General features: G+C 59.0%; 54 protein-coding genes and 1 pseudogene (2 of these 55 running past the window's edge). 32 read left to right on the forward strand and 23 right to left on the reverse strand.

What is annotated here, in order from left to right; translation table 11 throughout:
- From EF096_RS06550 to EF096_RS06565, 4 genes are all read left to right on the forward strand, one after another.
- Positions 1–876, forward strand: the 3' portion of a protein-coding gene (locus EF096_RS06550) for a D-amino acid dehydrogenase (RefSeq protein WP_123888823.1). The gene continues 426 nt to the left of window position 1, outside the view; the window shows 876 of its 1,302 coding nt (coding positions 427–1,302); the start codon falls outside the window, past its left edge; its stop codon occupies positions 874–876.
- Positions 851–1,207 carry a RidA family protein gene (locus EF096_RS06555; RefSeq protein ID WP_123888824.1) on the forward strand — a complete coding sequence of 119 codons (357 nt, stop codon included), beginning with the start codon at positions 851–853 and terminating at the stop codon, positions 1,205–1,207. The genes EF096_RS06550 and EF096_RS06555 overlap by 26 nt, the downstream gene beginning before the upstream one ends.
- 103 nt (positions 1,208–1,310) lie before the next feature.
- Positions 1,311–2,381: an alanine racemase gene (alr, locus tag EF096_RS06560; RefSeq protein WP_123888825.1), complete on the forward strand. Its 1,071-nt coding sequence runs from the start codon at positions 1,311–1,313 to the stop codon at positions 2,379–2,381.
- A 110-nt stretch (positions 2,382–2,491) separates the two neighbouring features.
- Complete coding sequence (locus tag EF096_RS06565; protein ID WP_123888826.1) at positions 2,492–3,043, forward strand: cupin domain-containing protein; 552 nt, start codon at positions 2,492–2,494, stop codon at positions 3,041–3,043.
- 19 nt (positions 3,044–3,062) lie between these two features.
- Here EF096_RS06565 and EF096_RS06570 read toward each other — a convergent pair whose 3' ends face one another.
- The 3 genes from EF096_RS06570 to EF096_RS06580 all read right to left on the reverse strand — a co-directional run bounded on the left by EF096_RS06570 (position 3,063) and on the right by EF096_RS06580 (position 8,902).
- A complete protein-coding gene (locus EF096_RS06570) occupies positions 3,063–4,487 on the reverse strand; it encodes an efflux transporter outer membrane subunit (RefSeq protein ID WP_123888827.1) in 1,425 nt (474 codons plus the stop codon).
- Positions 4,480–7,656 carry an efflux RND transporter permease subunit gene (locus EF096_RS06575; protein WP_123888828.1) on the reverse strand — a complete coding sequence of 1,059 codons (3,177 nt, stop codon included), beginning with the start codon at positions 7,654–7,656 and terminating at the stop codon, positions 4,480–4,482. Before EF096_RS06575 ends, EF096_RS06570 begins: the two co-directional genes overlap by 8 nt.
- Positions 7,657–7,735: 79 nt before the next feature.
- Complete coding sequence (locus EF096_RS06580; RefSeq protein WP_123888829.1) at positions 7,736–8,902, reverse strand: efflux RND transporter periplasmic adaptor subunit; 1,167 nt, start codon at positions 8,900–8,902, stop codon at positions 7,736–7,738.
- A 426-nt stretch (positions 8,903–9,328) separates the two neighbouring features.
- Here EF096_RS06580 and EF096_RS06585 point away from each other — a divergent pair, with 426 nt between their 5' ends.
- Positions 9,329–10,285 (forward strand): AraC family transcriptional regulator, encoded by a 957-nt coding sequence (locus EF096_RS06585; protein ID WP_123888830.1) that lies wholly within the window; start codon positions 9,329–9,331, stop codon positions 10,283–10,285.
- Positions 10,286–10,305: 20 nt separating this feature from the next.
- On the opposite strand, the gene EF096_RS06590 is transcribed toward EF096_RS06585, so the two are convergent.
- Positions 10,306–10,866: a DUF4136 domain-containing protein gene (locus EF096_RS06590; protein ID WP_123888831.1), complete on the reverse strand. Its 561-nt coding sequence runs from the start codon at positions 10,864–10,866 to the stop codon at positions 10,306–10,308.
- A gap of 364 nt (positions 10,867–11,230) precedes the next feature.
- Between EF096_RS06590 and EF096_RS06595 the strand changes: the two genes are divergently transcribed.
- The 3 genes from EF096_RS06595 to EF096_RS06605 all read left to right on the forward strand — a co-directional run bounded on the left by EF096_RS06595 (position 11,231) and on the right by EF096_RS06605 (position 12,870).
- Complete coding sequence (locus EF096_RS06595; RefSeq protein ID WP_123888832.1) at positions 11,231–12,061, forward strand: BON domain-containing protein; 831 nt, start codon at positions 11,231–11,233, stop codon at positions 12,059–12,061.
- A gap of 73 nt (positions 12,062–12,134) precedes the next feature.
- The gene (locus EF096_RS06600) at positions 12,135–12,566 is read left to right on the forward strand and encodes a ferritin-like domain-containing protein (protein WP_123888833.1); all 432 of its coding nucleotides are present in this window, start codon (positions 12,135–12,137) and stop codon (positions 12,564–12,566) included.
- 139 nt (positions 12,567–12,705) lie between these two features.
- Positions 12,706–12,870, forward strand: a complete 165-nt coding sequence (locus EF096_RS06605; RefSeq protein ID WP_083728890.1) for a DUF1328 domain-containing protein — start codon at positions 12,706–12,708, stop codon at positions 12,868–12,870.
- Positions 12,871–12,928: 58 nt separating this feature from the next.
- On the opposite strand, the gene EF096_RS06610 is transcribed toward EF096_RS06605, so the two are convergent.
- A complete protein-coding gene (locus EF096_RS06610; RefSeq protein ID WP_123888834.1) occupies positions 12,929–13,840 on the reverse strand; it encodes a LysR family transcriptional regulator in 912 nt (303 codons plus the stop codon).
- Positions 13,841–13,972: 132 nt separating this feature from the next.
- On the opposite strand from EF096_RS06610, the gene EF096_RS06615 reads away from it, so the two are divergent.
- The 3 genes from EF096_RS06615 to EF096_RS06625 all read left to right on the forward strand — a co-directional run bounded on the left by EF096_RS06615 (position 13,973) and on the right by EF096_RS06625 (position 15,981).
- Positions 13,973–14,716: an SDR family oxidoreductase gene (locus EF096_RS06615; RefSeq protein WP_123888835.1), complete on the forward strand. Its 744-nt coding sequence runs from the start codon at positions 13,973–13,975 to the stop codon at positions 14,714–14,716.
- Positions 14,717–14,883: 167 nt separating this feature from the next.
- Complete coding sequence (locus tag EF096_RS06620) at positions 14,884–15,564, forward strand: spermidine synthase (protein WP_123888836.1); 681 nt, start codon at positions 14,884–14,886, stop codon at positions 15,562–15,564.
- Positions 15,565–15,603: 39 nt separating this feature from the next.
- The gene (locus EF096_RS06625; RefSeq protein ID WP_123888837.1) at positions 15,604–15,981 is read left to right on the forward strand and encodes a carboxymuconolactone decarboxylase family protein; all 378 of its coding nucleotides are present in this window, start codon (positions 15,604–15,606) and stop codon (positions 15,979–15,981) included.
- 3 nt (positions 15,982–15,984) lie between these two features.
- Here EF096_RS06625 and EF096_RS06630 read toward each other — a convergent pair whose 3' ends face one another.
- The gene (locus EF096_RS06630; protein WP_123888913.1) at positions 15,985–16,353 is read right to left on the reverse strand and encodes a glutaredoxin family protein; all 369 of its coding nucleotides are present in this window, start codon (positions 16,351–16,353) and stop codon (positions 15,985–15,987) included.
- A gap of 180 nt (positions 16,354–16,533) precedes the next feature.
- Between EF096_RS06630 and EF096_RS06635 the strand changes: the two genes are divergently transcribed.
- Entirely contained in the window at positions 16,534–16,752 is a 219-nt protein-coding gene (locus EF096_RS06635) for a DUF3820 family protein (protein ID WP_123888838.1), read from the forward strand.
- Positions 16,753–16,770: 18 nt separating this feature from the next.
- Here the strand turns inward: EF096_RS06635 and EF096_RS06640 are convergent, their stop codons facing one another.
- Complete coding sequence (locus EF096_RS06640; RefSeq protein ID WP_123888839.1) at positions 16,771–17,511, reverse strand: SDR family oxidoreductase; 741 nt, start codon at positions 17,509–17,511, stop codon at positions 16,771–16,773.
- A gap of 267 nt (positions 17,512–17,778) precedes the next feature.
- Between EF096_RS06640 and wrbA the strand changes: the two genes are divergently transcribed.
- Positions 17,779–18,378 carry an NAD(P)H:quinone oxidoreductase gene (wrbA, locus tag EF096_RS06645; protein ID WP_123888840.1) on the forward strand — a complete coding sequence of 200 codons (600 nt, stop codon included), beginning with the start codon at positions 17,779–17,781 and terminating at the stop codon, positions 18,376–18,378.
- 181 nt (positions 18,379–18,559) lie between these two features.
- Entirely contained in the window at positions 18,560–19,354 is a 795-nt protein-coding gene (locus EF096_RS06650; RefSeq protein ID WP_123888841.1) for an SDR family NAD(P)-dependent oxidoreductase, read from the forward strand.
- A gap of 67 nt (positions 19,355–19,421) precedes the next feature.
- On the opposite strand, the gene EF096_RS06655 is transcribed toward EF096_RS06650, so the two are convergent.
- Genes EF096_RS06655 through EF096_RS06670 form a run of 4 tightly spaced genes read right to left on the reverse strand, consistent with a single transcriptional unit; the run spans position 19,422 to position 25,439 of the window.
- Entirely contained in the window at positions 19,422–19,991 is a 570-nt protein-coding gene (locus EF096_RS06655) for a TetR/AcrR family transcriptional regulator (protein WP_123888842.1), read from the reverse strand.
- 60 nt (positions 19,992–20,051) lie between these two features.
- The gene (locus EF096_RS06660) at positions 20,052–23,141 is read right to left on the reverse strand and encodes an efflux RND transporter permease subunit (protein ID WP_123888843.1); all 3,090 of its coding nucleotides are present in this window, start codon (positions 23,139–23,141) and stop codon (positions 20,052–20,054) included.
- 2 nt (positions 23,142–23,143) lie between these two features.
- Positions 23,144–24,256 carry an efflux RND transporter periplasmic adaptor subunit gene (locus EF096_RS06665; protein WP_123888844.1) on the reverse strand — a complete coding sequence of 371 codons (1,113 nt, stop codon included), beginning with the start codon at positions 24,254–24,256 and terminating at the stop codon, positions 23,144–23,146.
- 46 nt (positions 24,257–24,302) lie between these two features.
- Positions 24,303–25,439 (reverse strand): thiolase family protein, encoded by a 1,137-nt coding sequence (locus EF096_RS06670; protein WP_123888845.1) that lies wholly within the window; start codon positions 25,437–25,439, stop codon positions 24,303–24,305.
- Between the two features lie 179 nt (positions 25,440–25,618).
- Here EF096_RS06670 and EF096_RS06675 point away from each other — a divergent pair.
- From EF096_RS06675 to EF096_RS06690, 4 genes and pseudogenes are all read left to right on the forward strand, one after another.
- Positions 25,619–26,164: pseudogene (locus EF096_RS06675) on the forward strand (AbrB family transcriptional regulator); the annotation flags it as partial.
- A 187-nt stretch (positions 26,165–26,351) separates the two neighbouring features.
- On the forward strand, positions 26,352–26,906 hold the full coding sequence (locus tag EF096_RS06680) for a TetR/AcrR family transcriptional regulator (RefSeq protein WP_235869650.1): 555 nt from the start codon (positions 26,352–26,354) through the stop codon (positions 26,904–26,906).
- On the forward strand, positions 26,896–27,777 hold the full coding sequence (locus tag EF096_RS06685) for an alpha/beta hydrolase family protein (RefSeq protein ID WP_123888848.1): 882 nt from the start codon (positions 26,896–26,898) through the stop codon (positions 27,775–27,777). The genes EF096_RS06680 and EF096_RS06685 overlap by 11 nt, the downstream gene beginning before the upstream one ends.
- Positions 27,778–27,799: 22 nt before the next feature.
- A complete protein-coding gene (locus EF096_RS06690) occupies positions 27,800–28,231 on the forward strand; it encodes a PaaI family thioesterase (RefSeq protein WP_123888849.1) in 432 nt (143 codons plus the stop codon).
- A 156-nt stretch (positions 28,232–28,387) separates the two neighbouring features.
- On the opposite strand, the gene EF096_RS06695 is transcribed toward EF096_RS06690, so the two are convergent.
- Positions 28,388–29,080, reverse strand: a complete 693-nt coding sequence (locus EF096_RS06695; protein WP_123888850.1) for a type 1 glutamine amidotransferase domain-containing protein — start codon at positions 29,078–29,080, stop codon at positions 28,388–28,390.
- 144 nt (positions 29,081–29,224) lie between these two features.
- On the opposite strand from EF096_RS06695, the gene EF096_RS06700 reads away from it, so the two are divergent.
- From EF096_RS06700 to EF096_RS06710, 3 genes are read left to right on the forward strand one after another with little or no spacing between them, the layout of a single operon-like run.
- Positions 29,225–29,968 carry a 5-oxoprolinase subunit PxpA gene (locus tag EF096_RS06700; protein WP_123888851.1) on the forward strand — a complete coding sequence of 248 codons (744 nt, stop codon included), beginning with the start codon at positions 29,225–29,227 and terminating at the stop codon, positions 29,966–29,968.
- Positions 29,965–30,672 carry a 5-oxoprolinase subunit PxpB gene (gene pxpB, locus EF096_RS06705; protein ID WP_123888852.1) on the forward strand — a complete coding sequence of 236 codons (708 nt, stop codon included), beginning with the start codon at positions 29,965–29,967 and terminating at the stop codon, positions 30,670–30,672. The genes EF096_RS06700 and pxpB overlap by 4 nt, the downstream gene beginning before the upstream one ends.
- Entirely contained in the window at positions 30,669–31,613 is a 945-nt protein-coding gene (locus EF096_RS06710) for a 5-oxoprolinase subunit C family protein (RefSeq protein ID WP_123888853.1), read from the forward strand. Before pxpB ends, EF096_RS06710 begins: the two co-directional genes overlap by 4 nt.
- Before the next feature lie 76 nt (positions 31,614–31,689).
- On the opposite strand, the gene EF096_RS06715 is transcribed toward EF096_RS06710, so the two are convergent.
- The 7 genes from EF096_RS06715 to xdhA are packed head-to-tail and all read right to left on the reverse strand — an operon-like array spanning position 31,690 to position 39,814.
- Positions 31,690–32,904 (reverse strand): urate hydroxylase PuuD, encoded by a 1,215-nt coding sequence (locus EF096_RS06715; protein WP_123888854.1) that lies wholly within the window; start codon positions 32,902–32,904, stop codon positions 31,690–31,692.
- On the reverse strand, positions 32,885–34,258 hold the full coding sequence (guaD, locus tag EF096_RS06720; RefSeq protein ID WP_123888855.1) for a guanine deaminase: 1,374 nt from the start codon (positions 34,256–34,258) through the stop codon (positions 32,885–32,887). The genes EF096_RS06715 and guaD overlap by 20 nt, the downstream gene beginning before the upstream one ends.
- Before the next feature lie 5 nt (positions 34,259–34,263).
- Positions 34,264–34,608, reverse strand: coding sequence for a hydroxyisourate hydrolase (gene uraH / locus EF096_RS06725; RefSeq protein ID WP_123888856.1), 345 nt, complete (start codon positions 34,606–34,608; stop codon positions 34,264–34,266).
- Positions 34,605–35,105 (reverse strand): 2-oxo-4-hydroxy-4-carboxy-5-ureidoimidazoline decarboxylase, encoded by a 501-nt coding sequence (gene uraD / locus EF096_RS06730; RefSeq protein ID WP_123888857.1) that lies wholly within the window; start codon positions 35,103–35,105, stop codon positions 34,605–34,607. Before uraD ends, uraH begins: the two co-directional genes overlap by 4 nt.
- On the reverse strand, positions 35,102–36,001 hold the full coding sequence (gene xdhC / locus EF096_RS06735) for a xanthine dehydrogenase accessory protein XdhC (RefSeq protein ID WP_123888858.1): 900 nt from the start codon (positions 35,999–36,001) through the stop codon (positions 35,102–35,104). Before xdhC ends, uraD begins: the two co-directional genes overlap by 4 nt.
- Entirely contained in the window at positions 36,001–38,355 is a 2,355-nt protein-coding gene (gene xdhB, locus EF096_RS06740) for a xanthine dehydrogenase molybdopterin binding subunit (protein ID WP_123888859.1), read from the reverse strand. Before xdhB ends, xdhC begins: the two co-directional genes overlap by 1 nt.
- Positions 38,348–39,814, reverse strand: a complete 1,467-nt coding sequence (xdhA, locus tag EF096_RS06745) for a xanthine dehydrogenase small subunit (protein ID WP_123888860.1) — start codon at positions 39,812–39,814, stop codon at positions 38,348–38,350. The genes xdhB and xdhA overlap by 8 nt, the downstream gene beginning before the upstream one ends.
- Before the next feature lie 215 nt (positions 39,815–40,029).
- On the opposite strand from xdhA, the gene EF096_RS06750 reads away from it, so the two are divergent.
- The 7 genes from EF096_RS06750 to EF096_RS06780 all read left to right on the forward strand — a co-directional run bounded on the left by EF096_RS06750 (position 40,030) and on the right by EF096_RS06780 (position 47,634).
- Positions 40,030–41,583, forward strand: coding sequence for an ABC transporter ATP-binding protein (locus EF096_RS06750; protein ID WP_123888861.1), 1,554 nt, complete (start codon positions 40,030–40,032; stop codon positions 41,581–41,583).
- Positions 41,570–42,652 carry an ABC transporter permease gene (locus tag EF096_RS06755; RefSeq protein WP_123888862.1) on the forward strand — a complete coding sequence of 361 codons (1,083 nt, stop codon included), beginning with the start codon at positions 41,570–41,572 and terminating at the stop codon, positions 42,650–42,652. The genes EF096_RS06750 and EF096_RS06755 overlap by 14 nt, the downstream gene beginning before the upstream one ends.
- 1 nt (position 42,653) lies before the next feature.
- Positions 42,654–43,580, forward strand: a complete 927-nt coding sequence (locus EF096_RS06760; RefSeq protein ID WP_123888863.1) for an ABC transporter permease — start codon at positions 42,654–42,656, stop codon at positions 43,578–43,580.
- 54 nt (positions 43,581–43,634) lie between these two features.
- Entirely contained in the window at positions 43,635–44,393 is a 759-nt protein-coding gene (locus tag EF096_RS06765; RefSeq protein ID WP_123888864.1) for an outer membrane protein OmpK, read from the forward strand.
- A gap of 120 nt (positions 44,394–44,513) precedes the next feature.
- On the forward strand, positions 44,514–45,167 hold the full coding sequence (locus EF096_RS06770) for a TetR/AcrR family transcriptional regulator (RefSeq protein ID WP_123888865.1): 654 nt from the start codon (positions 44,514–44,516) through the stop codon (positions 45,165–45,167).
- Between the two features lie 139 nt (positions 45,168–45,306).
- A complete protein-coding gene (locus EF096_RS06775; protein ID WP_123888866.1) occupies positions 45,307–46,653 on the forward strand; it encodes an amidohydrolase family protein in 1,347 nt (448 codons plus the stop codon).
- 24 nt (positions 46,654–46,677) lie between these two features.
- Entirely contained in the window at positions 46,678–47,634 is a 957-nt protein-coding gene (locus EF096_RS06780) for an isopenicillin N synthase family dioxygenase (RefSeq protein ID WP_123888867.1), read from the forward strand.
- Between the two features lie 83 nt (positions 47,635–47,717).
- Here EF096_RS06780 and msrB read toward each other — a convergent pair whose 3' ends face one another.
- A complete protein-coding gene (gene msrB, locus EF096_RS06785; RefSeq protein ID WP_218565727.1) occupies positions 47,718–48,140 on the reverse strand; it encodes a peptide-methionine (R)-S-oxide reductase MsrB in 423 nt (140 codons plus the stop codon).
- 260 nt (positions 48,141–48,400) lie between these two features.
- On the opposite strand from msrB, the gene EF096_RS06790 reads away from it, so the two are divergent.
- A complete protein-coding gene (locus EF096_RS06790) occupies positions 48,401–49,105 on the forward strand; it encodes a glutathione binding-like protein (RefSeq protein WP_123888869.1) in 705 nt (234 codons plus the stop codon).
- Positions 49,106–49,792: 687 nt separating this feature from the next.
- On the opposite strand, the gene EF096_RS06795 is transcribed toward EF096_RS06790, so the two are convergent.
- Positions 49,793–51,160 carry an 8-oxoguanine deaminase gene (locus EF096_RS06795; protein ID WP_123888870.1) on the reverse strand — a complete coding sequence of 456 codons (1,368 nt, stop codon included), beginning with the start codon at positions 51,158–51,160 and terminating at the stop codon, positions 49,793–49,795.
- A gap of 437 nt (positions 51,161–51,597) precedes the next feature.
- On the opposite strand from EF096_RS06795, the gene EF096_RS06800 reads away from it, so the two are divergent.
- The 3 genes from EF096_RS06800 (at position 51,598) to EF096_RS06810 (ending at position 55,159) form a co-directional block, all read left to right on the forward strand.
- A complete protein-coding gene (locus EF096_RS06800; protein WP_123888871.1) occupies positions 51,598–52,560 on the forward strand; it encodes an isopenicillin N synthase family dioxygenase in 963 nt (320 codons plus the stop codon).
- Between the two features lie 658 nt (positions 52,561–53,218).
- The gene (locus EF096_RS06805; RefSeq protein ID WP_123888872.1) at positions 53,219–54,148 is read left to right on the forward strand and encodes an isopenicillin N synthase family dioxygenase; all 930 of its coding nucleotides are present in this window, start codon (positions 53,219–53,221) and stop codon (positions 54,146–54,148) included.
- A 24-nt stretch (positions 54,149–54,172) separates the two neighbouring features.
- Positions 54,173–55,159: an ABC transporter substrate-binding protein gene (locus EF096_RS06810; RefSeq protein ID WP_123888873.1), complete on the forward strand. Its 987-nt coding sequence runs from the start codon at positions 54,173–54,175 to the stop codon at positions 55,157–55,159.
- 45 nt (positions 55,160–55,204) lie between these two features.
- Here EF096_RS06810 and EF096_RS06815 read toward each other — a convergent pair whose 3' ends face one another.
- Entirely contained in the window at positions 55,205–55,951 is a 747-nt protein-coding gene (locus tag EF096_RS06815; protein ID WP_123888874.1) for an alpha/beta fold hydrolase, read from the reverse strand.
- A protein-coding gene (locus tag EF096_RS06820; protein ID WP_123888875.1) for an isopenicillin N synthase family dioxygenase crosses the window boundary here: on the reverse strand, positions 55,944–56,655 show its 3' portion. Its footprint extends 260 nt past the window's final position; the window shows 712 of its 972 coding nt (coding positions 261–972); the start codon falls outside the window, past its right edge; it ends in the stop codon at positions 55,944–55,946. The genes EF096_RS06815 and EF096_RS06820 overlap by 8 nt, the downstream gene beginning before the upstream one ends.

Raw genomic sequence — 56,655 nt, forward strand, 5'->3', positions numbered from 1 at the left:
ACGCAGAAACAAATGGATGCCGCCGCCAAAGACATCGCCGTGCTGGAACGCTGCGGCGTACCCTATGAGCTGCTCGACCGCGAAGGCTGCGTACGCGCCGAACCCGGCCTGGCACCCAGCGCGCACAAAATCGTTGGCGGCCTGCGCCTGCCCAACGATGAAACCGGCGACTGCCACCTGTTCACCACCCGCCTGGCAGCAAAAGCTGCTGAATTAGGCGTGCAGTTCCGTTTTAACTGCAACATCGACGAGTTGATCAGCGACGGCAGCCAAATCACTGGCGTGCGTCTGGCTGACGGCGAAACGCTCAAAGCGGATCGTTACGTGCTGGCACTGGGCAGTTTCTCACCCAAGCTGGCGCGCCCACTCGGTATGGACCTGCCGATCTATCCGGTCAAGGGCTACTCACTGACGCTGCCGGTGACCAACGATGCGATGGCGCCGGTCTCTACCATCATGGACGAAACCTACAAGGTTGCCATGACGCGTTTTGCCGATCGTATCCGCGTTGGCGGCATGGCTGAACTCACTGGCTTCGACGACAGTCTCAGCGACAAGCGCCGCGCCACGCTGGAAATGGTCATTTCTGATCTGTTGCCCGAAGGTGGTGCAGTGAGCGAAGCGACCTTCTGGACCGGCTTCCGTCCCAATACTCCGGATGGTACGCCGATCATTGGCGCCAGCCAGCTGCGTAACCTGTATTTCAATACCGGCCATGGCACCCTGGGCTGGACCATGTCCTGCGGCTCCAGCCAGTTACTGGCTGATCTGATCGACGGCAAGCAAACCGACATAGACGCTAGTGACTACAACCTCAATCGATACACCCAGCACAAGGAGTCCCAGCACCATGGCAATCCAGCGACAGCTCACTAACGAGCGCATGAGTCAGATCGTCATCCACCAGAACACGGTCTATCTCTCTGGTCAGGTGGCCGCTGATGATGACCTGGACAAGGATGCTGCGGCGCAAACACAGAGCACGCTGAAAGAGATCGAGGCGCTGCTGGCCCAGGCCGGAACCGACAAGACCCGCATCCTTTCGGTCACCATCTACCTGAAAGACATCGATGCCGACTTCGCCGCCATGAACAGCGCCTGGGATCAATGGCTGCCAGCCGGGACTGCACCCGCGCGCGCGACCGTTGAAGCCAAACTCTATGAGCCAGAGATTCTGGTCGAGATGTCAGTGGTCGCAGCACTATAGTCTTACCCCCTCGTCAGTCGCGCCTCCCGCACCGGAGCCGCGTCTGATAATCTAGGCCTTAGCGGGGCACTCCAGCCCCGCACTTTTTTTCAAGACAGTATTCATGCGCCCAGCCCACGCCCTGATCGACCTCAACGCCCTGCGTCACAACTACTTGCTGGCCAAGTCCCTGTCCGGCCAACGTGCGCTGGCGGTCATCAAAGCCAATGCCTACGGACATGGCGCAGTGCAATGCGCCGCGGCGCTGGCCGAAATTGCCGATGGTTTTGCCGTGGCCTGCATCGAAGAAGCACTGGAGCTGCGCGCAGCGGGCGTGAGCAAGCCGATTCTGCTGCTCGAGGGCTGGTTTGAGGCAGATGAGCTACCCCTGCTGGTAGAGCATGATCTGCGCGCCGTCGTGCATCATGAAGAGCAATTACAGCAGCTGGAGCAGGCACAACTGGCAGCGCCCCTGCATATCTGGCTGAAGCTGGACACCGGCATGCACCGCGTGGGCTTCAGCCCGGTCGAGTACGCTGACATCTGGCGCAGACTGGAGCGCAGCAGCAAGGTTGCCAGCCTGACCAAGATGACGCACTTCTCGCGCGCCGACGAGCCGGACACGGGCCGCACTGAAGAGCAGCTCAAGGTATTTGCCGAAGCGACCGAGGGTCTCGACGGTCCCGCCAGCCTCTGCAACTCACCGGGGGTGCTCGCCTGGCCAGCAGCTCATAACGATTGGCTGCGTCCCGGCATCATGCTGTATGGCGCAACGCCCTTCAACTTTGCCCAGGCGCAGGCCGAGCAGCTACAGCCGGTCATGCAACTGGAGTCACGCATCATTGCGGTGCGCGACCTGCCGGCCGGCGAACCCATCGGCTACGGGTCGCGCTTTGTTACCCAACGCCCAACCCGCGTTGGCGTCGTCGCCATGGGCTACGCCGATGGTTATCCCAGACATGCGAAAGACGGCACGCCAGTGCTGGTCGACGGACAACGCAGCCGCCTGATAGGGCGTGTCTCCATGGATATGCTCACGGTCGATCTGACCGACCTGCCCAACAGCGGTCTGGGCAGCCCGGTAAGACTCTGGGGTAATGGGCTCAATGCCAGCGAAGTCGCAGCCTGGGCTGACAGCATCCCGTATCAGCTGTTCTGCAACCTGAATCGTGTGCCCAGAGGCTATCTGGGCTGACTGTTCATTCCGTGATCTGTTGAAAATTCTGAACAGCCGTGCAATGATTCGGCTCACTAAGCACACCTGCCTGTGTAACCTGTCTGACTATTCCCTGGAGGAATCTGCCTTTGGACGTTGGTGCCCGCCTGAAAAACATCCGTAAACTCAAAGGATTATCACAACGAGAACTGGCCAAAAGAGCCGGTGTTACCAACAGCACCATTTCAATGATCGAGAAAAACAGCGTCAGCCCTTCGGTCAGCTCGCTGAAAAAAGTGCTGTCCGGCATCCCCATGTCGCTGGTTGATTTCTTTTCGCTGGAGCTGGAAGAAGACAGCCAACGCAAGGTGATCTACCGTGCCGACGAGCTACTCAATATCGGTACCAATGACGTCACCATGAAATTGGTAGGCAAGGGGCATCCTAACCGTGCCTTCTCATTCCTCAACGAGACCTATCCACCAGGCACCGACACCGGTCCGGACATGCTCACCCATGAAGGTGAAGAAGCCGGAACTGTGGTCAAGGGTCAGCTGGAAGTAACGGTAGGCAGTGAGGTCTATGTTCTGGATACTGGTGACAGCTACTACTTTGAGAGCAGCCAGCCGCACCGCTTTCGCAACCCCTCCGATAAAGAAGATTGCGTGCTGATCAGCGCCACCACCCCAGCCAACTTCTGAGCCAGCAGCGCCATCTTAGTTAGCGCTGCACCAGCGCCGGGCTTTCCTCTGCCGGCGCTCCGGCTATCGCCTGATACACCGACACCATGGCGACCGCCGAACCAATCCGGCTCTGCACCAGCTCACTGCGCACCGCGGTTAAGGCTTGTTCGGTATCCAGCACCTCAAAATACTCAATATAGCCTTGTTCGTAACGTAGTCGCGCCTGTTCAACAGCCTGCTCAGCGGACTCACTGGCGGTCTGCAAAAAGGCGCTGCGGTGCTGTGATTGCCGCACATTGACCAGCGCATTTTCGGTTTCTTCCAGTGCGTTAAGTACCGCCTGCTGATATTGCGCCAGACGCTCCTCGCCACGCGCGTCCGCCGCTGAAATGCGCGCGCGCACACCTTCTACATCCAAAAAAGTCCAATCAATACCAAGGGTTACGCTGCGTGATTCAGCACCAGAGGTGAACAGATCGCTGCCATTACCCGCCACTGAGCCCAATAGCCCACCCAGGGTAAAACGCGGAAACAGGTCGGCTGTCGCCACCCCAATCTGCGCGGTAGCTGCTGCCAGACGACGCTCTGCTGCCTGTATATCTGGGCGCCGGCGTAATACGTGCGCTGGCGTACCCACCGGGATCTCAGCGACCACTGCCGGCATCGGCTTAACCTCGCCCAGCAACGCATTTAGCGCCGCTGGTGGCTGTCCGGTCAGCACCGCCAAACGATGCATGCTCACCTGCACTGTGGCCTCGCGCTGAGGCACCAGGGCACGCAACGAATCCAGTTCAGCCTCGGCGCGTAGCTGATCGAAACGAGTACCTCGCCCGGCGTCCAGGCGCGCGCTGACGATATCCAGCGACTCCTGCTGCAGCGCCACATTCTGGCGTGCCACGGCGAGGAGCTGTTGCTGGCCACGTAGCGCGAAATAGCTGCTCGCCAGTTGCCCCGTCAGCGCCACCTGTAACGCCTGAAAGTCGCCGGCCGATGCTTGTAACTCGGCTTCGCTCGCCTCTACTCCTCGCGCCAGGCGTCCATAAAAATCCAGCTCCCAGCTGGCAACCAAACCAGCGGAATAGCGCTCAACTCTCTCTTGGTCTGGCGTGCTGCGCTCAACTTCTGCCAAATGCTGCTCAGAGGCGCCACCCTCGGCCCGCATGCTGGGCCAACGATCGCGGCGCGCGCCACGCAGCAGAGCTTCAGCCCCCTGGTACCGGGCCAAAAGGGTCTGCAAATCCAGGTTGCCAGCCAAGGTGCGCGCAACCAACTGCGCCAGGATAGGATCATTAAAGCCGGCCCAGAAACGCTGTTCCGCCGCCGGGTCAGACAGACTGCTTGTCGCCTGACTGAAGCTGTCTACCTGAACTGGCTGGGGCGCCTTGTAATCCGGTCCAACAGCACAAGCGGTAACCAGCAGACTCAAGGCAAAAGGCATTAACTTAGGCAGCGACTTATACATGGGAGTGCTCCTCTTCAGTTGCCGCACGGGACGGTTTAACTGCCAGGGATTTGCCCGACAGCTTACGGAGGGCGACATAAAAGACCGGTGTCAGCAGCAGACCAAAGAGCGTCACCCCAAGCATGCCGGTAAACACCGTGATACCCATGGCGTTACGCACTTCACTACCCGCTCCACTGGCCAATACCAACGGCACCACACCGGCGATAAAGGCCACCGAGGTCATGATGATCGGGCGTAAGCGCAGACGACTCGACTCCAACGCAGCTTTAACGGTATCCATGCCAGCCATCTCCAACTCACGGGCAAACTCGACAATCAGGATGGCGTTCTTGCACGCCAGCCCCATCAACACCACCAGACCCACCTGCACGAAGACGTTATTGTCGCCACCGCTCAACCAGACACCAAAGAGCGCAGCGAGCAGGCACATGGGTACGATCAGAATCACCGCCAGCGGCATCACCCAGCTTTCATACAGTGCAGCCAATACCAGGAAGACCAGTAACAAGGCGAGCGGGAAGACCACCAGCGCGGCATTGCCTTGGGTGATCTGCTGGAAGCTCAAATCAGTCCACTCCACGCTCATGCCCGCCGGCAACGTCTGCCCCGCGACTCGGGCAACGGTAGCCAGGGTTTCGCCGGACGACAGCATGCTGGGGTCAGACTGCCCGATCAGGTCCGCGGCCGGGTAGCCGTTATAACGGATCACCGGATCGGGGCCGAAGCTTGGCGTCAGGCTCACCATGGTATTGAGCGGCACCATCTCGCCCTGGGCATTGCGCGTATACAAATGATCCAGATCGCTGGCCTCATCACGGTAGGACGCGTCGGCCTGCGCCTTGACCTGATAAGTGCGGCCAAACAGATTGAAGTCATTGATGTACTGCGAGCCAAAGTACATTTGCAACGTACCGAACAGGTCATCCAGGCGCACGCCCTGTGCCTTGGCCTGCAATCGATCTACCTCGGCATCCAGTTGCGGCACGTTGGCCTGATAAGAGGTAATCGGGAAGCCCAGCCCCGGCGTCTGACTCAGCGCCATGGCCAACGCATCAGTAGATTGCTGCAGCGCGCCATAACCGGCACCGCTGCGATCCTGAATATAGAGCGAATACCCCGAGCCCGCGCCAAGACCGAATACCGGTGGCGGCATGAAGGTAATGGCAAAGCCTTCATTGATCGCGCCCAGCTTGGCATTAAGCTCGTCAGCAATCTCCAGCGCCGTGCGATCACGAATAGCAAAGTCATCGAACAACACGAAAACGGTGGCGATATTCGGCGTATTAGTGCCCTGTAATGCATTGAAGCCAACAAAGGCCGCCGCGTCAGCAACCCCTTCGGTGTCCAGCGCCATATCACTCACACGCCGTGCTACGGCTTCGGTGCGGTCCAGCGTCGAGCCTTCAGGCAGGCGAATACTGCCGATCAGATAGGTCTTGTCCTGAGTAGGGATAAAGCCGCCCGGTACCTTGTTGAACATAAAGGCGGTACTCGCCAGCAACACCAGATACACGACCAACACCAAACCACGACGACCAAAACTGCGGCCAACAAAGCGCTCATAGCGCAGCGCGTTGCGCTGAAAGAAACGGTTGAACGGGCGGAACAACCAGCCAAATCCCCGATCCAGCAGGCGCGCGGGCAAATCAGGTGCAGCGCCATGCGGCTTGAGCAGAGTGGCCGCCAAAGCAGGTGATAGGGTTAGCGAGTTGATCGCCGAGATCACCGTGGTAATCGCGATGGTCACCGCGAACTGCCGGTAGAACTGGCCGGTGATACCATCCAGAAACGCCATGGGTACAAAGACCGCACAGAGCACCAGGCTGATGGCGATGATCGGCCCACTGACCTCGCGCATGGCCTGGTGCGCTGCCGCCAGCGGTGCCAGCCCTTGCTCAATATTACGCTCGACGTTCTCCACCACCACGATGGCGTCATCCACCACGATGCCGATAGCCAGCACCATGGCGAACAGCGTCAGGGTGTTGATCGAAAAACCCAGCATTAGCAGCACGGCAAAGCTACCAACAATGGACACCGGTACCGCCAGCAAGGGAATCAACGAGGCGCGCCAGGTCTGCAAAAACAGAATCACCACCAGCACGACCAATGCCACCGCCTCCAGCAGAGTGGTGATCACCGAGCTGATGGAGGTACTGACAAACACCGTGGGGTCATAGGCGATTTCCCACTTCAAACCTTTCGGGAAGCGGTCATCCAACTCATCCATTTTGGCGCGCACCGCCTTGGATACGTCCAACGCATTGGAGCCAGGCGCCTGAAAGATCGGCAGGGCGACCGCCTGACGGCCATTGAGCAGCGCGCGCAACGAATCCTCCTGCGCCGCCAGCTCAATCCTCGCTACATCGCGCAGACGGGTAATCTGGCCATCATCGCCGGTCTTCAATACGATATCGCCGAAAGACTCGGTACTATCCAAGCGGCCCTTGGCATTAATCGAAATCAGCAGGTCAGAGCCGTTAGGCATCGGCGGGGCGCCAATCTGCCCGGCGGAGACTTGCACATTCTGCTCCTGCACTGCAGCACTGATATCGCCAGCAGTTACCCCCAAGGCGGCCGCACGCTGTGGATCAATCCACAAGCGCATGGCATAGTCGCCCGCGCCAAACAACCCGGCCTGACCTACACCGGGAATACGCGCCAGCTCATCACGTATATGCAGAACTGCATAGTTGCGAATGTAGGTCGCATCCAGGCTGTCGTCCGGCGAGATAAGATGCACCGCCATCATCAGATTGGGCGACTGCTTCTGCGTGGTAACGCCCAAACGGCGCACATCCTCGGGTAGCCGCGGCAGCGCCTGGGATACCCGGTTCTGCACCTGCACCTGCGCCTGATCCGGATCGGTGCCAAGCGCAAAGGTCACGGTCAGCGCCAGACTGCCATCGCTGCCGGCCACCGACTTCATGTAGATCATGTCTTCGACGCCGTTGATGGCTTCTTCCAACGGGGTAGCGACAGTTTCCGAGATGGTTTTCGGGTTGGCTCCGGGATAACTGGCGCTGACCAGCACGCTGGGTGGCACTACCTCGGGGTATTCGCTAACCGGCAACAGCGGGATGCTGATCAGGCCAACGGCAAAAATGATAATCGACAGTACCGAGGCAAAAATCGGACGGTCGATAAAGAAACGTGAAATATTCACGGCAAGACTCTCCCTTCGACGCGCTCAGCTGAACGCGTCCCTGGCAATAATGACTGGGTTATAGGTGTGGTATGGCCGCCTAGAAGCTGTTCTGCGCCACCGCGGCCTGACGTTCGGTGCTCGCCATGGCCACTGGCTGCGGTGCTACCTGCATACCCGGAAAGAGAATTTTCTGCAGCCCGTTGACCACCAGGCGGTCACCACTGCTGAGACCTTCGCTGATCACCAGCAGGCCATCAAAACGGCGACCCGTTTGTACAAAGCGGCGGCTGGCGTGATCCTGCTCATCGAGCACGTAAACATAACGGCGGTCCTGATCGGTCAATACTGCTTTTTGATCAATCAGAATGGTCTGGCTGCCTGCCGCTACTGGCATCTGTACCCGAGCAAACTGACCGGGTCGCAGACTGCCCTGCGGATTGGCAACGACCGCGCGGTACTGCAAGGTGCCCGTCGCTGCATTGAACTGGTTATCGACAAAATCCAGTTGCCCGGTGTGCGGATAGTCATCGCTGTTGGTCAGGCCAACTCGCACCGGCACCACTGCATGATCCGCCGTGGCGTAAGGATTAGCGTCCGCAGTCTGTTGATCACTCTCGAAGTACACATACATGGGATCAACCGATACCAGGGTCGCCAACAAGGTGCTGTCAGCGGTAGCCAGGTTGCCACGGGTTATTTCGGCCCGGCCCATGCGCCCGCCCACCGGCGCTTTCACTTCGGTATAGGCGAGGTCCAGTTTGGCGTTATCCAATGCCGCTTGAGCCGAGTCCACACCTGCACGAGCAATTGAACGCGCCGCGCTGCGTTGCTCCAGCTCTTCACGGGAAATCGCCCGGCGCTCCCACAACTGCTCGGCCCGTTGCGCTTCACGGTTGCTCAGCCGCTGCTGGCTACGAGCGCGTTCAAGCTCGGCTTTGGCCATCTGCAAGCGCGCCTGGTAAGGCCGCTGATCAATCACGAAGAGCACATCACCCTGCTTAACCAACTCGCCCTCGGTAAAGGCAACCTGATCAATATAACCACTGACGCGCGGGCGCAACGCGACCGTCTCCGGAGCGGCGATCCGTCCGGTGAAGGTATCCCATAGCGTTACATCTCGGACGTTAACAGTGGCAACCTCGACCTCGGGCGGTGGTGGTTGCGTTGCCGCCTCTTGCCCCTTGGCATCACAACCCGCTAGCAGCGCTACCAGGACGCTCGCCATACCCAGCTGTCCAGCACGCTTAAAGGTGAAGGTGTTCATCTGTTCTTTGCTCCCTATTAAAATGACCGGCAACAGCACAACAGCCGACTCGCTGGCGCTAAGCTGAAAAAGCACTGCTTTGGCATAAGCAATGCGTTTCACCGCGCGAATAGACGAGACGGCAGGACTGGGCTCTGGTATGGGAGGGAAAGATACGCGCACAGGCGCAGAGCAGGTATCCCGGTTCTGCGCATGAATTGCCTAATTCTACTTAATTAGAGAAAAAGGCAATCGCTTGAATGAGCCTTTGCAGGGCTAAAATACCAGCAAAGCGCACCTTAAAATGGCAAAACAACCTGCCACAACTGTTGATTTGCGCGATCCTGCAAGCTTATTGCCTTATCCTGCAATTTACATCAGGCTGTAATCAGCGTCTAAGTCTTCATGCGTATACTATCGCGAAACTCCAGAACGAGGTGTTATCGCATGATCGACATCAATGCCCAGCTTGCGCAACCTGAAGCGCCCATGTGTCGCCGCTTAGCGGAGCTCGTGGTGAAGCACACCTCGGAAGAAGGTGTTCAAGACACCTGCATACCCGGCTTGCAAGTTTTTCGGGCCGATCATCCAACCAGCGTCAGCTCCTCGGTATACGAGCCTTCTCTTTGCGTCATGGCGCAGGGCAGCAAGACATTGCAGCTGGGCGACAAGGAAATCATTTACGGCCCACTGACCTATATGATCTCGGCGGTAGAGCTGCCCGTTGTGGGCTGCGTGGTGGATGCCTCACCAGAAACGCCTTACCTGGCGGTAAAGCTGGCGATAGATCCGCAGGAAGTGGCGGAAATGGTGCTCGAGTTAGGCGACACCCTACCGCCACTGGATCAGCAACGTGACTGCCCAGCTGCCTCCTGCGGGCTCTGTGTGGCCCCGGTAGATGTGGGCATTCTGGAGGCCATGACGCGATTGGTATCTTTACTTGAGTCACCCGCAGACTGTCGCATTCTGGCACCGCTGGCCCGCCGCGAGATAATTTACCGCGCGCTAATCGGCGAGATGGGCTGGCGCATGCGCGACTTTGTCTCTACCGACAGCCAGGCTCATCGCATCTCCAAAGTCATTGCGGTACTCAAAGACAGATTTGCCGAGCCGCTGCGCGTGCGAGACCTGGCTGAAGACGTAAATATGAGCGAATCCACTCTGTTTCACAGCTTCAAGCAGGTAACGCGGATGTCACCGGTGCAATTCCAGAAGAAATTGCGCTTACACGAAGCGCGCAGGCTGATGCTAAGTGAGGGGCTGGAAGCGGCGACTGCCAGTTATCGTGTAGGTTACGAAAGCCCTTCACACTTTAGCCGCGAGTATCGCCGCATGTTTGGTGCACCGCCCAGAGCAGACGTGATCAAACTCCGTGGCGAGCAGCCTATGCTCGCCAGCATGTAACCTGGGGAAGCCCGGCCAAATCAGTTTGGCGGGAAGCTACCCAGAATCTTACCTACCAGACGATTGATCTGCTCGTCGCGCTTGACTGGTGACTGCGGACGATCGCTCAGTGTTTCGCCTTCGCTGCCACGCCAAACCAATTTTCCATCGCTGGCGTCGAGCATGTCGATCTGCAAAATCAACTCTTTATAGTCAACCCGCTGGGTCTGAATCGACGGACCGCCCCAGAAACCACCCCAACCGGTACCCCAGTAGCCACCGAAGCTGGTACTGACATTGTCCTGACGATTCTCAATCATCAGGTAAGTCTTCACCTTCAGATCAGCCTCCTGGTTCGCTACTGGCGGACGCAGGCCACGCAACTCCATCTGATTGGCTACCGAATCCTTGACCCGATCACTGATCAACTCACCGCTGAGACGGGGATCATTTTCCGGCAGCGAAGACACAGCAGGCTCGGCAAACTGCCAGGTACGGTAGTCGGCAAAATTGCGTGAGGTATCGTAATCAGGCTGCACTGCAGCACCCTGACAAGCGGACATCAACAGCAGCGCAGGCAACAGCAAAAATAAAGAACGCATTTTAATACTCCACAAGGTGATCAAAATCCACTGGCCAACAACATACAGTATAGAGCCTGCAATAGATCACAGGCTGATGCGCAATACTGTTTACCAGCGCGCACTTTAACGTAACCCGCCCACACGCTTAGCGCTGTCCCCGCTATATCCCCACAAGAGTCTTTCAACTCTTGCAATTTGCACGAAGGAAAAAGCCTGGTCGTGCAAAGCGCAAGTGATGGCACTTCGACCAAACATCATAAGCCATTGTTTTAAAAGACTTATTAAAAAACAAAAAAGCTGGCATAGCCCGTGCAACAGTTATTACATCGGCGGCAAAGAAAGCGCCGAACACGGACAAAAACGCGTCACAGGAGAAACACCCATGTTCAAGATGAAATCAATCGCACTTGCTACCGCTACCGCCGGCCTGATCGGCATGATGCCGCTGGCTGCTCATGCCGACAATGGCGATCTGGCTGAAGCCCGCCAGGAAGGTTCTGTCTGGACAGCAATTGCCTTGAACCGCCATTTGAACCCCTTCAGCATTGATGTCGATGTCGAGAACGGCGTAGCCAAGTTAACCGGTGAAGTAGAAAACGACGTCGACCGCGATCTGGCCGAAGAAGTCGCCATGAGCATCGACGGCGTCACCGAAGTAGACAATCAGTTGACCGTTAATCCTGACGTCGAAACCAGAAAGACGGAAGACGGCAAGCCTACTCTGTCACAGAGCTTCAGCAACGCGACCACTACAGCGACGATCAAATCCAAGCTGCTGTGGAATAGCAATACTGAGGGTCTGGACGTCAACGTAACGACCAACAACCATGTGGTTACCCTCACGGGTACGGCTCAATCTGATGCAGCCAAGGACCTGGCTGGCATGCTCGCCAAGGATACCGACGGCGTTAGCCGCGTCGTCAACGACATTCAGGTTAATGCCAACGAGACTACCGCGGCCAAAGCACAAAACACCGCTGACGATGCTGGCGAAGCCATCAGCGATGCCTGGATCACCAGCAAGATCAAGTCCAGCTATCTGCTGAGCAGCAACCTGAATGGCCTGGATATCTCGGTAGACACCAAAAACGGTGTGGTCTCTCTTAGCGGCACGGTTATGACAGATGCCGAGAAAGACCTGGCCGTTAGCACTGCGAAAAACATCAAAGGCGTTACCGACGTGTCTGCAGACAACCTGCACACCGCCAACTGATCGTCAGGCCGGCCCACAAGGCTGGCCTGCTTCACCGCTACAGTTAATCCAATTGAATAGCAGGAGATAGATCATGAGCAACAAGACATCCGAACTGAATGAGCTGATCGAAATCACCCGTGACGGCAAGCGTTTTTATGACCACGCCCGTGACGAGGTAAAAGACGCGCAACTCAAGGCGCTGTTCACTGACATGGCTCACGCCAAAACTGAAGTGATCGCAGCACTGGAAGGCAAAGTTGCTGCCAACCACGAGCAGCCTGCGAGCGGTGGCACCATGACCGGCAAGATCCGTCAGGTATACGCCGATACTCGCGCAGCACTGTCGAGTGATGAAGGTGCCACCTACATTGCTCAGCTGGAAGAGGCAGAGGACCGCATCCTGCATGCGTTTGAAGATGCCATGGCAAGCAATGAGCCAGATCTTCGCACTGACCTCGCAACGCAAATGCCGAAAGTGCGCGCTTGCCACGATCGCATGCGAGACCTGAAGAAAGCGCAGTAACCCTGAGCAGCAACCAAGGTAGTTAACCCGGTTTGTTCGTGGTCAGGGTTTCAACCCTGACCCAACAAATCGACGCCAGAGCCCGTGCGACTGACCCTAAAGGGAAGCGCCGAAAGGCTTTATAACAAGGAGAAACATTATGCTTAGTTGGGCTATTACATTCCTGATCATCGCCATCATCGCTGCCGTTCTAGGCTTCGGTGGTATTGCTGGCACCGCGACCGGTATCGCCAAGATTCTGTTCCTGGTCTTCCTGGTACTCTTTATCGTGTCGTTCATCATCGGGCGTCGACCCAAGCTCTAGCGCTGAACACCGACTACCAACACCCGCTCCGGCGGGTGTTTTTGTATCTGCCTTAGGGCTAGCGTGGAAACTGTAGCGGGTCAGCAAAAGCCGCGCACAAGTGCTCGTACACCAAACGCACCCGGCCAGAAATGGGGCCCCGCTGCGGACGATACACGTACAGCTGCGTTGGCTCGGGTGCATAGGCATCCAGCAATGACACCAAGCGCCCATCCGCTACGTACGGCAATGCCAGATAGGTCGGTATTTGGCCTATCGCCAAACCGGCAAGCACGGCATCCAGCTCTGCCTCGGCATCGTCACAGCTAAACGCCGGACGCGGCACCAGCAGGTTTTCGCTACCACGAAACATCCACGGCCACGGCTTGCCGGTACGCCGGTCAATCACCACCGACAAGGGGCGCTCCAGCAACTCCGCAGGCCTTGTTGGTATTGTCGCCTGCTCCAATAGCGCCGGGCTGGCGACCACCATAAACCCTATAGGTGTCACCGCCCGAGCAATGTAGCTACGGTCCTGCATACCACCAATACGCACGCCCACATCGATCTGTGCGCCCACCACATCGGTCGGCTCGTCATCCAGTCGGATATCCAGCTGTAACCCCGGGTGTTCGCGCAACAAGGGCAGTAGCAGCTCAAGCAGAAAACGCCGCCCTACCGCATGCGGCGCGGCTATGCCGACCCGGCCGACCGTATCAGCAGCCTCGGCAGCCTGACGATTACGACTGAACAGGCCATCGACCGTCGCCAATGCTTCACGCGCCTGCAGCGCCATGCTTTCGCCGAAAGTAGTGATGCGAATCTGCCGGGTATTGCGATGAAACAACGGCTCGCCAAGCAGATCTTCAAGCTCTTTTACCGCCCGAGTGACGGTTTGCGGGGAAGTGCCCAGGCGACTGGCTGCCTCTCTAAAACTGGGGGCTTCTGCGGCGCTGCAGAAAATACGGAGTAACTGAATTCGATTGTGCATAAGTCTTTTTATTCCATTTAGTGGAATAGTTCAATCCAAAGCATTTCATTCCAGGCAACGCCGCACGCTTGCATAATTTCACCCTAGGTCGGGCACTCATTTGCCTCGCCACGCGAACCTTTGGAGGTTTTTATGCAGCACAATATTGCGAACAAGGTTGTTGTTATTACCGGTGCCAGCAGCGGTCTTGGTGAAACTACAGCACGTCACCTGTCATCTCTTGGTGCCAGCGTTGTATTGGCCGCTCGCCGTAAGGATCGACTGGACCAATTGGTAGATGAAATTACTGCCGCTGGCGGTAAGGCCATCGCCTTTGCAACCGACGTGACGCGCCAGCAAGACGTACAAACACTGATCCAGGGTGCGGTTGAGCACTTCGGTCGCATCGATGTATTGATCAACAATGCGGGCCTGATGGCCATAGCTCCGCTGTCCGAAACCAAGGTTGATGAGTGGGACCGCATGATTGATATCAACATCAAGGGCGTGCTCTACGGCATCGCGGCGGCACTGCCGATCTTCCAGCAGCAGAACAGCGGGCACTTCATCAATATTTCCTCGGTTGCCGGTATCAAGGTATTCAGCCCCGGCGGCACCGTTTACAGCGGCACCAAATATGCGGTCAGTGCAATCAGTGAGGGTCTGCGCCACGAAGTGGGTGGGGCGATTCGCACTACCACCATACTGCCCGGTGCGGTCGACTCCGAACTCAAGTTCGGCAGCTCGCATGAGCAGAGCGCCAACACCGTAAAGGATTTCTATCAGCAGGCGATTCCCTCTGATTCAGTCGCCCGCGCCATTGCCTACGCCATCGAGCAACCAGACGACGTAGACATCAACGAGATCGTGCTGCGCCCAACGGTGCAGGAGTTCTAACGCTCAGCACAACGACAGGAAAGCCCCGCACAGCATCCAGCTGGCGGGGCTTTTTTATTCCAGGCTGGCGAGCGGAACACCCAACCCAGCACCGTTCTAAAGATCAACCACACCCGCACCAGTCTGGCTGCTAAAATCCCGCCTTTACTTGCCTGCCTGGACTCGCCATGAAACGCTTCATTCTGCTCGATACCGCGCCCATCCCCGATACACCGGATGCACTCTGCCTGTTTGAATACGGCGAGGACTTTGTCATCAAGATCCAGGGCGGCAAAGGCGGGCAGTTGATGAATACCCGCACCCACGGCTCGGAGGATGCGCTCGCAGCCATCCCGTGTCGCAGCCTGACCAGCAAGCCCGGCGCGCGGGTACTGATTGGCGGCCTGGGTATGGGGTTTACTCTGGCCTCGGCGCTACAGCATCTTGGCCCTGATGCCGAGGCAATCGTAGCCGAGCTGGTGCCCGGGGTGATCGAGTGGAACAAGGGCGCGCTCGGCGCTAAGTCCGGCCATCCCCTTAACGATCCGCGCACCCGCGTAGCCAACCAGGATGTAGCCGAACTGCTAAAGGCCGAAACAAGCGGTTTTGATGCCATCATGCTGGATGTAGATAACGGCCCAGAAGGCCTGACCCAAAAATCCAACAGCTGGCTGTACTCACCTGGCGGGCTGGAAGCCTGCGCACGCGCGCTAAGACCCAAAGGCACCCTGGCGGTCTGGTCGGCCAGTGCCGACCGGGCCTTCTCGCAACGCCTCGCCAAGGCTGGTTTCAAGGCGCGTGAAGAGCAGGTATATGCGCACGGCAACAGCGGTACCCGCCACACTATCTGGATCGCGCAACGTAAATGACTTGCCGCCGATCAAGCGAATTGAATGGAGGAACATCTGATGAGCAATAGCAAACTGGAAGGCGTGCAAGTACGCCGCGAAGTCATGGGCGACGCCTTTGTTGATCGCGCGTTGAACAACGCCACCGAATTCAGCCAACCGTTACAGGAGTTCGTCAATGAGCACGCCTGGGGCGGCGTCTGGAACCGCGAAGGGCTGGACCGCAAAACACGCAGCCTGATCACCCTGGCAGCACTGACCGCACTGAAATGCCCGCAGGAGCTCAAGGGCCACGTGCGCGGCGCGCTAAACAACGGCTGCACTGTCGAGGAGATCCGCGAGGCACTACTGCACTGCGCCGTTTACGCTGGCGTACCGGCCGCCATCGATGCCTTCCGCGCGGCGCAGGAGGTTATCGATAGCTATCAGCCAAGCTGAGCGTCAAGCGGCGAAGCGTTGTTCCAGATAGCTGTTGATCGCCTTTGACTCGTACAACCAGGTGGTCTGCTCACCCTCGTCAATGCGCAGGCAGGGCACCTGAATTTTGCCACCCTGCTCCAGCAGCGCCTGACGTGCTTCCGGGTTGTTTTTGGCGTCGCGCAGTGCAACCGGCAGGTTGAGGCGGCGCAGGGTGCGACGGGTCTTCACGCAAAACGGGCAGGCATTGAACTGATACAGACTCAGTTGCGCTGCGGCCTGATCTACGGACGCCTGGGCTTCCGGCGCGCGCTTCATCTTGCTTGGGCGGGTGATGAAGCTGAGAAAAATAATGAGCTGACCAAGGCCAACGCGGAGGGCTTTCAACAACATGAATAAAGACTCTCTCATCAAGTGCACAGGTGGAAACAAACAGGCGCGCAGCTTACCGGATTCGGCGCGCACAAGCCCGTCGAGCTGACGAGCGCGCCATGCAAGGACGATTTCCGTTCGATTCAGTCCGCTTTGCTGCGGCATAATGGCCGAAATCCTGACAACTGCAGAGGCATACCCATGAAACCTGAAGACCTGCTCCTGTTGGTCAGCCGCGAGATGCCCTACGGCAAATACAAAGGACGCCTGTTCGCCGACCTACCTGGGCACTACCTCAACTGGTTTGCCCGTGAGGGCTTTCCCAAGAGCGAAGTCGGCCGACTACTGCAACTCATGCAAGAAATCGATCACAACGGCCTCAGCGCACTGCTCGACCCGCTGCGCAAGCCGCGTAGCTGAACGCAGGCCGATTGCCAGTCAGGCAATGCCGCCGTTGGCGCGAAGAATCTGGCCGTTCACCCAGCCGCCCTGTGCACTAGCAAGAAAAGACACCACAGCAGCGATATCGTCGGGTTGCCCCAGCCGCTCCAAAGGCGACATGTGCGCCAGGCGCTGCACCATCTCCACGGTTTTGCCATCCAGAAACAGCTCGGTTTCCACTGGCCCTGGCGCGACCGCGTTAACCGTAATCTGTCGACCGCGCAGCTCCTTGGCCAACACCTGCGTCATCGCCTCAACTGCGGCCTTACTGGCGTTATAAACCGCATAGCCCGGCATCTTCAAAGCCAGGGCCGAGGTCGACAGACTGATGATGCGCCCGCCATCATTCATCCGCTTGGTAGCTTCGCGCAGGCAACCGAAGACGCCCTGCACGTTGACCGCAAAAGTACGCTCGAACACCTCATCTGAGGTATCGACCAATGGCATGGTTTGCATGATGCCAGCATTGTTAACCAGTATGTCTAACGAACCCAGCTGCTGTTCGCACTGCACAAAAAGTTCACGCACCTGCTCGGGTTGCGCCACGTCAGCCTGGATAGCCGTCACGCGGGCGCCACCGGCGCGTAACTCAGCGACCAGTTTTTCCGCTTCTGCAGCACTGTTAGCGTAATTGATCGCCACAGCGAAACCATCTGCCGCCAAACGCCGCGCAATCTCGGCGCCAATGCCACGAGAAGCTCCGGTGACCAACGCAACTTTTTGAGTTTCATTCGACATGTGCTTACCTCCAGCTGAGAACCAGTCCTTAGCATGCGCGTCGGGGGGGCTGAGTCAAATACACAAAGCTGCATAGACATACGCGGAAACTCCGGCTTGCTGGCCAACCAAAAAGTCCTGCTGACCTGCTTGGCCGAAGACTTTAGGGAACCTACGTCCAGACCCTATGCTCTATGCTGGTAGTTCCTATGAAGCCGTGCGCATTTACCTTGCGGCAGCAACCACGGCATTACAGTAGCTATTCACTTAACTCCGGGAGTCACGACAATGGCGAAATTGCTGGTACTTTATCATTCCATGTACGGCCACGTTGAAACCATGGCGCAGGTGGTAGCCGAAGGTGCCAAGCAGGTGGACGGCGTTAGCGTCACCATCAAGCGAGTGCCGGAAACCATGCCGGATGAAGCCTTCAAGGCCGCTGGTGGCAAGACCGATCAAGCCGCCGACGTAGCCAGCCCGACCGAGCTGGGCGACTATGACGGTATCATTTTTGGTGTACCCACCCGCTTTGGCAACATGAGCGGGCAGATGCGCACCTTCCTCGATCAGACCGGTGCCCTGTGGGCCAAGGGCGCGCTGCACGGCAAGGTCGCCAGCGTCTTTGCCTCAACCGGCACCGGCGGCGGACAGGAGATGACCATCACCTCGACCTGGACCACGCTCGCTCACCACGGCATGATTCTGCTACCGATCGGCTATGGCACCGAAGAACTGTTCGATATCAGCCAGAGCGCCGGCGGTACGCCTTACGGCGCGACCACCATTGCTGGCGGCGATGGCTCACGCCAACCCGATGAGCGGGAAAGGGCGATTGCCCGCTATCAGGGCAAGTACGTGGCCGAAACCGTGCTCAAGCTCACCTCCTGATCGACACCGGCGCCGACCGCCAGGTCGGCGCCGCATCCTCCCCGCCTCAATATTCCCTGCAAACAGACACACCCAAAGCGAGCAGAAGGCCCATCAACTCCATTGAATTACACTCAACATATAAATAGTATTACAATCGTAATTTAATATGCGTATTGACCTTCCCACTGGAGCATCTGAAATGAGTACAGCGAATAATATGGGCACCGCACTGGTTACCGGGGCGTCTTCCGGTATCGGCGCCACCTACGCCGAGCGTCTCGCCGAACGCGGCTACAATCTGCTGCTGGTAGCCCGCGATGAGCAGCGACTGCAACGCTTGTCGCAACGGCTGCAGGAGCTTTTTGGCGTGACGGCTGAGGTGCTGATCGCCGATTTAAGCGAAGCAAGGGACATAGAGCGGGTGGCACAGCGCCTGCGCCGTGATCAGCAGATCAGCCTGCTGGTGAATAACGCCGGCGTCGCGCTCAGTGGTTCGATGGCAGAGTCTGACCGCCACAGTATCGCCGCCCTGCTGCAATTGAATGTGCTGGCACTCACGCTGCTATCGAGCGCTGCTGCCGTGAATTTCAGCATTGCTGGCCACGGTGGCATCATCAACCTGGGGTCGGTGGTAGCCCTGCTGCCGGAGCGCTTCAACGCAGTTTATGCCGCCAGCAAGGCCTATGTGCTTAGCCTGACGCAAAGTCTGCACGCCGAAATCGCCCACCGGGGCGTCAGAGTGCAGGCTGTACTACCAGGCATGACGCGCACGGAAATATGGCAACGCAGCGGTATGACACTGGACCCTTCATTCGACCCCATGATCATGGAGGCAGGTGATATGGTTGATGCGGCGCTACGCGGATTTGATGAGGGCGAACTGGTAACCATTCCCTCGTTGCCCGATAGTGCCGACTGGCAAAACCTGCTGCAGGCACGCATGCAATTGGCACCCAACCTGTCGCACAAGCAACCCGCCGCTCGCTATGCCTGAAACGCAACAGCCCCGGCCGCGGCAACGACTGGGGCTGTCTAGTACAGACTGGCCGGCCGGCAGCGAATCAGTCCGCCGGGGCATCAACCAGTTTGATCAACTGCTCACGCGCGCAATTGAGCAACTCATCCGACAGGGCAGGGTCGGTTACGCTGCGTGACAGCATCAGGGCACCGACCATCGCCGATAGCACCATCACACTCTCTTGCGCAGCGTCCTCGCCCGACAGCTTGTCAGTGATGCTGGCCAGCCGATCCTTGATCAGCTGGTCGGTGGTAGCGCTCGGTTGACCTTTCTGGCCCAGCTCGGCAGACACCGTCGGTAACGGGCAGCCCTGACCGGGATTGGCCCGGTGCTCTGGCGACAGGTAAGTGGTGATGAGCTGCGACAAGGGTGCATCGGGGCCGGTCTTCAAGGACAGGGACGCTTTTAGCTGCATTGCAGCATGCTGTAGCGACTGCTCAACCAGATCATCCTTGGACTTGAAGTGCGCGTAAAAGCCGCCATGGGTGAGTCCCAACGACTTCATCAGCGGTTGCAGCCCGGTAGCGCCGACGCCATCGGCACGAAACCGTCGCGCCGCCTCGTCCAGAATCATCTGGTGCGTCTTGGCTTTGTGATCTTCTGAATAACGCATATCACTCCCCGCTTTAAATTCAGACCGTCATTCTATACCCAGGCCAGGCTGAACGCAGCCTCAGACTTGACCACTGGTCGCGACTGCTGGCTGCTGCTTCGCCTTGCTATGTGCGCCAAGCACCAGACTGCATAGCGCTGGTAAAAACAGTAGCGTAAGCAGAGTACCCATCAGCACACCGCCAATCAGTACAAAGGCCAATGAAGACCAGAATACCGAGAGCGTGAGCGGGATGAACGCCAGCGCGGCCGCCAACGCCGTGAGCACCACGGGGCGTGCGCGGCGCACCGTTGCCTCGACAACGGCCTCGTGCGTAGACATGCCATGGTCCTGATTCTGGCGAATCTGGTCGGTGAAGATCAGGGTGTTGCGCATCAGAATCCCACCAATGCCGATCAACGCCAGAATCGCATTAAAGCCAAACGGCTGATTGAAGATCAGCAGTGCCGGTACCGCGCCCACCAGCCCCAGAGGCGCGGTAGCGAAGACCATGAACATCACCCCGAATGAGCGCACCTGGAACATGATCACTACCAGCATCAGCAAAATCATCACCGGGAACAGCACTGCCAACGCCTTATTGGCAATCGCGCTTTCTTCTACCGGGCCGCCTATGGTGATTCGGTAGCCCGGCGGCAACCCGGCAACCAGCTCTTCCAGGTCGGCATAGGCTGCCATCTCGGCATCGGGTGGCTGCACGCCGGCCACGATATCAGCCCGCACCTCAAAGGTCGGCTCACGATCACGACGGCGTAGAATCGGATCTTCCATCACTGGCACAAAGCGCCCTACCTGTTGCAGCGGAATCGAACGCCCGGCGTCATTGGTGACTGTCAGGTTCTCGATGTTTTGCAGATCCTCGCGTTGCGCATTGATAGCCCGGACCACGACCGACACCGTACGATTACCTTCGCGTACCTCGGTTATCGGATTACCCGACAGCAGAGCGTTAAGCTGGGTCTTGACCTGTGCGGGGGTAAAGCCCAGCAAACGCAAACGATCTTGATCAAGTTGCAGTCGGTAGCTGCTGGCCTTTTCGCCCCAATCGATAAAGGTATCGCGGGTCATGGCATTAGCCTCCACCCGCTCACGAACCTGCTCGGCAAGCTCGCGCAACGGCCCCAGTTCAGGACCACTGACGCGGAAGACGACCGGGAAAGGGACGGGCGGGCCGAATACCAGCTGAGTCACGCGTACCCGTGCGCCCGGAAACTCGCCAGCATCGACTCGCTTGCGCATGGCTGCCATTAGGGCATCACGCGTATCGGCGTCGGCCGTTTGCACCACAATCTTGGCGAAGGCTGGGTCCGGCAGCTCCGGGTTCAACGACAGGAAGAAGCGCGGCGGACCGCCGCCTACATAGGAGTCCACCAGGTCGGTTTCTGGCTCCTGCAGCAGCGCCTGCTCCAACTGATGAACCACCGCTTCGGTATTTTTGAAGGCGGTGCCAGGCGGCATATAGACCTCCAACATGACCTCCGAGCGATCTGAGTTGGGGAAAAACTGCTTATTCACTACCCCCATCGCCAACACGCAGCCAACAAAGGCCAACACGACAACGCCGGTCACCGACCAGCGCCAGCGAATGCAGCCTTCAACAACCGAGCGCAGCTTTGAATAGTAGGGACCGGCGTAGATCGCATCGTGCCCGCCGCTGACTGGCTTGATATTGGGCAGCATTTTCACCCCCAGATAGGGCGTGAATACCACAGCTACCAGCCAGGACGAAATAAGCGCAAAACCTACGATCCAGAAGATATTACCGGCATATTCGCCAGCGCCGGATTTGGCAAAACCGACCGGTAGAAAGCCGATGATGGTGACCAGCGTGCCGGTCAGCATAGGTGCCGCCGTGGAGGACCAGGCAAAGGTCGCGGCGGAGATGCGATCCATGCCTTCTTCCAACTTCACCACCATCATCTCGATGGCAATGATGGCATCATCCACCAGCAGGCCCAGCGAGAGGATCAAGGCGCCCAGCGTGATGCGATCGAACTCGCGGCCGGTCATCATCATGATGACGAAGACCATTGCCAATGTCAGCGGTACCGCCGCCACAACCACCAGGCCAACGCGAAAGCCGAGCGCCAGCAGACTGATCAACATGACCACACCCAGCGCGACGAAGAACTTGAGCATAAACTCATTCACCGCGCTACTGATCTTGCTGGCCTGATCCGACACCTTGGTAAACTGGATGCCGAGCGGCAGCTGTTCAGCCCAGCGCTGTTCTTCAGCCTGCAGCGACTCGTCCAACTCCAGCCCGTTGAAATGCTTCTCCATGACCACGCCGAGCATCAGCGCCGGCTCGCCCTGATGGCGAATGCGGTAGCTGGGCGGATCTTCGTAACCCTGCTTTACCTGCGCAACATCGGCCATGCGCAGTACCCGGCCATTGGCGACCACGGGTACGTTTTCAATCTGTTCAATACTGTCAAAAGCGCCATCGAGTCGAATATAGGTACGCGGGCCCGCGGTCTCGACCGAGCCGGACGGCGATACAGCATTTTGCCGCGCCAGCGCGGAAAAGATCTGATCAGGAGTCAGCCCCAGGGTAGCCAGGCGCTGATAGGAAAACTCAACAAAAATACGCTGCGACTGCTCACCCAGAATATTAGCCTTCTTCACGCCCGGCAGACTCAGAAAGCTCTGGCGCATTTGCTCCGCCAATTGCACTAGCTGACGATGCGGCAAATCGCTGGCCTCGAGGGCATAAAGCGCAAAGTAAACGTCATTGTATTCGTCGTTGAAAAAGGGCCCTGCGACGCCGCTGGGTAAATTGGCTGCCTCGTCGCCCAGTTTCTTGCGCGCCTGATAAAACAGCTCCGGCACCATAGCTGGGGGGGTGGAGTTGAGAAACTGCAGTTTCATCGCCACAAAGCCTGGCTGCGCGGTGGTTTCTACCCGGTCGTAGTAAGCCAGCTCCTGCAGACGTTTTTCCAGCCGATCGGCAACCTGCTCCTGCATTTCACGTGCGGTTGCACCAGGCCAGGCTGCTGTGATGGTCATTACCTTGACTGTAAAGGAAGGGTCCTCGGCACGGCCCAGCTTGTCGAAGGCAAAGAGCCCCGAGAGCAAAATCGCGATCAGCAGAAATAACGTCACAGCCGGATTACGTACCGCCATAGCGGATAAATTGAAGCCCCCCATGCTCATCGTTCCCTTGCTGCAGAATCGGCCGCCCAGGACGCAGCTGGCAACAGTCGCACGGCATCCCCTTCATGCAGCAGGTGCGCACCCAAGGCGACGATGCGCTGACCCTCGCTAAGCCCCTCGGATAGCAAGGCGTATTCCTGACCAAGACTGGCCACCTTCACGGGCGTAAAGTTCACCTGTGATTCATCGTTAATGACCCATACTCCAGTGCCCGCACCACGGTCATAAAGCGCACCCAAAGGCACACGCGTTAAGGCGTTTGCGGCAGTGTCGTCCAGATGAATGCTGATGGTTGCACCAATCGCCAGGGGCGTTTCACCGTCTTCCAGCACGTAACGAGCGCGATAGGTGCGAGTAACCGGATCAGCTGACGCAGATAGCTCTCGCAGTTTTGCTGGAATGACCGTATCGGGATCGCCAAACAACTGCGCTGCCGCCGTATGATCGGCAAGGTGGCGCTGAGTTTCCGGGATATTGATAACCGCCTCACGCGCGCCGCTGTGCGCCAATTTGGCCACGACCTGTCCGGCGGCAACCACCTGCCCGCTATCAACCATCACATCAGTGATAACACCATCAGCGCCGGCGGTCAGCGTAGAGTAGCCACGCTGATTCTCTATCTGCGCCGCATCGGCCCGTGCCGATGCCATATTGGCTTGCGCGACCCGCAGCGCAGTGACGGCTTCATCAAAAGCCTGGCGCGGGATTGCGCCGCTCTCAACCAGTTCGCTATAACGCTTTTCGTCATCGCGGGCCTGCTGCAGCGTTGCCTGGGCCGAACGCACCCGGTTATTAGCTGCACGCAGTGCCAGCTCAAAGTCGTCTACATCCAGCACCAGCAGAACATCGCCCTTGCTGACCCGCTCTCCCGGATCAACTCGCCGCTCAATGACCTTGCCCGCCACGCGAAAACCCAGTTCACTCTCGGTACGCGCCGCCACCACGCCGGTAAAGGTAGCGCCGCGGCTAGCGGCAGGGTGTACTTCAGTGGCTAGTACCATACGCGGTGGCGCGGTATCGACAGTCGCAGCGTCGGCTTGATCTTCTTTTTTGCAAGCGACCACCGCAAGCAGTAAACACGTCAGCAACAGGGTTTTTCCTGCAGACATCCTGAACTCTCCCTAGCGGGGCCCCGAGGGCCCGACATTATTTTAATTATTCGCCTACGGCTTCGAGCAGAGTGGCAACACCCTGACCACCGGCAATACATTGCGTAGCAATCGCATAGCGCCCGCCGGTGCGCTGCAATAGTGCAGCGGCCTTACCGGTAATACGCGCGCCGGTAGCCCCCAAGGGATGACCCAACGCCAGCGCACCGCCATCCAGATTGACGCGCTCCAGCGGCATATCCAACTCACGCAGACAGGCAATGGATTGGCTGGAGAACGCTTCATTTATTTCCATCAGGTCGACATCATTGATGCTCAGCCCCGCGCGATCAAGCACTTTACGCGTTGCCTCTACCGGCCCCATGCCCATGATCTCCGGCGCACAGCCGCCCACAGCGACGGCTTTTATACGCGCCAGCATAGGCAGTCCGTGCTGGCGGGCAAACGCTTCAGTGCACACCAGCACCGCTGCGCTGCCGTCGGTAAGCGGTGATGCCGTGCCGGCAGTGACCAGGCCGCCAAAGGCTGGCTTGAGCTGCGCCAGCGATTCCAGATTGGTGCCGGGGCGGATACAACCATCCTCTGTCACTACGCCATCGGGCGTATGCACCGGGATTATCTCCTCTGCCAGCAAACCCGCCGCGCGCGCCTTGGCAGCTTTTGCATGGGATAACACGGCGAGCTCATCCTGTTCTTCACGGCTGACAGCAAAACGCCGCGCTACCTCTTCTGCGGTATGCCCCATGGCCATGTAGACCTCGGGGTAGCTCTGCAACAGCTCCGGGTTGGCGGAGGGGTTGAAGCCGCCCATCGGCACACGCGTCATGGACTCCACCCCCGCAGCAATGAAGGCCTCACCTGCGCCCAGCATAATCTGCCCGGCGGCAAAATGAATGGCCGTCATGGAGGAGCCACAGAAGCGGTTAACCGTGACGCCGCCAAGGGTTTCCGGGAAGCCAGCGCGAAAGCTGGCGATGCGCGCAATATTGGCGCCCTGTTCGGCTTCGGGATAGGCGCAGCCCATAATCACGTCTTCCAGCAGTGCCGGGTTAAGGTCCAGGCATGAGACCAGTCCGGCGAGCACCTGCGCAGCAAGGTCATCCGGGCGCAGGTTAATCAAACTGCCCTTACGGGCGAACTGGAAAGGAGAACGGGCGTAACCGGCAATGACAATAGATTTCATGGCGTCGATCCTGAATAGCAAAGAAAAGTGATGACACCTTTAAATGATAACCATAATTTAAATGCTTGCATAGAATTACACTTGTAATTTTATTTAACGTACAACATCCGCAAGGTGCGCAGGCTGGTTATGGAGCTGTTACGGCAAGACTGCCTCAGGCAGGAAAGCTGATCCGAACCAGTAAACCGCCCGCCGCGCCCTCGTGCAGGCTGCCCACCGATCTCGGTCTGCTAGCCTGGCTTATGCCACTAGGCGGACTTGCGGCGCTGCTGCTGCGCCGACTGCGCCAGCCCAACCCGTGGATGCTGGGGCCATTGATGGTCTGCGCTGGCGCTGGCGTATTGCTGGATATCAATATCGCCCTACCCACCGGCGCCAGTGACGTTGGCCAATGGCTAATCGGCAGTGCTTTGGGCTGCCACTTCGACCGCGCTTTCTTTCGCAAGGCACCCGCGTTCTTACTGCGGGTATTACTCTTCACCCTACTTGCCATGCTGGTCGCCGCCGGCGCCGCCACGCTGCTGAGCACCCTGGGCGACGTTGACCGTATCAGCCTGATGCTGGGTATGATGCCCGGCGGTATAACCCAGCTATGCCTGACCGCTGAGGCGCTGCAGCTGTCCGTCGCTATCGTGACCGCCTTGCAGGTGTTGCGCCTGTTTCTGGTGATGTTTCTGGCTGAGCCGTTGTTCGTGTTGTGGCAGAGATTCAGCCCGGGCAAATAGGTTTCTTGATCGTTCCCACGCTTCGCGTGGGAATGGCGCTCAGGTCGCTTCGCGTCCGGCTCGGTTGCCGACCAGAGGCAATCGAACCAGGGCGAGTAACTTGAGATCCCGCTTTACTCAGTAGACTGATCAGTCTATAAATAATGACATGAACAACTCAGATACCCGCACCAGACTGATAAATACCATGCAAAGGTCGCTGCAACGCAACGGCCTGCACGGTACCGGACTGACCGAGCTACTAAGCCTGGCCAAGGCACCCAAAGGCAGTCTTTACCATCACTTTCCGGGCGGCAAGGAAGAGCTGGCAATGGCAGCCATCGCGCAGACTGCCGATCAGCTGGAGCGCTTTTTCAGCCGCTTGTTCAGCGAACATGCCGACCCGCTGGACGCGGTCGCGCACTGGATCCAAAGCGCCCTGCGGCGTATTGAGGCTAGCGAGTTCAGCCTGGGTTGCCCCTTGGCCGCAGCGGCGCTGGACAGTGGCCCTGAAGATCTCGATCTACGCCTGGCGGTAAACAACGCCTTCAATCGCATACACCGCCAGTTTTCCGCGCATATCAGCGCCGCCGGCTACCCCTCCGATTACAGCGAAGACCTCTCTGCACTGCTGTTTTCCAGCTATGAGGGGGGCCTGATCATGGCCCGCGCGGCCGGTGACACCCTGCCGCTGGAGCGCGCTTTTCGCGCACTGCTGGGGCAGGTTCGATTGCAACAAAAGGCTTTTCACCATGAACTCTGAGACTATCGCCAGCCAGGCCTTAACCCTAACCGCCGCCGACGGCTACCCACTGAGCGCCACCCTGTATCCAGCCAGTCAGCCCATTGGCCAACTGCTGGTCGGCAGCGCCACCGGCGTACCGCAGGGCTTTTATCGAAGATTTGCCGAGTACGCTGCCAGCCGGGGCTACAGCACCCTGACACTGGATTATCGCGGCATCGGTGGCTCAGCACCGGCCAGCCTGCGTGGCTTTGACATGGATTACCTCGACTGGGCCGAGCTGGACCTGGCAGCGGGCGTCGATTACCTGAAAGGCGGCGACCTGCCACTCTACATGGTCGGCCACTCGTTCGGCGGCCACGCCTTTGGCCTGCTGCCCAACCACAGCGCCATCGGCGGTCTCTATACCTTCGGCACCGGTGCCGGCTGGCATGGCTGGATGCCCCGCAGCGAACAGTTACGCGTGCTGCTGATGTGGCGTGTCATCGGCCCGCTGATCGTGCGCAGCAAGGGCTATCTGGCCTGGCGCAAACTGGGGATGGGCGAAGACCTGCCCAAGGGCGTCTACCAAAAATGGAAACGATGGTGCCGCTTCCCGCGCTATTTCTTTGAAGACCCGCACATGCCGGGGCTGGAAGCGCGCTTTGGCGAGGTCACCACGCCGCTGACTGCCGTGAGCGCCACCGACGATCTCTGGGCCTCGCCTGCTTCGCGCGATGCTTTTATGTCAGCTTACCGTAACGCCGATTACACAGCGCTCACCGTTGACCCGCTAGCGCTTAACCTGCGTCCACTGGGGCACATGGGCTACTTCCGAGCACACGCTGAGCCACTCTGGCATGGTGCACTGGACTGGTTCGATCAACTCACCCTGGCTGCCAAGGCAGCCTGACACTTGCGCAAGGAACAGCTAGATGAACTTCAAAGACATGACTGGACTACAGATCATGCAGGCGGCCGCCGCTGGCAAGACCCCACTGGCGCCGATCTCCAAGACCATTCCGATGAATATCACCCTTGCCGAAGCAGGCCGCGTGGTATTCGAAGCCACCGCCGATGAAACTCACACCAATCCACTGGGCGGCGTACACGGCGGTTTTGCCGCTACCGTAATGGATTCGGTCACTGGCTGCGCAGCGCACACCATGCTGGAAGCCGGGGTGGGCTACGGCACCATCGAGCTGAACGTGAAGATGTGCAAGCCTGTGCCCTTCAACAAGACGCTGATCGCTGAAGGCAAGGTGATCAACAAGACCCGTCGGTTGGTGATTTCCGAAGGTTATCTGCGCGACGAGACCGGTTCGCTGTACGCCTACGCGACGGCGACCAATATGATTATCAGCTAGTAGCGGGAAGCGGAAAGCGGAAAGCGGAAAGCGGCAAGCGGCAAGCTAAGGCTAGCGCTTAGCTGCTGGCTTCACCCTATTTTTCACCGCGGGTGGAAAAGCAAAAAGGGGCGCTCGGTGAGCGCCCCTTTTGCAGCAATAACAGGTGTTATCGACTCAGTTGCCAGGTAATACCCTGAGCAGGGTCAGCAGCTCTTTTGCCACTTTCTCTGATGAGCCCGGGTTCTGACCGGTTACCAGCAGGCCATCGACCAGAACGTATTCGCTCCAGTCTTCGCCCTTGCTGTAAACGCCGCCTTTTTCCTTCAGCGCATCTTCCAGCATGAAGGGCACTACGTCGCTCAAACCTACCGCATCTTCCTCGGAGTTGGAGAAGCCGGTCACGCGCTTGGCGCCGACCAGGTACTCGCCGTCCTTACCTTTGGCGTTCAGCAGCGCAGCAGGAGCATGGCAGACAGCGCCGATCGGCTTGTCAGCCTTGGCGAAGGCTTCAATCAGTGCCAGCGAAGTGGCGTCGGTATGCAGATCCCACATCGGGCCGTGGCCGCCGGGGTAGAATATGGCATCGAAGTCACTGGCGGAGATGGCCGACAGTGCGTGGGTGCTGGCCAGCTGCGCCTGGGCTTCCATATCGGCGGCAAACCGCTCGGTCGCTGGCGTCTGCGCGTCCGGCTGAGCACTGGTGGGGTCCAGCGGTGGCTGACCCCCATGGGGTGAGGCCAAGGTCACTTCCAGACCGGCGTCTTTAAGCACGTAATAGGGCGCCGCGAACTCTTCCAGCCAGAAGCCGGTTTTCTTGCCCGTATCGCCAAGCTTGTCGTGCGAGGTAAGAACCATGAGAATCTTCATATTGCCTCTCTTATCTATGCGAAAGTGGCGGCTGCGATGCGCTATTTGCGCCGAACAGCATGAATACACTGTAAATCCGGCAGCCAAAATAGCGTTTCGTTCAGTTTTTTTAGTACGCCCAACCCGACAGGAGCATCAGCACACATGCACAAGCCAAGGTTGAACTGCGATATGGGCGAAAGCTTTGGCGCCTGGACCATGGGCATGGACGAGGCGGTGATGCCCTACGTGGATTGCGCCAACATCGCCTGCGGCTTCCACGCCTCCGATCCGAGCATCATGCGCCGCACCGTCGCCCTGGCGGTCAACCATGATGTGATGATTGGCGCGCATCCAGCGTATCCGGACCTGGTCGGCTTTGGCCGCCGTTCGATGAATTGCTCCGGGCAGGAAGTCGAAGACATGCTGCTTTATCAGCTTGGTGCACTGGAGGCTATCTGTCGAGCCGAGGGCGCGACGCTGAGCTACGTCAAACCCCACGGTGCGCTCTACAACGACATGATGCGCCAGCCCGCGCTGCTCAGGGCGGTCATGCGCGCGGTCGCAGCCTTCGACGCCAGCCTGCCGTTAATGCTGCTGGCCCGACGCGACAACCGCGAGGCGCAATCATTGGCGGCAGAGCAGGGCATCCATCTCTGGTTCGAGGCTTTTGCCGACCGCGGCTACGACGCTGATGGTTATTTGCTACCGCGCAGCCAGCCGGGTGCAGTGCACCCTGACGCCGAGCAGATCCTTGCTCAGGCGCTGACCTTCGCGCGCGGTGAACCATTGGCAGCGAGCGACGGCAGCGATCTTTATTTGCAAGCCGACAGCCTGTGCGTGCACGGCGACAACGCCGAATCCGTGGCGGTGGTTGCGCATATCCGCGCGGCCATGGATGCGCTGTGACTCCGCGCATCGAAACTATCGCCATCGACAGTCTGATGCTGCGGCTATTCGACCAGATCGACGAAGCCAATATGCCCTGGTTGATGGCCGCTGCCGAGCGTCTGCATGCGGCCTTTGGCGCGCAGCTGATTGACCTGGTGCCGTCCTACACCACATTAATGCTGCACTACGACTGCCTCGAATTGAGTGAGGCGCAAGCACTTGAGCGCGTGCAGCTGGCGTTAAAAGGTCTACAACCGCTGGCGATGAACGCCAGCGGCCAACGGCACGAACTGCCGGTCTGGTATCACCCCAGCGTCGGCCCCGATCTGCAGCCACTTGCGCACCGTGCAGGCTGTACCGCGGAGCAGGTGATAGAACGCCATTGCAGCCGCGACTATCCCGTATTTACCCTCGGCTTCGCCCCCGGTTTTGGCTATATGGGGCTGGTCGATCCAAGCATCGCTGCACCTCGTTTGGCCACTCCGCGCCAGCGGGTGCCGAAGGGCAGTGTGGGCATTGCCGAACGCCAGACGGCGGTATATCCGCTGGTTTCACCCGGCGGCTGGAATCTGATTGGTCGCTACCCGCTAGCCTTGTTTGACCGCGAGCGCGATGGCTACAGTCTGCTCAAGCCCGGCGACCGGGTACGTTTTGTCGCTATCGATCAGCCCGAATTTTTGCGCCTCGGTGGCGACCCTACGCCGATGGAACCAACGCCATGAGCCTATTGCGGGTAGAGCACAGCCTGGGCTTCGCTCAATTGCAGGATGGCGGCCGCTTTGGCGTGCGGCAGCTGGGCGTGACTCAGGGTGGCGCGCTGGACTGGATCGCCCAGCACTGGGCCAACTGGCTGTTGGGTAACCCGCTGGACGCCTGCGTGATTGAAATTCCGTTGGGAGGACTGACTCTCAGGGCCGAGGCCGATGGCTGGTTGGCGCTGTGCGGAGCCGACCTCAATGCCAAACTCGATCAGCAGCCGCTGGCGCCCTGGCAAGCCTTTGCCATACGCAGCGGCCAACAACTCGAATTCACTCAGCCACGCAGCGGGGTGCGCGCCTACTTAGCCGCCGCCGGTGGATTCAAGGCAACCCCGGTTCTGCGCTCGGTTGCGACCGTGATGCGTGAGGGGCTGGGAGGCTTGCATGGCGACGGCACGGGGCTAAAATCCGGCGATCAGCTCACCTATTCAGCGCAGCCTGCGATTGGTCGGAATATGCCACCCGAGGCGATCCCGGACTACCAGAGCGCTGTCACCCTGCAACTGCTGCTGGGCGCACAAAGCAGCCAGTTCAACGGCGCCAGCCTGTTTGCGCTGTTCAACCAACACTGGACACTGGATCAACGCGCCGACCGCATGGGCATGCGCCTGACCGGCCCGGTGCTGCACTATCAGGGCGATGCGCTGATCTCCGAAGGCATTCCCCTCGGCGCCGTGCAGGTGCCGCCGGACGGCCAGCCCATAGTGCTGCTGAACGACCGCCAGACAATAGGCGGATATCCAAGACTCGGCGCACTCACCCCGGCGTCAATTGCACGCCTAGCCCAATGCGCTCCAGGCCAAAAAATACGCCTGCAACCCATCGGTCAGCAGCAAGCCAGGCAAGAACAGTTAGCGCTAATCACATGCTGGCCAGTAGTGCCAGCTGCAAGCTCTAGCTTCTAGCTTCTAGCTTTAAGCTTTAAGCTTGTGGCTTGTAGCTTGTAGCTTGTAGCTTGCCGCTTGCCGCTTGCCGCTTGCCTCAGGGATTCTCCTGTAGCCATTGTCCCAACAGGCTGCGCTCTTCCGGGGTAATGCCGGTCATGTTGCCCAGCGGCATATATTGGGTCGCAACCGCTGCCTGATACACCTTGGCGTGATGCAGTTTCAGCTGCTCCAGGGTTTCCAGCATGATGCCCGCCGGTGGTGCCTGGAATGCCGGACTGCTTGGCTGCGCGGCGTGACAAGCCTGACAGTGGGTTGCCAACAGCTGACTGACATCGGCATCCGCCACCCGAGCGACCTGAGTACCGTCGGCGTTGTGCGTGGCGGCGGTTTCGGGTGCGCTGGGGGCCATGGCCCAGATCAGCGCCAGCGTAGCCAAGGCACTGATGATCAGGATCGACGGCTTGTTGATCTGCTTGTGACGCAGGTTGAAGAAGTGCCGTGCGTAAGCCGTAATAGCACCAATTGCCGCCAACACCGCCCAGCCATACTCATTACCGTAGAAAATCGGATAGTGGTTGCTGATCATGATGAAAATGACCGGCAACGTCAGATAGTTGTTGTGGCGTGAGCGCAGCATGGCGCGCTGCGCCAGCATCACTACCCGCTCATCCGGGGTATCCCCTTTCTCAACGGCACTGACCAGCGCACGCTGCGCCGGAACAATACCCAGAAAGACGTTGGCGACCATGATGGTGCCGATGACCGCGCCCACATGGATAAAGGCACCACGGCCAGCAAAGACCTGGAACATGCCCCAGGCCACTGCGACCAGAATCAGAAACAACACCACCCCGAACGCCAGACCGTGCTTGGCCAAGGGACTGCGAATCAGCGCTTCATAGATAACCATGACGCCAAGCAGCGTGCCCATGCCAATGGCGATGGCGCCACCCATACTGAGGTCGAGCTTGCTGGCATCGATCAGGTAACCCGGGTTGCCGAAGTAATAGACCGCAAACAGCAGCGCCAGGCCACTCATCAGCGTGCTGTAGGCCTCCCATTTGAACCAATGCAGCTCGGCAGGCATTTTTTCCGGGCCAACGTGATACTTGGCTACTTCATAAAAGCCGCCGCCATGGATGGCCCAAAGGTCACCCTTGATACCTTTTTGTTTCTTCCATTCCGGTGGCTCGCGCAGGTTATTGTCGAGCCAGACGAAGTAAAAGGACGCACCGATCCAGGCCACGCCAGCAATGACGTGAAACCAGCGGATGATTAGGCTCAGCCATTCAGCCAGATATGCATGCATTGAGGGCCGCTCCTTTTGTGCTTTCACGGTCATACCGGCACTGCCCGGCGATATAGGTACGGCGAATGGCGCGATCATCGCCAAGAATCATCAAATCGAACAGCATGCCCTGCAGGTCACGGTCGGCTTTATGCTTGAGGCGCAAGGCCGGGCTGGCGGTACGGTCAAGGATCAAAAAGTCAGCATACTTACCGGGCTGCAGGTTGCCGGTGTCCGCAGCCTGATGCAGCACTTGAGCGTTACCCAGCGTAGCCATGTAAAACGCCTGAAAAGGGTTCAGACTCTGGCCGCGCAGCTGACAGACCTTGTAAGCCTCAGCCATGGTGGCGAGCATCGACAGGCTGGTACCACCGCCCACGTCAGTAGCCAGGCCCACTTGCACCTCGGCGGCGCGGGCGCTGGCCAGGTCAAACAGACCGCTGCCCAGGAAGGTGTTGGAGGTCGGGCAGAAAGCAATGCGAGTGCCGGTTTCCGCCAGCCGTGCGCGGTCAACGTCGTCGATATGAATACCGTGGGCTAATACGCTGCGCTCGCCCAACAGACCAAAGTGGTCGTAGACATCCAGATAGCTGCTGCGCTCAGGAAACAACTCCTTGATCCAGGCGATCTCGGCGTGGTTCTCCGCCCAGTGGGTCTGCATCAACACATCCGGGTATTCGGCCACCAACTGACCGGCATAGGTCAGTTGCTGCACGGTAGAGGTCGCGGCAAAGCGCGGCGTTACCGCGTAACGCTGACGACCCTTGCCGTGCCAACGCTCAATCAGTTCGCGGCTCTCGCTGTAGCTGGCTTCGGTTTCATCACGCACGCCATCCGGGGCGTGGCAGTCCATCATCACCTTGCCTGTGGTAATCGCCATATTGTAGCCATCGGCAGCGCTGAACAGCGCCTCGGCGGCCACCTTGTGCGAGGTGCTGAACACCAGCGCCGAGGTGGTGCCGTGCGCCAGCAGCAAATCCAGAAACAGCTGCGACTGATCGGCAGACCAGCCCGCATCGGCAAAGCGCGCTTCGGTCGGGAAGGTATAGGTTTCCAACCACTCCAGCAGCTGGGTGCCATAACTGGCCATCACCGCCAATTGCGGCATGTGTACGTGGGTATCGATCAGGCCGGGAATGATCAGGCTATCGGGCCACTGCCCGACCTCGGTACCCGCCGGCAGCCGTGGCAGCAGATCAGTGGCAGCGCCGTTGGCCAGCACCCGCCCGTCGGCAACCACCAACAGGCCGTCGGCGTGATACTCATAACTGTCCGGGTTGGGCTGAGTCAGCCCCGGCTCACCGATAAAGTGCAACAAAGGCCCGCGAAAGGCCGTACAGCCAGCCGGAAAGGCCGCCGCAGTAGAGGTATTCATGGTCATTAACTTCCCCGGTAGGTCGAGTAGCCCCACTGGTTGAGCAGCAGCGGTACATGGTAGTGGGCGGTCGTATCAGTCAGCTTGAAGGCGATGCTGACTGACGGATAGAAGCACTCCAACCCCTGACGCGCATAATAGCCGTCGGTATCAAAGGTCAGGCGGTAAACGCCTTGCGGCGCGCTGTCGCCAAAGCCGTTCAATACGCGACCGTCCGCATCGGTTGACGCCTGGCCCAGCGTTTCCCAACCATGGTCGGTCTGGCGCTCCAGCACGATGGCGACGCCAGCGGCGGGGCAACCACCGCCAAGGTCCAGAATATGGGTAGTGATAGGGCTCTTATTACTCATAACAGTTTGTCCAGACGAATATGGGTGATCTTGGCCTGCTCCGCGGCGGCGATGCGGAGCTCTTCTTCACGGGTATGGGGTAGGCGTTCTTCCAGCAGCGCCAGCATCTGCTCGGCGCTCTTGCCGGTAGCGCAGACGATAAAGATAAAACCGAATTTGTCGAGGTAGGCATAATTGCCATCCTTCAGCCGCTGCAGCACCTCATCCGGTGCCACACGTGCACCGGATTGCTCGCCACTGGCCAAGGCCTCGGTGCTGGCGTACTTGGCTTTCAGACTCTTGATGTCGCCAATCTTGGGGTGTGCTTCAAAAGCGACCAGCCAGTCGGTCTCATGCAGGTTTGGCCAGAGCGCGCGGGCCGTGCCGTGCAGTGCTTCCGCCGAACCATAGGGCCGCGACTCGACCATGGGGTATGCCCAGGCATCCGCCGCGCAGCAATCGCGAAACAGGGTCAGCGCTTGCGCTGCCGGCAGCTTGTTCAGTTCTTCCAGGCTCATTTTGCCTCCACTGGCGGGGTTGTGTTTTCAGCGCAGGGCTCAGTCGCAGCGACGGCCTCACCCTGTTTCATCAGATCGCGCAGAGCCGGCCAGCTCACCCCGCGACGACGGCTACGCGGTGCTTCGTCGGCGGCCAGGCTGAGCAGCTCGGCACTGATGGATACCGCCACTTCCATTGGCCGTTTACCCGGCACATCGGAGCGCCCGACCGGGCAGCGAATACCATCAATTTGCGCCTCGCTGTAACCGCGATGGCTCAAGCGCTGACGGAAACGATCAGCCTTGGTCTGCGAACCAATCAACCCTACGCTACAAGCAGCATCAGCATTGAGCAGCGCGCGGCACAAATCATAATCGAGCTGGTGATTGTGGGTCAGAATCAACACGTGGGCATCGCCGCACAACTCGGCTACATCGGCGACCGGATCATCGGTATGGTAGCGCCGCACGTTAGCTGGTAGCTCGGCCGGAAAGCTGTCTGCCCGCGAGTCGACCCAGGTCACCTGCCAGGGTAACTGTCCCATGATACTCATCAGCGCGCGCGCCACGTGGCCAGCGCCAAACACCACCAGCCGAGCATCACTGCCGCGTTGACCTTCAAGCAGCACCGAGACGCTGCCGCCACAGCATTGGCCCAGACTGGCGCCGAGCGGAAAATGCTCCAGCTGGGTTTCAAAGCGGCTGGCCGCCAATTGTTCACGGGCGCGCGCGGTCACCAGATACTCCAGATGACCGCCACCTATGGTGTCGTAAGTCTGCTCACCAGTGACGACCATCTTGCTCGACGGCTCACGCGGCACCGAACCGGCCACGCCAGCGATGGTGACCAGTACATAGGGCTCGCCGCGCTGTTCGCAGTCAGCGACCGCTTCAAACCAGCGCATACGTTTATCCATCAGGCAGTCTCCTGCTCGGTATTAGCCCAGGCCCGCGCCGCATTCACCGCGTTGAGCATGCGCTCTGGTGTCGCCGGGGTATCCAGCGGCGGACTGTAGCGGTAATCGGTGAGGCTGGCGACCGCATCACGCAGCGCGCTCCACACCGCAATGCCGAGCATCAACGGCGGCTCACCCACGGCCTTGGAACGGAACACTGTGGCTTCGCGGTTGGGGCTGGCCGCCAGCAGGTTCACCCGCAGATCGGGCGGCGTATCGGATACGGCCGGAATCTTGTAGGTGGCCGGTCCGGTGGTCATCAGGCGACCCTTATCGTTATAGACCAGCTCTTCGGTGGTCAGCCAACCCATGCCCTGCACAAAGCCGCCCTCAATCTGGCCAATGTCGATGGCCGGGTTCAGCGACTGACCGACGTCGTGCAGGATATCGGTACGCATAACCCGGTATTCCCCGGTAAGGGTGTCCAGCACTACCTCGGAGCACGCGGCGCCATTGGCGTAGTAGAGGAAGGGATGGCCCTTGCCGGTGGCAAAATCGTAATGAATCTTGGGCGTGGCGTAGAAGCCGCTGGACGACAAAGACACGCGGTTCATATACGCCTTTTGCACAAACTCGGCCCAATCCAGACGCGCCTCGCCAGCGACCACCTGATTGTTCTCGAACCGCACCTCTTCGGCCTTGCAGCCATACTGCTCGGCGGCAAAGGCAACCAGCCCGGCTTTGATCTTCTCGCAGGCATCCAGCGCCGCCATACCGTTCAGGTCGGAGCCGGAAGACGCAGCGGTCGGCGAGGTGTTGGGCACCTTGTCGGTACGCGTGGCCGATACCTTGACCTTGTCGACATCCACCTGGAAGGCCGCCGCCACTACCTGCGCGATCTTGATATACAGGCCCTGACCCATCTCGGTGCCGCCATGGTTCACATGCAGGCTGCCGTCGGTGTAGATCAACACCAAAGCGCCGGCCTGGTTCAAGTGCTTGGCGGTAAAGGAGATACCGAACTTGACCGGCGTCAGCGCCAGCCCACGCTTGAGGATCGGGCTTTGCTGGTTGAAGGCGGTGATTTCGTCGCGCCGTGTGCGGTAATCCGAGCTGGCTTCCAGCTGCGCGACCAGCTCCGGCAGAATGTGCTGCTCGACCACCTGACCGTAGTGCGTGGTGTCGCGGCCGGGGCGATAGAGGTTGTGCTTGCGCACGTCCAGCGGGTCGAGCTGCAGGTGACGGGCGATATCATCCACGGCCTGCTCGATTACCATCATGCCCTGCGGACCACCGAAACCACGGAAGGCGGTATTCGAGACCGTGTGGGTTTTGCAGCAATGCCCGGTCACCCGTGCCTGGTCCAGAAAGTAGCTGTTGTCCGAGTGGAACATGGCGCGCTCGACAATGGCGTTGGACAGATCCGGCGAAAAGCCGCAGCGGCCCGCCACCATGATCTCGGCGCCCTGAATCAGACCCTGATCGTCAAAACCGATGTCGTAGGTATTGAAAAAGTCGTGACGCTTGCCGGTCTGCACCATGTCATCCGGGCGGGACAGGCGATACTTGATCGGCTTGCCGGTCACCTGTGCCAGCAAGGCGGCCACGCAACCGAGCGCAGCTGCCTGGGTTTCCTTGCCACCAAAGCCGCCACCCATGCGGCGGACTTCAGCCTGCACCGCATGAATCGGCAGGCCCAATACCTCGGCAACCAGTTTCTGTACTTCTGAAGGATGCTGGCTGGAGGTGTGCACAAACATGCCACCGTCCTCCAGCGGCTCGACCATCGCCACCTGTCCCTCCAGATAAAAGTGCTCCTGACCACCCACGTTGATCTCACCCTTGAGACGGTGAGGTGCCGAGGCCAGCGCCTTGTCCGGGTCGCCGCGCTGCTGGGTATGACTGGGGCGCACAAAGAAGGATGTATCCAAGGCTTCCTGCGTACTGAGCACCGCATGCAGTGGCTCATACTCGACCTTGGCCAGTCGCGCCGCCTTGCGGGCAGCGGTATGGCTGGTCGCCGCCACGGCAAAGATCGGCTGACCAATATGCTCGACCAGCTCACTGGCCAGGACCGGGTCGCCGGGGAAAACCGGGCCGATATCGGTATGGCCGGGCACATCGGCGAGGGTGATCACCGCCACCACGCCGGGATAGGCGCGTACCGCGCTCAGATCCATGCTGGTGATACGCGCGTGCGCCTCTTCGCTGTGGCCGACCGCCGCGTGCAACAGACCTTCCGGCTCACGCAGATCATCGATATAGCGTGCCTGACCACGCACGTGTAGCCAGGCGCTGTCGTGCAGCGCGCTCTGGCCAGCAATGCCGACGGCCTGGCCGCTCTGGCGGGAAATGTCGCGGGGGAGTTTACGCATAGTCGGTCACCGTCAGTGCAGCGCCGCCAGTGTGGGCAGCGCGGTGTTCGTAAAGCGCGCGGCGCAGCAGGTTACCAGCCACCTCAAGGCGGTAGGCAGCCGAAGCACGCACGTCAGACATGGGTTTGAAGTCCTGCGTCAGCGCAGCAGCGGCAGCCGCCACCGCAGACTCATCAAAGGCCTGGCCACGCAGCGCGGTCTCCGCTGCCAGCGCACGCTTGGGAATACCCGCCATACCGCCATAGGCCAAACGGCAGTCTTCAATATTGTCACCATTAAAGCGCAGCCAGAAAGCCGCCAGCACGGCAGAAATATCATCGTCCAAACGCTTGGAAATCTTGTAGATGAACAAACGCTCGTTCGCCGCCGGCTTGGCAATTCGCACCGCGCGGATAAACTCACCCGGCTGCAGCACGGTTTTCTTGTAATCGAGGAAGTAATCCTGCAACGCCAGCCAGCGGGTGCCTTGCTGACTATCGAGCTGAATTTCAGCACCTAGCGCAATCAGCGGCGGCGGCATGTCACCAATCGGCGAAGCATTGCCTATATTGCCGCCCAGCGTCGCGCGGTTGCGAATCTGCAGCGAGCCCAGACGTTCCAGCATAGGCGTAAACGCGGGCCAGTATTGATCCAGTATCGGGCCGAACTGGGCGTAGGTCAGCGCGGACCCTATGGTCAGGTTTTCATCATCCTGCTCCAGCTCGCGCAGCTCCGCGACCTGCTCAACCGAAATCAACTGCGGCAGGGTTTTCAGCTGCTGGGTGATCTCCAGCGCCAGGTCGGTACTACCTGCGACCAGCCGCGCCTGCGGCTGGTCGGCCAGCGCCTCGCGCAGCGCCGCGAGCGATAGCGGCGCAGTAAAACGGTTGCCTGCTTCATCCTGCAGCACGGCGGCCTGAGCTCGGGCCTGCTTGAACTCGCGACTCGGCTGCGGACTGAACAACGCGTTGCCATCCCATTGCTGCACGCTATCGACAATACTGCGCGCGCCCGCTTCCACGATGGGGCGATAACCGGTGCAGCGGCACAGATTGCCGGCCAACGCTTCCATCAACTGATGCGCATTGGCATGTTGCCCGGCACTCGCCACCTGCTGATGCAAGCCAACCAGCGACATTACGATGCCCGGCGTACAAAAGCCGCACTGCGAGCCATTGCACTCGACCATCGCCGTTTGCACCGGGTGCGCCGGTTCGCGCTGCAGCGCATCAACGGTAATCAGGTGCTTGCCGTGCAATGCGCCGACCAGGCCAATACAGCTGTTCATGGCCACGTAATGCCACTGATCGTGCTGGTCCAGACTACCCAGCAACACGGTGCAGGCACCACAATCACCCGATGCGCAGCCTTCTTTTGTACCACTAAGCCGCATTTTGGTGCGCAGCCAGTCTAAAATGCTCAAGTTTGGGTCAGTCTGGTCAAGTTTTTGCGGCTGCCCATTTAAATAAAACTCAATCACTGTCGTCTCCGCGCTATCCACTATTCGCCGGTTTCCGGCGGGAGGTCTGCCACAGTGCAGTTATAGGCGCTGTGCAGGCTGTACGTTGGTATTTGCAAAAACTTGACCAACTAGTCTGAAAATAAGATTTTAATATTTTTAGGCTTTTGGCAAGCAAATTGCTCGCAGACAAAATGTTGATTGAATGGTCAGTTTATTTTAATTGAGGATGCTGGATGGCAACCGCAGAACGCTTGAGACTAGAAAACATCGTTAAAGAGTATCCCGGCTGTCGGGCGAACGACGGTGTTCATCTTTCAGTCCAGGCCGGTGAAATACACGCCCTACTGGGTGAGAACGGCGCGGGCAAGAGCACCCTGATGAAAATCATCTATGGGGTAATTCAGCCAGACGCTGGCACCCTTACCTGGAACGGACACCCGCTTACCTTGCAAGGTCCGGCCCATGCGCGCGAACTGGGCATCGGTATGGTGTTCCAGCATTTCTCGCTGTTCGAGACCCTGACCGTTGCCGAGAACATTGCACTCAGCCTGCCAGCCGCCCAGGCCCGTGACCGCAGCAAACTCGATACACGCATTCGCGAGGTCTCTGAACACTACGGCATGGCGCTGGACCCACGGCGTTTCGTCAACACCCTTTCCATCGGCGAGCGCCAACGCGTCGAAATCGTACGCTGCCTTATTCAGGATAGCTCGTTATTGATTCTCGACGAGCCAACCTCGGTGCTGACGCCGCAGGAAGTGCAGGTACTGTTCCGCACCCTGCGTCAGCTATCAAAGGAAGGCTGCAGCATTCTGTTCATCAGCCACAAACTGCAGGAAGTGCGCGATCTGTGTCACCGCGCGACCGTGTTGCGTCAGGGCCGGGTGACCGGCGAATGCAATCCGGGCGAGATCACCACCGACGATATCGCGCGCATGATGGTCGGCAACGAAACCCCGCTATCGACTCAGGTTGATCCCAGCGAACCGGGCGAGCTGTTACTGCAGACCAACAACCTCAATTATCAGACCCGCGACCCCTTCGGCACCAGCCTGCAGGATATCTGCATGTCGCTGCGCGCCGGGGAGATCGTCGGCATTGCCGGTGTTGCCGGTAACGGTCAGGACGAACTGCTGCGGGCGCTGTCGGGCGAAGCCAAGGTCAACAACGATAGCCTGCAGCTCAGCGGCATGAGCATCGGTGACAGTGGTCCCGCCGTACGCCGTAAGCTGGGCGTAGCCGTAGTACCGGAAGAACGACTGGGCCGCGGTGCCGTGCCGTCTATGTCACTGGTCGACAACAGCCTGCTGACCGCGTACGGCCAGGGCATGATCAGTAAGGGCTGGGTCGGCCTGGGCAAGGTGAGGGACTACGCCGGCCGAGTCGTAGAGCAGTTTGGCGTGCGCGCTGCCGGCATCGACAGTGCTGCTACCAGCCTGTCTGGCGGTAACCTGCAAAAATTCATTATCGGTCGCGAGGCCCTGCAACAGCCCAAGCTACTGGTCGCCTCACATCCGACCTGGGGCGTCGACGTTGGCTCCGCCGTGGCGATTCATGAAGCCTTGGTCAAATTACGCGACGAAGGCGCGGCCGTGCTGCTGATCTCCGAAGACCTGGACGAACTCTTTCAACTCTGTGGCCGCATGGGCGCGATCTGCGCCGGCAAGCTCTCACCCTTGGTGCCCACCAGCGAACTAAGCATTGAAAAGCTGGGCCAGTGGATGGCGGGCGACTTCCCCACTGCTGCAACCAATACCACTACGGAGACCAAACATGCTGTCGCTTGAGCGTCGCGCCGTCGACTCCCGCGCCATGCAATGGGCTTCTCCACTGCTGGCACTGTTACTGACCGTCATTACCGGACTGTTCCTGTTTATGGCGCTCGGCAAAGACCCGATTGAAGGCTTGACCTTCTTCTTTCTGATTCCCCTTAGCGATGCCCAGGGCTGGGCCGAGCTGGGACTGAAAATGGCGCCACTGCTACTTTGTGCTGCTGGCCTGACCATCTGTTACCGCGCCAAGATCTGGAATATCGGCGCTGAGGGCCACTTCCTCATGGGCTCCCTGTGGGCCAGTGCGGCAGCTCTTTATCTGAGTGAGCAAACCGGTTTCTGGGTGCTACCCGTAGTACTACTGGCGGGTATTATCGCGGGTGCGCTCTGGGCCTTGCTGGCCGGGGTATTGAAGACGCAGTTCCACTGCAACGAAATCCTCACCACCATCATGCTCAACTACATTGCCCTGAACCTGCTGCTGTTCGCGGTTCACGGTCCGTTGAAAGACCCTTACGGCTTTGGCTTTCCGCAGTCGGAAATGTTTGCCGCCGCCGCGCTGCTGCCCAAACTGATTCCCGATACCCGTCTGCATATAGGTCTGCTATTTGCGTTACTTGCCGCCGTCGCAGTCGGCGTGCTCTTTGCGCGCACCTTTATCGGCTTTCAACTCAAGGTGCTGGGACAGGATGAACGCGCCGCCGCCTTTGCCGGCTTTCCGGCCAAGCGCCTAACTCTGCTGGCTTTCATCCTGGCCGGCGGCCTGGCTGGACTGGCGGGCGCCAGTGAAGTAACCGGCCCACTGGGGCAACTGGTACCGCAGGTGTCGCCGGGTTATGGCTACACCGCGATCATTGTCGTTTTTCTGGGCCGCATGCAGGCCGTCGGCATCATCCTGGCTGCCGCACTGCTGGCACTGACCTTCATGGGCGGCGAGATGCTGCAGATCGCCATGAATATGCCCAAGGCCATTACCGGGCTGTTCCAGGGGTTGCTGCTGTTCTATCTGCTGACCTGTGACGCCTTTATTCACTACCGCATTCGTTTCCGCCGCGCCCCCGCGGCCAGCGCCGGGGAGGCTTGAGATGGACGCCGTATTGATTACCAACGTATTAGCCGCCACCGTGATTGCCGGCACCCCGTTATTGCTGGTCGCCCTCGGCGAACTGGTCTGCGAGCGCTCCGGCGTACTCAATCTGGGCCAGGAAGGCATGATGCTGATGGGCGCCGTGATTGGCTTCATGGCAGCCGTAACCACCGGCAGCCTGGCCATTGGTGTGCTCGCGGCCATGCTCGGCGGCGTGATGATGTCCATGCTGTTCGCACTGATGGCCGTCACTCTGGCGGCCAACCAGTATGCCGCAGGTCTCGCGCTCACTATCTTTGGCGTGGGCCTCAGCTCCTTTGTCGGCAGCGGCTACGTTGGCCAGGCCATTGACGGCTTCGACAAGATCGCCATTCCACTGCTCTCCGACATTCCGGTAATCGGCCAGGTGCTATTCACCCAGGACGCGCTGGTCTACCTGTCGCTGGTGCTCTTCGTAGTGGTTTATTGCTTCCTGCGCTACAGCCGCAGCGGATTGATTCTGCGGGCGGTGGGCGAGTCACCCGAGGCAGCCAATGCCAACGGCCTGAAAGTGCTTAAGGTGCGCTATCTGGCGGTGGCCTTTGGCGGCGCCATGGCGGGCCTGGCGGGCGCCTACCTGTCACTGGCGTACACCCCGATGTGGACCGAAAACATGACCGCCGGGCGCGGCTGGATCGCGCTGGCACTGGTGGTCTTTGCCACCTGGAAACCCGAACGCGTGTTGCTGGGAGCCTATCTGTTTGGCGCCGCCAGCATCCTGCATTTGGTACTACAGGGCCTTGGCTGGCAGAGCTCAACCGAGCTGCTGGCGATGCTGCCCTATGTAGTCACTATTTTGGTGCTTGTGCTGCTGTCCTGGAATCCCACCCGGACACGGCTCAACACACCGCTATCAATCGGCCAACCTTATAGGCCGAGTAAATAACTTGTCACCCACTATGCCAATCAAAACTAAAACTGAGATTCTTAGGAGCACCATATGAGCACAATGCAAAAAACGCTGATCGCGGCCTGCATGGCAGCCGCATTCGTACCCGCAGCACACGCCGAGAAGTACTTCTCCGACTCCAGCCTGTCGATCCTGTACAGCGATGATTACCAAGCCTTCGGTCCCGGCAAACGCAGCGATACCTACTTCACCTTCGAGAACGCGACCGGTCACAACTGGGGCAGCACCTTCTTCTTCTTTGACCGCAATCAGGGCCACGGCAAAAACGCCGACTCCGATGACCTGTACGGCGAATTTGCGCCTGATCTGAGCTTGGGCTGGCTGACCGATAGCGACCTGAGCATGGCCGGCGGCCTGATCAAGGACTTCACCCTGTCCGCTCAGTACGAAAACGGCGGCGGCACCGACGTCAATAACTTTATGGTTGGCCCAGGTATCGTCTGGAATATGCCCGGCTTCCAGTACTTCAAGACCAACTTCTATCGCGTCTGGAACAGCGAAACCGATGATGACTATCAGACCACTGTGGTCTGGGGCATGCCCATGGAATTCGGTCCTAACCGTATTCTGTTCGACGGTTACATCGACTGGTCCAGTGCTGCTGACGACCACAAGTCCGACTTCCACTTCAACCCGCAGCTGAAGCTGGATATCGGTAACTACTTCAATGCGCCCAAGGTGCTGTACGCCGGTATCGAGTATTCCTACTGGAACAACAAGTACGGCTTGAACGATGATGTCATGGACACCGAAAGCGCCGTCAGTGCGCTGGTGAAATGGCACTTCTGATTGACCGCGAGGCCCGGCGCAAGCCGGGCATTCGCTCCCAGTAGCGGCTTTTTGAAAAGCGAAAGAACGGCAGGTCACTTTTCAAAAAGCAGGTACACCCTTGTACGGAAGATACGCCCGATGACAACCGCCCCTGCAAAAACCAAAACCTACCGGCCTGGACGCATTCGAGAACGCAACCACGAGTTGATTCTGGCCGCAGCGGAGCAGGAATTTGCCCTGCACGGTTTTCGTGGCGCCACCATCCAGAACATTGCCGAACGAGCTGAACTACCTAAATCGAACGTGCTGTACTACTTCAGCAACAAGAAGAAGATATATGCCGCCATGTTCGACGACATTCTCTCGCGTTGGAATACGCTATTTTCCAGCGTGCAGCCTGAAGACGATCCGGCCGAAGCCCTGGCTGCCTTTATTCGCACCAAGATGGAAACCTCACGCACCCACCCCCTGGCCTCACGGCTATTCGCCATGGAGATCATTCAGGGCGCGCCTTACCTGATGCCACACCTGCGCACCAATATGCGTGACTGGGTACGCGGCCGTGCCGGCGTATTACAGCAATGGATCGATGAGGGGCGCATGGCCGCGGTCGATCCGGTGCAGCTGATCTTTCTGATCTGGTCTTCAACCCAGCACTACGCCGACTTTCAGGTGCAGATCCTGATGGTCGAAAACAAGGCCGAATACGAGCAAAAGGACTTTGACCACGCCGCCGACTTTCTAACTGATGTTATCCTGCGCGGGTGCGGCCTTGAGGCCCCTAAAAAATAACCTGAAGGTGTTTGCTTGCCTGCTAATGGCCGAGCCCCAGGCTCTGCCAAAAACAGTGACCAGTTCACGCCAACTCAACCCATAGTCTTACAGCCGGACAGCCCCTGAGCCCGCCGTGCTCCTGACCGCCGAGGTACAGATGAGCCATTTTGCGCTGCGCGACGCAGCCATTTTCACTGTCGACGCCGACAACCGCGTTATTCCCCGTGGCACCCTGATCGTTGAGGACGGCCGTATCAGCGCCGTTGGCCCCAGCGATCAGCTGATTATTCCGCCAGGCATTCCCACCATAGACGCCAGCGGACATGCGTTGCTGCCCGGCTTGATCGATACCCACTCGCACTCCAGCCTGATGCGCGGTGTCACCGAGAACATGCAACTGATGGACTGGCTGCCCTACTATCAGTTGGAGCACCGTGCGCTGACCGAGGAGTACGCCTATCACTCCGCGCGGCTGTGCTATCTGGAAGCGTTGAAAAGCGGTACTACCTGCGTGATGGACATGTATCGCTTTATGCATCGCTGCGCCGAAGCGGCTGATGAGCTGGGCCTGCGCGTCAACCTGGCGCCCTACGTAGCCGACGAAGCAGGCAAGGACTTTTTCGCCACCCGCGCCGAGAATCGCGCGCTGATCCACAGCCACCACAATACCCAGAGCGGCCGTATTCAGGTGTGGATGGGGCTGGAGCACCTGTTCTACTGCACCCCTGACGCTTACCGCGAAGCACTTAAATGCCAGCAAGACTACGGCGTGGGTATTCACACCCATGCCTGCGAGCAGAAAGAAGAGGATGACGCGGTGAGTGCCCACTTTGGCCGCCGTTCGATTGCCCAGCTGGATCACTACGGCATTCTTGGCGAGCGCACGCTGCTAGCCCATTGCGTATGGCTGAACGACGACGAAATTCAGCGCATTGCCGGCACCGGCACCAGTATCGCCCATTGCCCCATCAGTAACGCCAAGTTGGCCAGCGGCGTAGCGCGCGTACCGGAAATGCTCGCTGCCGGGATCAATCTGGGCCTGGGCACCGACGGCCCCGTCTGTAACAACAGCCTCAGTCTGTTCGAGGAAATGAAGTTCGCCTCGCTGATTCAGAAGGCTACCCGGCTGGACGCCACCGTACTGCCCGCCGAGCAAATGCTGCGCATGGCAACCATTAATGGCGCTCGCGCGCTGGGCCTGGACGATCGTATCGGCTCGCTGGAAGTCGGCAAGCAGGCCGACCTGCTATTGCTTGATCTGGCACAACCCAACCTGACACCGACCGAGATCAATACCTCGGGCGGCAATTTGCTGTGGAATCTGGTCTTCGCCGCTGGCACGCAGAACGTCGCCGCCGTGTGGGTTGACGGTCGTCAGCTGATTGCCGATGGCCGCGCTACCCGCGTCAGCGAGGCTCGCTTGATGGCCGAGGCACAACAGCAGGGGTTAGCCCTTTTCCAGCAGTGTCGGGACATTTCCCATCTGCGCACCGCTATGCTTTAACGCTCAACGATAGGAACAGACGATATGACATCGCTACCCATTATTTCAGTCGCTGGCCTGAACAGTGAAGACCCGGCCATTCGCGCCGCGACTGCCGCCGAACTCGGCAAGGCCTGCCGCGAAGTCGGCTTTTTCTATGCTATCGACCATGGTATTCCAAGCGCCGTGATGACCAGCGCCTTCAGCAACGCCAAGGCGTTTTTTGCCCTGCCGCTGGAAACCAAGCAGCCCATGTCGATCAAGCTATCGCCGCACAACCGTGGCTACGTCGCCATGGCCGACGAGAAGCTCAACCCCGAAGCCGGCGCCGACATGAAAGAGGCGTTCAACATCGGCACCGACTTTCCCGAAGACCACCCTGACGTGGTCGCGGGCAAGCCGTTCCGCGGGGTCAACTTCTGGCCGCCTATCGACGGCTGGCGCGAACAGGTGCTGGGCTACTTTGATGCATGCCTGGGCCTTGGGCGGCTGATTCACCGCGGCATCAGTATTGACCTGGGACTGAAGGAAGACTTTTTCGACGCGCACCTGCAAGAGCCTATTGCCACCCTGCGCATGCTGCATTACCCGGCCAGCGCCGGCCAGATAGACCGCGAAGATGGTGGGGCAGGCGCACACACCGACTATGGCAACGTCACGCTGTTGGCGACGGACGAAGTGGCAGGCCTGCAGGTGGCTACCCGGCAGGGTAACTGGATTGAAGCGCCGCATATCCCCGGCGCTTTTGTCTGCAATATCGGTGACTGCCTGATGCGCTGGAGCAATGATACTTACGTCTCAACCCCGCACCGCGTGCGCCCACCAGAGCAAGAGCGTTACTCCATCGCCTTCTTCCTGGAAGTAGCCCCGGACGCCATGGTTGATCCGCGCGACATAGTGCCAGACGAGCAACCCAAGTATCCGCCGATCAGCTGCTCGGATTATCTGACCTACCGCCTGAACGCCACCTACGAGCACCGCATGGACGGTGACGCCGTGTAATGGACGCAATGTAAGGGGCGCGATGTAACCGCCCCGCAATAAGTACCAACGACTGCGCCGCGCTCACACGCGGCGCAGTGCGTTTAGCCTACCTTCTTCAACGCCGCTGCGTTCATGCAGAAACGCAGCCCGGTCGGCGGCGGACCATCCGGGAAAACATGACCCAAGTGCGCATCGCAGACGTTGCAGGTGTTTTCGACACGCTGCATACCGTGGCTATTATCCACATGGCAGGCCACCACATTGTCTTTTAGTGGCTGGGTAAACGACGGCCAGCCGCTATGCGACTCAAACTTGTTATTAGCATCGAATAACTCGGTACCGCAGCATACGCAGGCGTATATACCGGGCTCGAACAGACCACACATCTCGGAGCTGAAAGCACGCTCGGTGCCTGCCTGACGGGTCACGCGGTACTCTTCTTCGCTCAGTTGCTCACGCCATTCTGCTTCGGTTTTACTCACCCGGCGCTCAGGCTCGGGGTTGCCGTTGGTGGCACGGGCCATTACGTCATTCCAGTTCTGCACTTTTCATCTCCGCAAAATTGCATAAGTCATAGGTTCTGTTGCGTGCTCTCACGACCAAACAACAGGTCTCGAAGGCGTTTTGTCGCAAGCTCGTAAGGTTTACGCTGAAACCTGAACGAACCCTAACATACAGACTCCAAAGGCTATCAGGGTTACATCTTGAAAACGCGCGACAGACATTGAGTAAAGCACGCCTGTCGCCATCGCGAATACCGCCACCACCCATTAATGGAGGCACCATGTCCAACCTTTCAAGTTATGCCGTTACCGAAAAATGGCCCGCCCAACACCCAGGCCAGTTGCAGCTATATTCACTGCCCACACCCAACGGCGTCAAAGTGTCGATCATGCTGGAAGAAATCGACCTCAGCTACGAGCCACACCTGGTCGACTTTGGCGAGGGTGATCAGCACACCCCTGAGTTTCTCTCGGTCAGCCCCAACAACAAGATACCCGCGATTCTCGACCCCAACGGGCCGCACGGCCAACCGCTGGCGTTGTTTGAGACAGGCGCAATCCTGCTCTACCTGGCAGAAAAAAGCGGCAAGCTGATGCCGCACGATCCGGCCGAGCGCTATCAATGCCTGCAATGGCTGATGTTTCAGATCGGTGGCATAGGGCCGATGTTTGGCCAGCTGGGTTACTTCGTGAAGTTCGATGGCAAGGACGTTGAAGATGAGCGCCCGCGCCAGCGTTACATCGACGAGACTGCACGACTACTGGGTGTGCTCGATAAGCACCTTAAAGGCAAAGACTGGATCATGGGCGGGCAGTACAGCATCGCCGATATCGCGGTGTTCCCGTGGATTCGCGGTATGTTGGAGTTTTATGAGGCTGGGCCGCTGGTTGATTTTGAGCAGTTCACCCAGGTACGGCGGGTGTACGATGCGTTTCTGGCGCGGCCTGCGGTGCAGCGGGGGCTGGCAATCCCTGCGCAGGATTGAGGCGCCACTGCTAGCTTGATCGTTCCCACGCTCCAGCGTGGGAACCCAGTCCCGGACGCTTCGCGTCCATACCTGCCCCCCCTAAAATCAAGTGTCTGAACGAATACTGCCTAGCTGATTGAAGTGCAGACTGGTAGTTCGCCTTTCGCCCGAATGGCTGACGTGATCAATCCGCAATAGTCCAAAAGGACGCAGAGCGTCCTCACAGGCATTCCCACGCTGGAGCATGGGAACGATCAATCCTTGCGAAACAGGTGACCTCTGCACAGCCCCCAAGTCCCCGTCTACGCGGGCGAGTAGCGCAGGGCTGGCGGGAAAAAGGTGCTCGCGGTGTCTGAGCGAAGCGAGTTTGCGAGCGGCCGGCTAGGTGTGCCCCGGCAGACCGAGCAACGCAGCGAACCCGCAGGGCCGTGTAGTTGGGGTGGCCTAGGGGGTGCAGGGGGAAATGGCCAAGCATTTCCCCTTGCTCGCCATCAGGCGAAAGGCTGATTTGAATACGCAGCAGCGGTACGAGATAGACGCAGAGCGCCAAGAGATGCATTCCCACGCAGGAACATGGGAACGATCATTACCGCACCGAATGAAGCAGAGTTGGTACGGACGCAGAGCGTCCTAGGCGGAGTTCCCACGCAGAACGTGGGAACGATCAGGGTCAGCAGCGTGCCAGCATCAGCGCGCCAGCACCAATCACTTACCCAACACCAACTCCCGCGACAGCAAGTTATGCTCCTCAATAATCAACGGCAGCTCCCGCGTCAGCAGACGCCCATCCTCAATCACCTGCCGCCCATTGATGATGCTGTGCGCCACCCGCTGCGGAGTACAAAACACCAATGCCGCCAACGGATCAGCTAGGGCACCGGCCATTGCAATGTCATCGGTACGAAAGGCAATGATGTCGGCGCAGTAGCCTGCCTGAATACGGCCCAGCGCATCCTCGCGACCCAATACTTCGGCCCCCCCACGGGTGGCGATATACAGCGCCTCGCGTGCACTCATCGCACCGGGGTTTTCATCGCGCACCCGCGCCGAGAGCATCGCCTGGCGAGTTTCATCGAGCAGGTTATTGGTGTCATTCGAGGCGCTGCCATCTACACCCAGCCCGACTTTTACACCTGCATCCTTCATCTTGCGGATCGGCGCGATACCCGAGGCCAGCCGCATGTTGGAGCAGGGGCAGTGCGCCACGCAGGTACCGGTGCGCGCGAACAGCGCAATGCCCGCATCATCCAGATGCACACAGTGCGCATGCCACACATCAGCCCCGACCCAACCGACCGACTCGGTGTACTCGGTCGGGGTCATGCCATAGCGCTCCTTGCTGAAGGCCAGGTCCTTGGCGTTCTCGGCGGTGTGGGTGTGCAAGCCAACGCCGCAGGAGCGTGCCAGCGCAGCGCCTTCGCGCATCAGGTCGGTAGTGACGGTGAAGGGTGAGCAGGGGCCAAGCGCGACCTTGATCATGGCGTCGGCCGCGCTGTCGTGCAGATCTTCAACCACGCGCTGCATTTCCCGAAGAATCGCCTGTTCGTCCTGCTCGACCAGGGCATCCGGCGGCAGCCCGCCCTGGCTCTGGCCCAGGCTCATGGCGCCGCGCACGGCGTGAAAGCGCATGCCCATTTCCTCGGCGGCCTGCACGCTGTCATCCAGCCGCGTGCCGTTCACATAAAGATAAGCGTGGTCCGCCGCCGTGGTGCAGCCTGACAACATCAACTCCGCCATAGCGGTACGAGTCGCAGCACGCTGCATCGCCGGAGTGATGTTCTGCCAGACCGGAAATAGCGCGGTTAGCCAGTCGAACAGCTCGGCATTCTGCGCGGCGGGCAGGGCGCGGGTCAGCGACTGAAACATGTGGTGATGGGTATTGATCAGGCCTGGGATCAGCACGTGCCCGGTCATGTCGATGACTTTATCAGCCTCACTCGGCAGCTCGCTAGCGGGGCCAACGGCCTCAACCTTGTTGCCCCGGATGAATACTGACGCGTTGGCCAGCTCACGCAACTGGTCATCCATAGTGCCGATTACCAATGCATTTTTCAGCAGCAGAGTTGCTGTCATTTCAAAACCCTTATTCAGATTAATTGACCATTAGGACAGAAAATATTGACAGCTAAAGCATGCAATTATGAGGCCGCTGAAACCGATGTTAAATACGCTGGCCAGCCACTTTATTGCCCCTAATCCGCGCATTATCGATCACGCAAAGCTCAAAACCAGAGCACTCGTAATTTGATAAGGGCCTTTAATTAATCACTGGCACGCGCTTTGCTTTTCAATAACTGATTATTTGGTCAGGTATTTAGGCTTACCACTCTAATGCCCGGTTGGAAAGCTAAGTCCAGCACTTGGCTGCGCCACCCTCGCGCTCTGAAAAGGGCAAGAGACATATATTGCCACGCAGCCGCTATCACCTCAGATGCGCGACTTTTCTAGGCAGGCGGGGTAATTCTGTGCCTGCGTACTTCAATACATCATGTACACCATAGGGAGATGACATGACATCGCTACCCATTATTTCGATCGCTGGCTTAAACAGCGAAAACCCTGCTATCCGCTCCGCTACTGCCGCAGAGCTGGGCAAAGCTTGTCGCGAGGTTGGCTTTTTCTATGCTATCAACCACGGTATTGCAGATCATGTAATGGCTGGCGCTTTCAGTAATGCAAAGTCGTTTTTTGAGCTGCCGCTGGAAACCAAACAGTCGCTATCAATCAAGCTGTCGCCACACGATCGCGGCTACGTAGCCATGGCTGATGAGAAGCTCAACCCGGACGCGGGCGCCGACATGAAAGAAGCCTTCAATATTGGGACTGACTTCCCGGCGGACCATCCGGAAGTCGTCGCTGGGAAACCCTTTCGCGGGGTTAATTTCTGGCCAACCATCGAGGGCTGGAGAACCTATATGCTGGAGTATCACCAGGCTTGCCTGGACCTTGGCCAGCTAATTCATCGCGGCTTTGCAATTGATCTTGGCCTAACCGAAAACTTTTTTGACGCTCACCTGGCAGAGCCTATCGCGACTTTGCGAATGCTGAGATATCCGGCTAGTACTGACACCGAGCATCGCGCCCGCGAAGATGCCGGGGCTGGCGCTCACACGGATTATGGCAACCTGACCCTGCTAGCCACTGATAAGGTCGCTGGCTTGCAGGTAGCGACTCGTAAGGGCCAATGGATCGACGCGCCACATATTCCCGGCGCGTTCGTCTGCAATATCGGCGACTGCCTGATGCGTTGGTGCAACGATACTTATGTTTCAACGCCTCACCGTGTAAAGGCGCCAGAGCAAGAGCGTTACTCCCTCGCTTTCTTCCTTTCGGTTGATCCTGACTCCACGGTCGATCCCCGTGATGTAATGCCAACCGAACAACCCAAGTATCCGCCAATCAGTTGCGGCGATTACTTGGCCTATCGTCTCAACGAGACTTATGAGCACCGCGTAGACATTGACGCAACATAAAACGCGCCGGTAAACGGTTAGCGTGTAATTTGAACACTGCGATCCGTGCCAATAATGAAAGCGATGAACCCAACGTCAGATAACTACGTTGGGTGTTAAATCGTTCGACACCACGCAGCAAAACACTAGCCACGCAGATTATTTGACCGAAAGGACAGGAAAATACCCGGGGCACAAAGCGCAGTGGCGCGACCGCCAACCACACGCTGAAAACGGACTATTTCAGCGCAACATTGCACCTAACTGGAGCATGCCGCACATCAAACCCGGCAAATACGTACCAGACCAGCGGACTCTCCATCCGGAGAGTACATTGTCATGATAAATAGCATCGCCCCCTAGATCTCTTGCTCGTGCTGAAACCTAACCTCATTACCCTCCCGCACTACCAAGAGCCAGCGCAACATGAGGCTCAATCCGAAACGTTAAGTCTCTGCCACAAAAATCACATCCACCGTGCCCTCAATGGATGGGATCCAATCCAGCCTCACGTCCGCTCTCTCAAACAGCTGGCACGCGCCTTGCTTTTCAATAGCTGATTAGTTGGTCAGGTTATGAGTCATGTCGCCCTACTCATGGGTTCGAAGGCTAAACCAGGGGCCTCGTGCGATGAAGCACGCGGTTAGCTGCTTCACGTGAACCTGCAGGAGACATGAGTATGGCAGAGCAACAAAACGCGATTCCGGTCATCGACTTTTCACCTTTTATCGACGGCAATCCAGCCGAGCGCAAAGCGGTGGCGGCGCAAATGCGCCAAGCCAGCAGCGATTGGGGTTTCTTTTACCTCGCGGGTTGCGGCATGCCCGAAGGTAACCTGCGGGAGGCTTTTGCTGCCTCGCAGGCGTTATTTGCGTTAAGCGACGACGCCAAGCAGGCCGTGGCCTGGCAGAGCGCCGAAAGTAATCGTGGTTACGTGGGCGTGCGCCGCGAACGGCTTGACCCGAGCAAGCCCGGCGACCTCAAGGAAGCTTTTAATCTGGCGCCCGAGCAGCCGGGCGGCGCGCCCAACCTGTGGCCCGTCGAGCTGCCCGCGTTTCGCCCGCAGATGGAGGATTTTCTGCAGCAATGCGTCGCCACAGCCGACGGCGTGCTGCAGGCCTTCGCGCTGGCATTGCAGCAGCCAGAGGACTTTTTCGTCAGCGCCCATAATCAGCATCACCACACCCTGCGGCTGTTGCATTATCCGGCGCTGCCCGACAGTTTCAACGCCCAGGCCGGAGAGAGCCGGGCGGGTGAACACACCGACTACGGCAGCATCACTTTGCTGTTTCAGGATACCGCCGGCGGCCTCGAAGTGCGTACCCGCGCTGGCGAATGGATCGCCGCCACTCCGATCCCCGGCACCGTGGTGGTGAATACCGGCGACTTGATGCAGCGCTGGACCAACCACGTATTTTGCTCCACCCCGCACCGCGTCAACCTGCGCTCAAGCCACCGCGAACGCTACTCCATCGCCTTCTTTTGCCACCCCAACCACAGCGCCAACATCCGCTGCATCAGTACCTGCAGCGATGCCGAGAATCCACCACGCTACGCGCCGATCAGCGCTGGCAACCACCTGCTTGAACGCCTTAACGCTACTTACTGATTGACCCTGACAGGAGTATTACCCATGCAGCACAGAGGATTGAAACTCACCGCCCTGGCCCTCGCGCTGGGCTTTAGCGCGGCCAGCGCCAGCGCCGCCGACCTGACCCCGGTTACCGTAACCACCACCTGGTATGCGCAGGCCGAACACGGCGGTCTTTACGCCGCCAAGGCTGCTGGCATCTACGAACAGCACGGACTGGATGTCACCATCAAAATGGGTGGCCCGCAGGTCAACAACGTGCAACTGCTGATGGCCGGCAAGACCGACTTCAGCATGGGCTATGCGCTGCAGTCGCTGAACGCGGTCAAGCAGGACATTCCCATGGTCACGGTGGCCGCCTGGTTCCAGAAGGACCCGCAAACGCTGGTGGTGCACGAAGGCGCTGGCATCGATGATTTGGCCGACCTGGAAGGCAAGGGCATTCGCATGCCGACCGCCGGACGAGTGGCCTACTGGCCATGGATGAAGGCTGAATACGGCTTTAGCGATGATCAGTTACGCCCCTATGACTACAGCTTCGGCCCCTTTATCACCGATCCCGAAGCAGTGCAGCAGGGCTATGTGACCAACGATGGCTATTTCCTCGACAAGGCCGACGTCAAGGGCAAAAGCCTGCTGCTCGCCGACTTTGGCTGGGGCGCCTACTCCTGCACGCTGGACGTTACACAGCAGTTGGTGGACGAGAACCCCGAGGTGGTGCAGGCCATGGTCGCTGCGACAGCAGAGGGTTGGGCCGCTTATTTCCGGGATCCGGCGCCAGCAAATGCGCTGATCAAGCAGGACAATCCGGAAATGCAGGATGACCTGCTGGCCTACAGCATTGCCAAGCTGCAGGAGGACGACATTTTGCTGGCGGGTGACGCTGAGGGTGGCAAGTACGGCAACATGACGGAGGCGCACTGGCAGACGTTCTTCGATGACATGGTGAAGGCCGAGACCCTGCCGGCAGATCTGGCCTGGCAGAAGGCCTTTGATCTGCGCTTTGTACGCGCGCTTTATCCGGAGTAGGTAATAAGCCAAACAACAAGGGCGCCTGCGGGCGCCCTTGTTGTTTCAGCGTTTCGCGAAATTCAGCAGCGCATCGGCAACGGCATCGGTGGCCACCACCTGCGGCACGTGCCCGGTCTCCAGGCTGACCACCTCGGCCCCCGGCATCAGTTGCTGCATGCGCCGCTGCACCGGCAAGACCACCGACCTGTCCTGGGTCGCCTCGATATACAGACGCGGCAGCCGGCCAAAGCGCTCCGCTGTCCATTCGGCCACCAGCGCGCGGGTGCCTTCTGGCTGCGCGCAAAAACGCTGCGCGGCAGCCATGGCCTGCTCACGCGGTAGATCCTGCAAAAATACTTCGCACACCGCCTGGGGCGGTACCGTGGAACTCTGCCGATCATCGCTCCACTGCAGATGTGGCCAGATACCCGCAGCCTCCGGGTGCTGCTTCTGTGCCTCATCGGCCAGCTCGGCAAAGCCCAACCCGCTGGGCAGCATCATGCCGGCGATATAGGCCACGCCCAGTACCCGCTCAGCCAGGGTCTCGGCCAGCTGGGTGGCAATCACGCCGCCGCCGGAGTGGCCAACCACCAGTAGTGGCCCGCTAACCTCGGCGCAGCAGGACTGAAGATGAGCAATGCAGCCCTGCATGGTGAGCTGCGCGGCAGCTGCCGGGTGCATTGGGTTACCGGGCATATCCGGCGCGATGACGGCATGGCCCTGATCTTCCAGCAGCGTTCGCAGGCTGTCCCACACCCAGCTACCAGCCCAGGCGCCGTGGATCAAAACGAAAGTTGGCGACTTAGGCATAGGTTCTCCGATACATGTCTTGCAGGTGCTGCTCCACCGTGGTCGCCGGGTATTTAGGCACTTCGCCTGCCACCAGACAGCCCGGCAAACAACGCACCTCGTGTGCCGATGCACCGCTGTAGAAGAAGGGCACCGAGTAGCGCTCGGCGCCGGAGGTGTTGATCACCCGGTGCAGCGTCGAGCGATACAGGTCGTTGGTCCAGCGCGCGATCATGTCACCGAGGTTAACCACAAAAGCACCGGGGATCGGCGGGGCGTCAATCCAGCTTTCATCCCTGGCGTTCCAGACCTGCAAACCGGGTTTGTCGTCGAGCAGCAAAATGGTGATGCCGCCAAAATCGGTATGCGCGCCGCAGCCCTTTTCGCCGGGTAGCGGCTGTTCCGGTTGCGGTGGGTAATGCAGTAGGCGCAGCGTGCACATGGGGTCAGTGCAGAAGTCGGCGAAGAAGTCTTCGGGCAGCTCCAGCGATAACGCTAGCCCGGCCATGATGCGTTCACTCAGCGCCAGCATGGCGGTGTAATAGTCCTGCATCGCCAGCTTGAAGTCGGGCAACTGCGCGGGCCATTGATTGGGGCCCTGATTAAAGCGTCCGGCGCGGACGTTCGGGTGATCGGCGGCCAGCTCTTCACCAATGTAGAAGCCTTCTTTCAGATCGGGCGGCATGCCGGGCTCCAGCGTCTGACCACCGAGCTTTTCATAGCCG

Source organism: Pseudomonas neustonica (assembly GCF_003797945.1).
In the GTDB taxonomy this organism is placed as follows: Bacteria; Pseudomonadota; Gammaproteobacteria; order Pseudomonadales; family Pseudomonadaceae; genus Halopseudomonas; species Halopseudomonas neustonica.

What these genes read in the sequence shown, in the direction of transcription:
- EF096_RS06555 (WP_123888824.1), top strand. Translation starts at nt 851, where the DNA reads ATGGCAATCCAGCGACAGCTCACTAACGAGCGCATGAGTCAGATCGTC.
- alr (WP_123888825.1), top strand. Translation starts at nt 1,311, where the DNA reads ATGCGCCCAGCCCACGCCCTGATCGACCTCAACGCCCTGCGTCACAAC.
- EF096_RS06570 (WP_123888827.1), bottom strand. Translation starts at nt 4,487, where the DNA reads ATGTATAAGTCGCTGCCTAAGTTAATGCCTTTTGCCTTGAGTCTGCTG.
- EF096_RS06580 (WP_123888829.1), bottom strand. Translation starts at nt 8,902, where the DNA reads ATGAACACCTTCACCTTTAAGCGTGCTGGACAGCTGGGTATGGCGAGC.
- EF096_RS06585 (WP_123888830.1), top strand. Translation starts at nt 9,329, where the DNA reads ATGATCGACATCAATGCCCAGCTTGCGCAACCTGAAGCGCCCATGTGT.
- EF096_RS06590 (WP_123888831.1), bottom strand. Translation starts at nt 10,866, where the DNA reads ATGCGTTCTTTATTTTTGCTGTTGCCTGCGCTGCTGTTGATGTCCGCT.
- EF096_RS06595 (WP_123888832.1), top strand. Translation starts at nt 11,231, where the DNA reads ATGTTCAAGATGAAATCAATCGCACTTGCTACCGCTACCGCCGGCCTG.
- EF096_RS06600 (WP_123888833.1), top strand. Translation starts at nt 12,135, where the DNA reads ATGAGCAACAAGACATCCGAACTGAATGAGCTGATCGAAATCACCCGT.
- EF096_RS06605 (WP_083728890.1), top strand. Translation starts at nt 12,706, where the DNA reads ATGCTTAGTTGGGCTATTACATTCCTGATCATCGCCATCATCGCTGCC.
- EF096_RS06610 (WP_123888834.1), bottom strand. Translation starts at nt 13,840, where the DNA reads ATGCACAATCGAATTCAGTTACTCCGTATTTTCTGCAGCGCCGCAGAA.
- EF096_RS06615 (WP_123888835.1), top strand. Translation starts at nt 13,973, where the DNA reads ATGCAGCACAATATTGCGAACAAGGTTGTTGTTATTACCGGTGCCAGC.
- EF096_RS06620 (WP_123888836.1), top strand. Translation starts at nt 14,884, where the DNA reads ATGAAACGCTTCATTCTGCTCGATACCGCGCCCATCCCCGATACACCG.
- EF096_RS06625 (WP_123888837.1), top strand. Translation starts at nt 15,604, where the DNA reads ATGAGCAATAGCAAACTGGAAGGCGTGCAAGTACGCCGCGAAGTCATG.
- EF096_RS06630 (WP_123888913.1), bottom strand. Translation starts at nt 16,353, where the DNA reads ATGTTGTTGAAAGCCCTCCGCGTTGGCCTTGGTCAGCTCATTATTTTT.
- EF096_RS06635 (WP_123888838.1), top strand. Translation starts at nt 16,534, where the DNA reads ATGAAACCTGAAGACCTGCTCCTGTTGGTCAGCCGCGAGATGCCCTAC.
- EF096_RS06640 (WP_123888839.1), bottom strand. Translation starts at nt 17,511, where the DNA reads ATGTCGAATGAAACTCAAAAAGTTGCGTTGGTCACCGGAGCTTCTCGT.
- wrbA (WP_123888840.1), top strand. Translation starts at nt 17,779, where the DNA reads ATGGCGAAATTGCTGGTACTTTATCATTCCATGTACGGCCACGTTGAA.
- EF096_RS06650 (WP_123888841.1), top strand. Translation starts at nt 18,560, where the DNA reads ATGAGTACAGCGAATAATATGGGCACCGCACTGGTTACCGGGGCGTCT.
- EF096_RS06655 (WP_123888842.1), bottom strand. Translation starts at nt 19,991, where the DNA reads ATGCGTTATTCAGAAGATCACAAAGCCAAGACGCACCAGATGATTCTG.
- EF096_RS06660 (WP_123888843.1), bottom strand. Translation starts at nt 23,141, where the DNA reads ATGGGGGGCTTCAATTTATCCGCTATGGCGGTACGTAATCCGGCTGTG.
- EF096_RS06665 (WP_123888844.1), bottom strand. Translation starts at nt 24,256, where the DNA reads ATGTCTGCAGGAAAAACCCTGTTGCTGACGTGTTTACTGCTTGCGGTG.
- EF096_RS06670 (WP_123888845.1), bottom strand. Translation starts at nt 25,439, where the DNA reads ATGAAATCTATTGTCATTGCCGGTTACGCCCGTTCTCCTTTCCAGTTC.
- EF096_RS06680 (WP_235869650.1), top strand. Translation starts at nt 26,352, where the DNA reads ATGCAAAGGTCGCTGCAACGCAACGGCCTGCACGGTACCGGACTGACC.
- EF096_RS06685 (WP_123888848.1), top strand. Translation starts at nt 26,896, where the DNA reads ATGAACTCTGAGACTATCGCCAGCCAGGCCTTAACCCTAACCGCCGCC.
- EF096_RS06690 (WP_123888849.1), top strand. Translation starts at nt 27,800, where the DNA reads ATGAACTTCAAAGACATGACTGGACTACAGATCATGCAGGCGGCCGCC.
- EF096_RS06695 (WP_123888850.1), bottom strand. Translation starts at nt 29,080, where the DNA reads ATGAAGATTCTCATGGTTCTTACCTCGCACGACAAGCTTGGCGATACG.
- EF096_RS06700 (WP_123888851.1), top strand. Translation starts at nt 29,225, where the DNA reads ATGCACAAGCCAAGGTTGAACTGCGATATGGGCGAAAGCTTTGGCGCC.
- EF096_RS06710 (WP_123888853.1), top strand. Translation starts at nt 30,669, where the DNA reads ATGAGCCTATTGCGGGTAGAGCACAGCCTGGGCTTCGCTCAATTGCAG.
- EF096_RS06715 (WP_123888854.1), bottom strand. Translation starts at nt 32,904, where the DNA reads ATGCATGCATATCTGGCTGAATGGCTGAGCCTAATCATCCGCTGGTTT.
- guaD (WP_123888855.1), bottom strand. Translation starts at nt 34,258, where the DNA reads ATGAATACCTCTACTGCGGCGGCCTTTCCGGCTGGCTGTACGGCCTTT.
- uraH (WP_123888856.1), bottom strand. Translation starts at nt 34,608, where the DNA reads ATGAGTAATAAGAGCCCTATCACTACCCATATTCTGGACCTTGGCGGT.
- uraD (WP_123888857.1), bottom strand. Translation starts at nt 35,105, where the DNA reads ATGAGCCTGGAAGAACTGAACAAGCTGCCGGCAGCGCAAGCGCTGACC.
- xdhC (WP_123888858.1), bottom strand. Translation starts at nt 36,001, where the DNA reads ATGGATAAACGTATGCGCTGGTTTGAAGCGGTCGCTGACTGCGAACAG.
- xdhB (WP_123888859.1), bottom strand. Translation starts at nt 38,355, where the DNA reads ATGCGTAAACTCCCCCGCGACATTTCCCGCCAGAGCGGCCAGGCCGTC.
- EF096_RS06750 (WP_123888861.1), top strand. Translation starts at nt 40,030, where the DNA reads ATGGCAACCGCAGAACGCTTGAGACTAGAAAACATCGTTAAAGAGTAT.
- EF096_RS06755 (WP_123888862.1), top strand. Translation starts at nt 41,570, where the DNA reads ATGCTGTCGCTTGAGCGTCGCGCCGTCGACTCCCGCGCCATGCAATGG.
- EF096_RS06760 (WP_123888863.1), top strand. Translation starts at nt 42,654, where the DNA reads ATGGACGCCGTATTGATTACCAACGTATTAGCCGCCACCGTGATTGCC.
- EF096_RS06765 (WP_123888864.1), top strand. Translation starts at nt 43,635, where the DNA reads ATGAGCACAATGCAAAAAACGCTGATCGCGGCCTGCATGGCAGCCGCA.
- EF096_RS06770 (WP_123888865.1), top strand. Translation starts at nt 44,514, where the DNA reads ATGACAACCGCCCCTGCAAAAACCAAAACCTACCGGCCTGGACGCATT.
- EF096_RS06775 (WP_123888866.1), top strand. Translation starts at nt 45,307, where the DNA reads ATGAGCCATTTTGCGCTGCGCGACGCAGCCATTTTCACTGTCGACGCC.
- EF096_RS06780 (WP_123888867.1), top strand. Translation starts at nt 46,678, where the DNA reads ATGACATCGCTACCCATTATTTCAGTCGCTGGCCTGAACAGTGAAGAC.
- msrB (WP_218565727.1), bottom strand. Translation starts at nt 48,140, where the DNA reads ATGGCCCGTGCCACCAACGGCAACCCCGAGCCTGAGCGCCGGGTGAGT.
- EF096_RS06790 (WP_123888869.1), top strand. Translation starts at nt 48,401, where the DNA reads ATGTCCAACCTTTCAAGTTATGCCGTTACCGAAAAATGGCCCGCCCAA.
- EF096_RS06795 (WP_123888870.1), bottom strand. Translation starts at nt 51,160, where the DNA reads ATGACAGCAACTCTGCTGCTGAAAAATGCATTGGTAATCGGCACTATG.
- EF096_RS06800 (WP_123888871.1), top strand. Translation starts at nt 51,598, where the DNA reads ATGACATCGCTACCCATTATTTCGATCGCTGGCTTAAACAGCGAAAAC.
- EF096_RS06805 (WP_123888872.1), top strand. Translation starts at nt 53,219, where the DNA reads ATGGCAGAGCAACAAAACGCGATTCCGGTCATCGACTTTTCACCTTTT.
- EF096_RS06810 (WP_123888873.1), top strand. Translation starts at nt 54,173, where the DNA reads ATGCAGCACAGAGGATTGAAACTCACCGCCCTGGCCCTCGCGCTGGGC.
- EF096_RS06815 (WP_123888874.1), bottom strand. Translation starts at nt 55,951, where the DNA reads ATGCCTAAGTCGCCAACTTTCGTTTTGATCCACGGCGCCTGGGCTGGT.